Below are 57,671 nucleotides of genomic sequence, written 5' to 3'. Positions count from 1 at the left end.
CGGCATCGCCGAGTTAGCCCGTCGTCAACGGGCGCCGGAATGCTGTCGGTATCGAACCTGAGCGCGTTGGATGAGGCGAGGCTGCGGTTCATCGTCGGGGCCCGTACCACCCGGGTGCCAGGCGACTGGAGGCGCACTTCCATTGGGCAGGGGACGCCTTCACCCCTATTCAGCACTCCAGCAATGAGTTGTAAGCTTGTGTCGCAAGTTACACAACCAACAAAACTATAAATTATATCAAAAAAATGCTTATGATGCATAATTTTAGAATGTGAGAATGAACGCACCATCGAGTTGTCCCGTTCTGTCTTTCTGGTGCGTCGTCTGATCGAGCAGAGTGATTGAGCCCTGCTCGATATCTTCTCAAGTAACCCAAGCAGATTGATAGGGAGATGATCGATATGCAACGACTCATTGAATTCACAACAGATGACTCTGGTGCGAAAGAGGTTGAGTCTGCCGTTAGGGCTGCGTTCTCAACTTTAACAGAAGAGCACCCCGATTTCGTTCGTTTAGCATATTGGAGACTACAAGACACAAACAAATTTGTCGCTCTAATAGAACTTGAAGACGAGAAGAACAACCCACTACTAAATCTAGATACAACTGCAGTTCTACCGAAGGTGATTGGCTCCCACGTCGAAGGTGGCTATCCGATACCGCAGGTGATCGAGTTGATCGGTAGTTACGGGTTCGATCTGTGACCATCGACCAGAACTGGGATGCCTTCGCTTCGCAGGAAAAGTACCTGCGAGCGTTGGCTTTCCGATTCTTGCACAATTCTTTAGATGTGGATGATATTATGCAAGAGGCATGGATTCGTTATGATCAAATTGATAAGAACAATATTTCTAATTTAGAAGCTTGGCTCACTACCGTTGTTACAAGGTTATGCTTAGATAATCTTAGGAGAAATCGTAGGTTTGAGTCAGACTATAATCTGATAAATCATTCATTAGGCGAGTATGAGCCCGAAAGTAGTGTGGAATTAAATTGCAATATTGAAACAGCGTTTAATATTATTTTAGCCAAACTAAGCCCTTCGCAGCAAGTTGCTTTAATTTTACATGATATATTCGACTTTACTTTTGCTGAAGTAGGAAAAATTTTACAGGTTAGCGAAGGGGCTGCTCGGCGTCAAGCTAGTCGAGCGCGCAAGCATTTAAGGAATAATGAATTTCGTTTAAATCAACGTAAATTCAATGAAAGTGAAGTGCAGCGAGTTGTAAGTGCTTTTCTTGCTGCAGCTCAGGAGGGAAACGTTGATCAGCTAATATCTGTACTTCATCCTGGCGTTGTCCGAATAACTGATTCGGGGTCTGTAATTAGAGGGTCAGAAAAAGTTATAGCAGAAACTATCGAACTTCGAGCTAATGCACAAATGGCAAACACTTACTCTTTAAAAGGAAGGCCTATTATTTTAGTAGGGAGTCAGTGTGATCCTAAGTTATTGCTGTCATTCACTGTTTATGATAAAAAAATAATGGCCTATAATGTTACCGCCAACCGTAATCAAATAAATCTCTTGATGTTGAACGAGCGAGATTCATTTGATTTCAGTATTTAAGGCTGTGGCAGATAGGCTTTATTGATTAAATTAGATTATTCTTCAGATGGTCCTTCTGGTGTTTTGCAAGGTTGTTCGGGGTGTATTATTGATGTTCGGATTACTATAGTGAATTGGGGGAACGTGTCTAGGGTTGTCTTAACTCTCCTGATGGTGCCAAATATGGACATTAACTTGTTTGATGATGCACCTGACTCGGTTGATACTATAGTTTACATTCTTAGTGACATCACTAATTTTCTTGGCCTGCTTCCTAGGTGTTGTGGGTTATGAGGTTGTAGTCGTGGGTGGGGGGGGCAGCGGAGCTTGGGCCGTCAGGATGGGTGGTGCTGAATCATCCTTCTGGCAGGAGAAAGCCCCACTGCCATGACCCACCGTAACGCTGTGTTGACGCCTCAGGGCCGCCTACCGGCTGGTGATGCGTGTCCAGGCCGGTCGTCCTATCACCGCTGTAGTCGCCGAGGCCGGTATCGCCCACACCGCGATGTCCAAGTGGATCGCTCGCTACCGCCAGAGCGGAGCCCCGGCACTCGAGGACCGCTCCAGCGCCCCACCCAGACCAGTTCCAAGACTGTGGACCTCATCGAGCACTGACGCCGCACCCGCAAGGGTCCGCCCGCCGTATCAGCCACGAGCTCGCCCAGCGCGGGACAGTGGTGTCGGTACGTACCGTGACCCGCTGGCTGGACAGAGCCAGCCTGAACCGCCGACGCGACACCCGACCCCACCGGGCAGACCAACCGGGCCAGCAAACCCATCCTGGCCCGCTTCCACGGGCCGCATAATCCACCTGGACATCAAGAGTCGGACGCATCCCACCGAGAGGCGGCTGGCGGGCCCACGGACGCGCCCGACCCCGAGGCCAAGGCCTCCAGGCGGGACAAAGAAGCCAGAACCGGCTACACCTACCTGCACACCGCCATCGACGGCTCCTCCCGCCCGGCCTACACCAAGGCCCCGGATGACGAGAAGGCCTCCACCACGATCGGCTTCTTCTGCCGCGCCCGGGCCTTCCTGGCCGCCCACGGCGTCATCAGACTCGTACGGGTGGTCACCGACAACGGGGCGAGCTACCGCGCCCAGACCTTCACCGCGACCATCACTCCCTGGCCTCGCGCCACCAGAGGATCCGCCCCCACACCCCACGCCACAACGGCAAGGTCGAGCGCTACAACCGCATCCTGGCCGAGGAGTGCCTCTACGCGCGCACCTACACCTCACAGCAGCATTACCGCGACACCGTCGCGGTGTGGAACCACCGCTACAACTACCACCGCCCCCCACACCGCCTAGCCACAACCAGCCTCCCACCACCCGCGTCCCAGCACACGCCACCAAACTCATGACCTCATACAGTGCTCGCGGGCCACCAGGTCGATGCCGCGGTCCGGGCGCGCGCCGCGGTCCGGCCAGTCGCACCACATCCACACGTCGTCGAAGCGCTCGGCGTAGCGCGGATCCGTAAGAAGGAACTGGCGCACCAGGCGCTCGAAGCTTGTGCCCTTGCCCCGCTGCGTCTTTGCCTCGAAGAACAGGTCGTCCAGAATCTATGCGATGCGCGACTGACTCATGGGGAGAAGCATACGAGGTGAAGCGCTGTGCCCTGCACGGTGGACTGATGCGTGACAACGTGTGGCACAGCGTCACTCCTTGCCGTCCCAGCAGGCTCACATCGTGTTCAGGGTCAGCATGATGGGGAGCGTCAGAGGAAACATCAGCATGGTGCTGATGATGATCGAGGCGGCTGCATCGGATTCATGATCGTAGGCGATAGCAAGGTTGAGCGCGGCCGAGGCGGAGGGCACTGCCAGCATGATGAGAGCGCTGAGAAGCCACACGGATCCCGTGGATGAGTCGGTGAAGGCGACAAGCCGTAGGACAAGGGCCCCGATCGCGGGGAGAAGCAGCGTCTTGATGCCGGCCGCCGTAAGAACGGTGAACAGGGGTACCGTTCGCCGCCTGACTGCGTGAAGGGCTCCGGGGACTGCCAGGCCAGCGACGAACAATGCGCAAGGAACGGTCGCGCCCGCCAACAGCGTGGTCGTCGTCAGGATGACGTCCGGCACGGGAATGGACATGATCTGAGTGATCACACCGGTTCCGACACCGAGGGTGGCCGGGTTGAAAGAGGCCGTGAGCACGCCGATGATGCGATGCCGCGGTGACGGCCGACCCTTCGATGCCCCTGTCTGGGGGCTCTGGCCCATGTGAGCACCGAGACCGACGAGGCGACGCAGCGCGGGGTACCCCACGAGGAAGAGCAGATTGTGCAGAAGCTGCATGATTCCGGCAGGTAGTCCAGCCTCGGGGCCTGCTAGGCCGGTGGCGATCGGCACTCCGAGGTAGGCGACGTTGCCCCAGGTCGCGCAGAGCGCCACCACGCCGATCTGCTGGTGCCTCAGGGTCCCGCGGGGCCATCGTCGCAGCAGGATGAGCCCGATGACGACAAAGCTCGCGCCGGCCAGGACTGGTCCGGGCAGCAGCACGAGCCAAGGCACACCTCCGGTAGGACGTGGAGCTTTGACCTGAGTCCTGACAGTTTAGTGCCCGTTTGGGGTGTCAGATCTCGGGGGCGATGTCTAGCGCGTTGAGGATGGTCTGGGCTTGGGGCGTGAGTGGGTGGCTAGCGGTGATCGTCTGGCCGGCTAGGTGGATCTGGGCGGTCTGGATTGGTTTGAGTGTATGGATGATCTTCTTGATTGATGTGCCGGTGGTGTCTTGGAGGTAGCGGGCGACGGCGAGAGCGGTGATCACCATGGTCAAGTGCGCTTCGATGGAGTCTTTGCGGTGGTGGAAGATCGGGCGGGCGCGCAGGTCGTGCTTGCTCATTCGCCATGACTGCTCCACGTGCCACAGGCTCCGGTAGGAGCTGACGACCTCAGCAGCATTCATGCGCTTACTTGTCATATTGGTGACATAGCCCTTCAGGCCCGCTGTTGCGCGGGCCCGCTTGAGGGATGCCTCATCAAGTGACAAGTGGTCTGCGGATCCCTTCACGAACCTGGGGCGGCGGGCAGTCTTCTCGCCGTCGATCACAGCCTTGGCCTTATTCTCCTGCGCCGTCAGGGTCGTGTTGTCGTGGGCGAAGCGCTTGGCGCTGTAGTGCCACACGACCCGCCACGACTCCGGGTTGTCCTGCGGCGTCCAGGCCGGGCGGCTCCTGACCTTCGACCTGCCCTTGAGAGACTTGATTCCCTTCCTGGGAGTGGTGGTCTCGATGATCTGGCCATCGGTATAGGCCTCACCGTGGAAATGCGTGTGCTCGGCCAGGTCCCAGGGCGCCTTGGTGGTCTTGGACCCGACGATGAACGACAAACCAGCCTTATCCAAGGCGGTCAGGTTCGTGTAGGACATCATGCCGGCATCCGCCACCACCACCAGGTCTGCCGGATCGACACCATGGGCGTCCAGGAAGCCTTGGACCGTGGGTACGATGGTCTTGGTCTCGGCGTGGTTTCCTTCCCAGCACCCCACCTGGAGGGGGAAGCCGCCTCTATCGACGAGCATGCCGACCGTGATCTGCGGATCTACCCTGCGCTCTTTGGAGAAACCGACCTTGCGCAGGTCATCCTCCGTCTCCGTCTCGAAGTACAACGTGGTCACGTCGTATAAGACCAGTGAGAGGTCACCGCAGGCGTTGACACGCTTGTAGAGGGCGGCCTGGATACTGCTCCTCCAGTCATTGTCGACGCAACTGGCCAGCGACCGGTAGAGCGTACGGACCGTCAGCGGCTGAACCCCGATCTCGCCCAGCACCCGCGGAACCTGCGCCTTGCTGGTGGGCTCCACCAGCCGTGCGAAGACCATCTGCTTAAAGCCCTCATCGCCGTCGACCGCCTCGCCCAGACCAAGGACCTCCCAGGCATGAGACAGGACCTGGATCAGCAGCGCGCTCGTCGTAGCGCCCATCAGGGCGCTGCCCGACACGATCGGCTTGGGCGCGCCGACCAGGGCTTCCAGGTCCAAGCTCGTCTGGCCCGCCTGAGCGATCTGGCGAGCCTTTTCCATCAGGACGGCGAGCTCGGCCTCATCATGAGCCGAGCCAACGTGCTTAACCATGCGCCTACCGCGGCTCTTGAACACGACCTTGACCGCCGTCGCCCCAGAAGACGTCACATAAGTGTTGATCGAAGGCGTCACCCACCAACCCTACACACCCCGAATTAGTGCCCGAACCAACTCAGCCACCCGCACAATCCCAACGAAAACCCACCACCAACACCTTCAACCAACAAAAAAGTCAGGAGTCAGGTTTGACGATAACGGTGAACAGGTAGCAGGGAAGAGTGATGCGGAAGACGAACTCATTGAGTGGGTTCAGTGCCTGGCGAAAATGTCTGCTTCTCGCCGACACGACGCCGAGAGCGCCGATCAGGAGGAGGGGAGCCAGAAGCGCCACCGTTGTCAGCAGCATTGGCTCACCTCCTCCCTCTCGTCAGCAGGGCGGCGTTGTCGATACTGGCCTGTGGTTCAAGAAGTGCGTCAGTCGCCGGAGCCGGTGGGCAGGGGCTTGTTGCCCCGCAGCGTCTGCACGATCCAGTAGCACAGGGCTCCTAATGGTGCGGCGATGAACCAGGAGAAAGGAGACACCTTGCTGAAAGCCGGAACCAGGGCGATGCACAGAGCGACGATGGCCGCCGGAATGAAGCCGAGCAGAGCGTCGGTATTGAGGCCTCCTCGGTAGAAGTAGCGTCCTTCCGGATTGGGGGAGTACAGATCCCGCAGGTCCACTCGTGACCGCTTGTAGTAGAAGTAGTCAAGTGTGAGGATTCCGAAGAAGGGGCCGAGAAGCGCCCCGAGAGAACCGAGGAAGTAGTTGATCGCTGTTGGGCTTCCATAGAGGTTCCAGGGAGTCACGACGATCGATGCGATGACGGACACGATTCCGCCCACCCTGAAAGAGATTTTTCTAGGGTTGAGGTTGGACAGATCGAAAGCTGCCGAGACGAAGTTCGCCACAATATTCACCCCGATCGTGGCCACGATGAAGGCGATCGAGACCACGTAGAAGACGACGTCGTTGTCGATGCGTGACAGCAGGTCGCCCGGATCATGGAAGGCCTCGCCGTAAACCTTGATGGCAGCGGCAGAGCACAAGACCGAGGTCAGAGCGAAGGCGGTCCAGTTCAGAGGCAGGCCCAGAACATTTCCCATGACCACGGAGCGACGACTCGGTGCGTAGCGGGCGAAGTCGGAGAAGTTGAGCATAAGGGTCGCCAGCGTCCCGATTGTCAGTCCCACCGTCACGAAGATCTGGTAGAACTGCGTGCCGATAGGGGGTGTGACGTTATCCGCGTTGACTGTCCACCTGAAGTCCCAGCCTGCCTGGGAGAGCATCCAGACTCCCAGGCCGATCATGATGACCCAGATGATCGGTCCGGCAGCACCCTGGAAGTGACGCACCGCCTCCATGCCTCGCCAGACGATGATCAGCTGGATCCCCGACAGGATAAGGAAGGCCACCCACCCGGACAGGCGTAGCCCCACGAAGGACGCGGTCCAGTGCTGCATGGGAGGGAAGATCCGCATCAACAGCAACTCCAGCGAGATGGATGCCAGATAGGTCTGGATCCCGTACCACGCGATAGCGACGATCCCTCGAACCAGGGCCGGGAAGTTCGCACCCCACACGCCCCAGGTGACGCGGGAGATGACCGGGTAGGGCGCTCCGGTCTCATACCCCATCAGCCCGGATACGCAGCAGGCGATGAAGATGATGAATGTTGCGATGAACACTCCGATGACGATCGATAAGGGGGTCATGCCCATAATGACGCCGGTGCCGATGAACAGTCCTGCTGCGAAGGTGTAGTTCGAGGCGTTGTGGGCGTCATTCATCCACAGTGAGAACAGGGCGTAACTGTTCCACTGGCGGTCGCTGGCGCGGGCGGGAGCGAGATCGTCATTGAACAGCCGCCCCTGAGGATCACCCTCCCGGAGCTCGTCGTAGTCCGCTTCGAGCGCTTTCACAATACTCTCCTTGAGTAGTCAGTCGTCTTAAAACTTGAATTGCGATTGTCGATTTCATATGTAGGTGTCTACTTACTCTCCTGTTGCAGGGCCACGGCCATAGGGGCGTCGAGCGCCGGGTTCTCGGCGAGCTCCTCGAACTCAGTGACGGCGTCAACGGCAGCTCCCATGGAGATATTCGTGACGCGCTCGAGGATGGCTTCGACAATGACGGGAACACTGAATGTCTGTGCTGTCTGACGCGCTGTGCGCAGGGCTTCCGACAGTTCCTCAGGTGTTCGTGCCCGTATCGCCTTGCAGCCGAGCGACTCGGCGACGCCGATATGGTCGACCCCGTAGCCGTCGGTCTCAGGCGCGTTGAGATTCTTGAAGGACAGCTGGACCTGGTAATCCATGTCGAAGGCCCTCTGGGACTGGCGGATGAGTCCGAGATAGGCGTTGTTGACGACGACGTGAACGTACGGAATACGGAAGTGCGCGGCCACAGCCAGCTCCTCGATGAGGAACTGGAAGTCGTAGTCACCGGACAGCGCCACCACGGGTGTCTGCGGATCGGCAACAGCCGCACCGATCGCGGCGGGGATCGTCCACCCCAGGGGACCCGCCTGACCCGCATTGATCCAGTGGTGCGGACGATAGACGTGCAGCATCTGCGCCGCGGCGATCTGGGACAGTCCGATAGTGGTGACGTAGCGGGTCTCGGGCCCGAAGGCGCGGCACATCTCCTCGTAGACGCGCTGGGGCTTCAACGGCGCCTGGTCGAAGTGGGTGCGGCGCAGCATCGTCCGCTTGCGCTCGTTGCACTCCTCGACCCATTGCCGATACCTCTCGACCGGACGCCCGTAACGTTCGCGGGCAGTCGCGAGAAGCACCTCCAGGGCCGCTTTGGCGTCGGACACCGAGGAGAAGTCAGCGGGGAAGACCCTGCCGATCTGAGTCGGCTCGACGTCGATGTGCACGAAACGGCGCTCGCCCCGGTAGGAGGTGAGGTCACCGGTGTGGCGGGCGGCCCAGCGGTTGCCGATGCCGATGACCAGATCCGCCTCCAGGAAGGTTGCGTTGGCGTAGCGGTGGGAGGTCTGGATTCCAGCCATTCCTTGGGCGAGGGGGTGGTCGTCAGGGATCGAGCCCCAGCCCATCAGCGTCGAGATCACCGGAATCCCTAAGAACTCGGCGAGACTGACCAGCTCTTGGGAGGCATCGGCGTTCATGATGCCGCCGCCGGCAATCAGCACCGGGTGCTCTGCGGCGTCGAGCATGTCCAGAATGGTGTCGGCCTGGTACGACGACATCCTCGGGACCGGCACGGGAAGCGGCTCGTAGGCATCGATGTCGAAATCGATGGTGGCCATCTGCACGTCCATGGGGAGGTCGATAAGAACTGGGCCCCGACGTCCCGTCCGCATGAGCTGGAAGGCCTTGGCGAAGGTGCCCGGAATCTGTGCTGCTTCCAGGACCGTCGTGGCCATCTTGGTGACCGGCTCCGCGATCGAGGCGATATCGACCCCCTGGAACTCCTCCTTGTGAAGCATGGCCACCTTGGCCTGGCCCGTGATGCACAGGATGGGAATGGAGTCGGCCCAGGCCGAGTACATGCCTGTGACCATGTCGGTCCCTCCCGGACCGGAGGTACCGATGCATACTCCGATGTTTCCCGGCACTGTGCGCGTGTAGCCCTCCGCCATATGGGAGGCGGCCTCAACATGCCGCGCCAGGACATGCCGTATTCCACCGTGCTCCTTCATGGCGGAGTACAAAGGATTGATGGCGGCACCGGGGACCCCGAAGGCCTGGGTGGCGCCCTCCTTCTCCAGGATCTGGACGATTGCGTCGACTGCACGCATGTGTGTCATGACTGTTCTTCTCTCTGATCGTTACTGGATGTGCCGCTGAGCAGCTCGATGACCTTGAGTAGGGCGGAGTGATCGAGGTCCGTCCACCCGTTGGCCTCTGCCGCGGTGAAGAGCTGGGCTACGGAACTGGCTGTAGGCAGGCAGCAGCCGGAAGAACGTGCGGTCGACTGGACGATCCCCATGTCTTTGCTGTGCAGCCTGATGGTGAAAGTGGGGCTGAAGCTCCGAGAAACGGACGCCTCGCCCTTCAGGTCCAAGATCCTGGAGCCGGCCAGGCCCTGCGAAAGCGCCCCGAGTGCGTGGACGGGGTTCACGCCGTTGTGTTCAAGCAGGATGATGGCCTCGGACAGGACGGCCAGGGCGCCTCCCACAATGAGCTGGTTGGCGGCCTTTGTGACCTGGCCCGAGCCCTCCTGTCCCATGCGGGTGATGGTTGTGCCCATGGCGGACAGGAGCGGCTGGGCCTTGGCGAAGGTCGCCTCTTCGCCCCCGACCATGATGGTGAGGCTGCCGTCGCGCGCCCCTTTGGTGCCTCCTGAGACGGGTGCGTCGAGGAAGTCGATTCCCAGATCCCGGCACCGTGCGGCCAGACCCCTTGCCTGGTCGGGGGCGATCGTGCTCATGTCGAGCATGAGGCAGCCGCGCGGTGCTCGGGCCGCGATCCCGTCAGGCGCCTCCATGAGCTCTTCGACGACGTCGCCGTCGGGCACCATGGTGATGACGGCGTCGGCCTTCTCAAGGATGCTGCCGAGATCCGGTGCGTCGATCCCGCCGGCTTCCGTGAAGAGACGGGTTCTCTCGGCGCTCCGGGAGTGGCCGCGCACGACGAAACCCGCTTTGAGCAGGTTCAGCGCCATGGGCAGGCCCATCGAACCCAAACCGATGAAGCCCACGGTTCGTATGGTCTGAATATCGTCGTGCGCGGTCATGTCTTCCTCCCGGTCGTCGTTGACCGTCGTGGTTGCCTAGCTGTTCTTCCTCTGTCCGGCTGTGGCTGTCAGACTTCCCGGAAGCTGATCTCCTGGGCGCCTTCCCAGAGGAACTTCTCCCCGAGCTCGGCAAGGTGCTCATTGCCCTCGACGATGGTGGCGAAGTGGTTCCCGGCCAGCTGGCCCGCCTTGGATGCGAAGTTCACGTACCCGTAGCCGATCAGCAGCTCAGTCTCGGACACCCCGCCGGGGTAGATGACGATCTCTCCGGGGTGGGGATAGCAGGTGCCGTTCTCCGGCTCCAGGCCCAGGTCGAGATCCCCGAAGGGGATCCATCCGGCCTGTCCGGACCAGCGAACGTGAATGATCTTGGACGTCAGTCCCAAAAGGTGCTTCTTGAAGGCTGCCACCGTCTTGGGGGCGCTGTCCTCCTCGTAGCGGGCCTTGAAGGTGAAACCGCCGGCCGTGATCTCGAGCATGGTCATGGTGAGTACTCCTTGAATGGTGTGATGTTGGGTGTTTCCGTGGTGTCGATCCGGTGCGACTGCGCCGTTCCGGAAGAATGAGAGGACTGATGAGGGTGGCGGCTACAGGGTGCGCCAGGCTTCGCGCAGAACTCGCTTGGCGTTGGCGACCACCGGCCCGGTTGTCTGTCCCCCGAGTGGCTGAACCTCGAAGGAGACCACCGGCCGCTCCGGGGCGTCCTCGCTCAGGTAGCCGATCTCCAGCAGGCCCCGGAGGAACTCCCGTACCTCCGGTACACCGCACTCGCCCTTGGGGTGGGAGAACGCCGGGTGGAGGTCGCCGTAAGCCGGATCGGAGGGGTCGCGGATGACGCAGCTACCGATATGTGCGTGGTTGATGTGCTCCTCGGTGACGGACAGAGCCTCGTGAATCGTCTCGCCCTGCATGGGGAGATGGGACAGGTCGACCATCAGACCGAAGTCCGGAATGGTCTTGCGAACCTCTCGCGAGAGCTCCACCGCCAGCCGATTGGTGCCGATGAGGGCGCACTTGTCGGTCGAGTCGTCGAAGGTCTCCAGTGACAGGGTCAGATCGCCCTTGGACGCGGCATAGCGGCCGATCTGGGTGATCGAGTCTGCCAGAAGCGCCAGCGCCTCATCCTGCCCCGTTGCCGGCTTCGGTCCGGAGAGGAAGCCGAACTTGCGGGCGCCCATCTCGTAGGCCTGATCGACGGCTTCCTTGAGGACCTCCACGGCCTTGGCGCGTTCCTGCTCATCAGTGGAGTTGAGGTTGAGCTTTCCCTTGAGGATGTAGGGCTGCGCGCCGAAGCCGACGGTCATCCCGGCAGTGTCGATGATCGACTTGGCGATCTTGCGCTGCTCGACATCATTGATGCGTGTGATCTCGATGGCGTCGAAGAAGTCGTCGACCGCGATTTCCTCAATCGTTCTGGCAATATCGCCGTCGCCGCTGGCAGCGAAGGGGTAGGCCATAAAGTGTATGAGTCCGACCTTCATGTAGTCGTGTAGCGATGATTTCATTCTATTTTCCTTCCCAGTCTGATGTCGGATGGTGAAAGCGTTCGCGTTTGTTCTTTCTAGGCCTTGCGAGAGATCGCTCGGCGCGCCGCGTCAGCGATGTTCTCGGCACGCAGTCCGAAGTAGTCGAACAGCTCGTCCATGGTTCCCGAGAGTCCGAAAATGTCGCGGGTACCGATGCGCTCCAGCGGAACAGGAAGGTTCTCGCCCAGAACCTCGGCGACAGCTGATCCCAGGCCGTTGAGGATGGAGTGCTCCTCGGCGCTGACCACTGCGCCTGTCTTGGTGGCGGAGGTGACGATCGCTTCGGCGTCGATGGGCTTGACGGTGTGGACGTGGAGCACCTCGGCCTTCACGCCTTCCGTCTTAAGAATCTCGGCGGCCTTGAGTACCTCGGAGAGGATGCAGCCCGTGGATACGAGGGTCACGTCGGATCCCTCTTGCATGGTGACTGCCTTTCCAATGGTGAAAGGGGTTTCCTCTCCGGTGAGCTCCGGAACCGGGAGCTTGCCGACACGCAGATACACCGGGCCGTCGAACTCGTAAGCCGCCAAGGTGGCCTTGTGCATCTCGGTGGCGTCGGCGGGCACGATCACTGTCATGTCAGGGATGGCGCGCATGAGGCCGACGTCTTCCAGGGGCAGGTGGGTGGCCCCCTCCTGGGCCGCGGTGGTGCCGGCGTTGTGTCCGGCGATCTTGACGTTTCGCTGGCAGTATGCGACCGACACGCGAATCTGGTCGTAACCCCGACCCGTCAGGAAATTCGCGTAGGCGTTGGCGAAGGGAACCTTTCCCAGAAGGGACAGGCCTGCTGCGGTGCCGATGATGTCGCACTCGGCGATGCCGATGTTGACGAACCTCTCCGGGTAGGCATTGCGGAACCGGATCGTGTAGTTGGGTGTTGCGCAGTCCCCATCGAGGACGAATACGTCGTCGTGCTGGGCTCCCAGTTCCAGCAGGGCTTGCGCGTATCCATCGCGCGGTTCTTTCATCGCGGTCATCGAAGTTCCTCCAATGCCAGTTCGAGTTCTTCGTCCGTGGGGGCGAGGCCGTGATATTTCGAGGTGTTCTCCATGAATGAGACGCCCTTGCCCTTGACTGTGCGTGCGATGATCAGAGTTGGGCGTCCGATCGTGGAATTGGCCTGAGTGAGCGCCTCGTCCACCTCTTGCATGTTGTGTCCGTCGATATCGATGACGTGCCATCCGAAAGCACGCCATTTGGCGTCTATGTCGCCGAGAGATTTCACGGAGTCAACGGGGCCGTCAAGCTGAATGCTGTTGGCGTCGAGAATGGCGCACACGTTATCCAGATCGTGGTCGGAGGACGTCATTGCGGCCTCCCACACCTGACCCTCCTGGATCTCACCATCGCCGAGCATGACGTAGTAACGAGAGTCCAGCAGGTCGTACTTCGCCGCCAGCGCCGCCCCATTGGCCAGCGACAGTCCTTGACCCAGAGAACCGGATGAGGAGTCGACGCACTCAAGGTGCGTGTTGGAGGGGTGCCCCTGCAGTCGAGTGCCCAGGTCTCGGAAGGTCATGAGCTCGTCATGTTCGAAGTAGCCGCGAGCTGCCAGGACCGAGTAGTAGGCGGGTGTGCAGTGGCCTTTGGAGAGGAAGAACATGTCTCGTTCTCGCCACTGGGGCTCTTCCGTGCGGATATTCATGTGGCGGAAGTAGAGAACTACCAGGATGTCAATTGCTGACAGTGATCCTGCCGGGTGGCCGCTACCTGCGTGGTGCACCATTTTTACGATGTCCCGGCGGCACTGCCGAGCAATGCCTTGCAGCTTCTCGAGTTCTTGTGTGTCCACCATCATCCTCCTTTCGTGATGCGGGATTACTCTCGACGTCGTCGCAAGGTCCCCGCTGTTTGCTGGTGGATTGTCATCTGCTGGGGGACAGGAGGTGTCCCGCCCCCCAGCGGACAACGGACTGGTCACAGGCCCAAAATGGAAGCGAGCAGGGCCATTCGAATCGACACCGACTGCAGAATTGCGCGGAAATGCAGCTGGTGCTCCGTGTTGTCGATGCGCAGATCCATCTCTCCCTTACGGCGTGGCAGCGTGTGGGTCACGTAGACCTTGTGGCCCTTTTCTGCCTCTTCCTTGAGAGTTTCGTAGCGGACGAAGTAGCGGTCCATCAGAGTCTTGAACTCTTCCGCCTTGGCTCCTGCCGGGGCCGAGCAACCCGGAAGGTAGATGAGATCCTGGCCGCGCACGAACTCGTTGAAGGAGTCCTGTTCGAAGTCGAACTCCTCGTTCACCTTGGCGCCCAGGTCGTCCTGGATCCGATTGATGATGTTGGTCGGTGTACGTCGGTCGGAGTCGGAGGCGATGGTGACGTTCGCCCCCAGGCGGGCCAGCCCGTAGGCCATGGAGTGCCCGGTGCGGGCCTCCACCATGTCGGGGGAGACCACGGCCACGTTGAGCCCCTCGATCCGACCGAAACGGCGCCACAGCGTGTAGAGGTCGAGGAGCGCCTGGGTCGGGTGCTCCCAGTGCCCCCACCCGCCGTTGATGACCGGGCACTCCGCGGACTCGGCGCCTCGGCGGGCCTCCTCCTCGTCGTAGTGGCGCAGGACGATGAGGTTGGCGTACTGCGAGACGCAGCGCATGGTGTCCTCGATGGACTCCTCCTTGGCGACGGAGGAGGTCACCTTGGGGTTGGCCTCGACGATGACGTTGCCGCCCATGCGCTCCATGGCTGTCTGGAAGCTCATGCGTGTACGCGTGGAGGGCTGGAAGAACATGAGGGCGAGCATGCGGTCATCGAAGAGGTCGATCTTGCTGCGGTTGAACAGCTCAAGCTCTTTACCCAGCTCGAAGAGGTTCAGCAGCTGCTCGTTGGACATGTCGTTGATCGAGATGAAGTTCTTGCCTACGTGGTCGACGGCGTCGATGAGGCCCTTCATGGAACGCATGTACCTGGACATGGGTGACTCCTAATCGTGTTGTTGGGTGGGTGATGATGTTTGGGTGATGTGCGGAGGACGATGGGATGTGGAGAATCTGGCCGCTCATGCGCGGGCGATCATGCGACCGTGCATGGAGTCGCGGTCCACGGTTCGGCCGCGCAGAATGGTCGTGTGGACGACTCCTCGTAGAGTCCGCCCGTGGTAGGGGGAGATCTTGTTCTTGTGCTCAAGGGACTCGATGTCGACGTCGAAGGTCTCTTCCGGGTCGAGGATGACGAGGTCGGCGTCGTTGCCCGCGCAGATCGCGCCCTTGTGCTCGACGTTGAAGGTGCGGGCCGGGTTGGCGGCGAACCAGCGGGCGATGTCGCTCAGCTCGACACCGAACTCCTGTCCCGCCGTCCACACGGCCGGAAGCCCCAGCTGCACCGAGGAGACGCCTCCCCAGGCCTGGCCGAAGTCGCCGCTCTCCTTGCGCTTGAGGTCCACCGTGCACGGGGAGTGGTCTGAGGCGATGTGATCGATGATGCCGCTCTTCAGGCCCTCCCACAGAGCACGCCGGTTGGCCTCCTCGCGCAGAGGGGGAGCGCACTTGTACTCGGTGGCGCCATCAGGGATCTGCTCAGCGGCGAAGGTGAGGTAGTGGGGGCACGTCTCCACGGTGACGTGCAGGCCCTCCTCCTTGGCCCTCTGAATCGACTCCAGGGCTTGAGCACTGGACAGGTGCAGGATGTGTACCCGGGCCCCGGTCTTGCGAGCGGCCTCGAGGACGTGCTCGATCGCGGCGTTCTCAGCCTCCGGTGGACGCGAAGCGAGGTAGTCTGCGTAACGCGGACCGAACTTCTGAGGAGCGGTGGCGAGGATCTCGGGGTCCTCGGCATGCACGATCATGACCGCCCCCAGGCGGGAGATCTCCTTCAGGTCCTCCTCGATCTCCCCGTAAGGCAGACAGCCGTACTCATCGATGCCGGAGTGGGCCGTGAAGCACTTGAAGCCGAAGACCCCTTTCTCCCACAGGGCGGCGAGGTCCTCCTTGTTGCCGGGAACTGCGCCTCCCCAGAAGCCGACGTCGACGGAGAGCTTTCCGGCTGCGGCAGTGCGCTTGAGCTCGAGCTTGTCCACGTCCACTGTTGGCGGGTCGGAGTTGAGGGGCATGTCGAGAATCGTTGTGATTCCCCCGGCCAATGCTGCGCGAGTGGCGCTTTCGTAGCCTTCCCACTGGGTCCGCCCCGGCTCGTTGACGTGGACGTGGGAGTCCAGTAGCCCGGGCATGAGCACCTGCCCTTGAGGGACGGTGAACTCCTCGTCTGCGTTCACCGACGCACCAAAGGGCTCGACGGCGACGATTCTTTCTCCTTTGATGACGATTGTCGCGGGGCGAACTCCGTCAGGAAAGACGGTCTTTTCTGCGTGGATCACTAGGTTCGCGACCGTGGTAGACATCTTCTATCCTCCTTGATGAGATGCATTGAGTGTCAGTGATGAGGGGATTTCAGGACGCGCTGCCGCGAGCTACCGCGCCACTGCGGCAAGATCGGCGTCGAGATCCACCTTGGAAGCGGCCTCAACGGCTCTGACGACGTAAGGATCGTTCCGGGAGACGTAGTAGTGCACAACGAGTGACAGTGCTGCGCCGATGAACCATGAGAAGGGGCTGAGGAACTTGCACCAGGACAGTGGAACGACGGCCACGATGATCGAGGGGATGGATGTGACAACGAAAGTGGTGACAGCCCGCATGTTCCAGCCGTTCTTGAACGAGTGCATGCCGTTGGCCTTGAACAGCTCGGAAACCTGGACCTTCTGCTTACGCAAGAGGTAGTAGTCGGCGATGATGATCCCGAACAACGGCCCCAGAACCGCGCCCAGAGCGGCCAGGAAGATGTTGACGATAATGGGGTTGTTGTAAAGGTTCCACGGAGTGATGAGCAGGGCGATGACGGCCGAGATGATTCCTCCTCGGACGAAGGTGATTTTCGACGGCCAGGCGTTGGCGAGGTCGTACGCGGGCGAGACGAAATTGGCTACCACATTGATTCCCAGGGTGGCGACAGTAAAGGTGAGCGCGCCCAAGATGGAGGCCACCGGAGAGTCGATCTTCCCTACGAGCTCAACCGGATCGTAAATATATTCGCCGTAGATCTGCTTAGAGCCTGCGGTGACAAGCACGGACACGACTGAGAATGCGATGAAGTTGACCGGAAGACCCCACAGGTTGGCCATCCAGACAGCCTTGCGTGACGGTGAGAACCGAGAGAAGTCGCAGAAGTTGAGCAGGAGAGTCGCAAAATATGTGACGGTGAGCGAGATTGCCGCCAGGAAGGCGTGCACCGGGCCCCACTCGGCAGGTTTAGAGGGCACTGACAGCGAGATGTGCCATCCTGCTTCCTTCAGGACGTAGATCGTGAGAATAAGCATGACGATCCACACCGCGGGTCCGGCGAAGTCCTGGAACTTTCGGATGGTCTCCATGCCGTTACGTAGAAGCAGCAGCTGCAGTGCCCACATGAGCAGGAAGGCCGCCCAGCCGAGCAGGCTCTCGCCGAGGAATCGCTGTCGACCGTAGTCGGTGATGTGCGGCCATATGTCGGCGGCCAGGACGATGACGGCCCGCGATGCCAGCCAGGTCTGAATTCCGTACCAGCAGATGGCCACGAAACCTCGAGTGAGAGCGGGAACGTTGGAGCCAATAGTTCCGAAAGAAATTCGGGCCAGAACGGGGTAGCAAAGTCCAGTCTTCTGGCCGGCAAAGCCGACCAGGTTCATGATGAAGAAAACAATGACAATACCTACGGACAGGCCAGCGAAGACGTGCGCCGCGCCCAAACCGAGGGTGAATAGTCCGGCCGCGAATGTGTACCCACCGATGGAGTGGATGTCGGACATCCACATGGCAAATAGGGAGAAGAAGGACCAATTGCGTTCTTTTGCCGGCGCCAGGTCGTCATTGATGAGGTGTGCGTCCACGTCGACCTTGGACTGTTCCTGAGATGCTGTTGAAACTTGCGTACTCATGTCGGTGGTGCCTTTCTGCCATTAACTGTATGTCTGCTCCCGGTGCTCAGTTGGTGATGGTGGTTCCTGCCTTGCCGTCAAGGGCGTCGGCGAGGCAGTCCAGGGATGTGATGATGACGCGCCGGCCTCCATTCTTGAGGAATCTGACGGCCGCCTCGATCTTGGGTGCCATGGAGCCGCTTCCGAACTGTTCCGCCTCCAGATAGCCAGTAGCCTCCTCGGCGGTCATGGTGCTGATTCCTTTTTGGTTCGGAGAGTTGAAATCCAGGTAGACCTGGTCGACGGCCGTGCAGATGATGAAGTCCTCGATCTCGAGGCTGTTGGCCAGGAGCGATGACGCCAGGTCCTTGTCGATGACCGCCTCGCGGCCGTTGATGCTCCCGTTCTCGCGAGTGACGGGAATTCCTCCTCCACCAGCGGCGATCACCATGACACCCGAGTTGATGAGCGACTTGATGATCTCGAGCTCAATGATCTCGACGGGTTGCGGAGAGGCGACAACGCGACGGAAACCGCGTCCAGCGTCCTCCTTGACGACCCACCCGTCCTCCGTCCGGTGCTTTTCTGCTTCCTGCTCGTCCATGAAGGAGCCGATGGGCTTGGTCGGTGAGTCGAAGGCCGGGTCGGCGGGGTCTACGACGGACTGGGTGACGATCGCCGCGACATCGCGCTCGACGCCGCGCTCGGCGAGCACGTTGCGCAGATTGCGGGCGAAAAGATAGCCCGTGGCTCCCTGCGTGTCCGCGCCAAGTATGTCCAGGGGGATGGTGGGAAGCTCACCAAGAGCCAGTTCGGCTCGGCGCAGAAGGAATCCAACCTGCGGTCCATTGCCGTGAGTGATGACTGGGTTGTACCCCTGCTCGACGATATCGGCGATGTAGGTGCAGGTCTCCCGGATCGCCTCAGACTGGTCATTGGTGGAGATCCTGCTCTTCTCCTTGATGAGGGCGTTCCCGCCGACGGCGATCACGACACCTCGATTATTCGTCTGCATGGTAAGTTCCTTTCGGGCGCGTCATGGCGCCACTTGCGAGTGGACGGAAGTGGGGGCTGGGAGGTGGGACTGGGTGGTATCAGGGCCGCAGGGGCCAGCCGGTGAGTGACTTGGGGCGTGGTGGTGCGTAGGTTCGGATCTTGGAGGTGGTCAGCCCCAGGCGCACAAGGCCTTCGGCGAGCATCGCGCCTGCCGCTACTCCTTCGACGACCGGGACTCCCAGGAGCTCGCTCAGCTCTCGGTCCAGTCCGGCCATGCCTCCGCATCCCAGCACGATCGCCTCGGCTCGCTCCTCCTCCACCGCAAGCCGCGCCTGCTCGGTGATGGCCCGCTTGGCGACGTCGGCGTCCTCGAGCTCGAGAACGCCGAGTCCAGTGGAGCGGACGGCTGCGCACCGTCTGTCGAGGCCGAAGCTCAAAAGACGGTCCTCAATAAGCGGGACGGCGCGATCGAGCGTGGTGATGACCGAGAACCTGCTTCCCAGGAGCATCGCGACGTGGGCCGCTGCCTCAGTCATGTCGACGACGGGAACACTGAGGAGCTCCATCAGGCCCTCTTTGCCGTGCTCTCCGAAACCGGCCAGAACGACGGCGTCGAACTCCCCGTCGTAGTGGGTGACAGCGTCCATGACGGCGGTGGCCGCCAGGTAGGACTCCATGTTTCCCTCAACGGAGGGAGCCCCGAAGGTCGGGGTGACCCCGATAATCTCGGTGTCTGCGCCGACGACCGCGCGGGCCGCCTCGGCGATGCTGCGTGTCATCGACTCGGTTGTGTTGACGTTGACCGTAAGAATCCTCATTGATCCTCCAGGTGTGGCGACATCCGCATCAGCAAATTCCGCATGATGGAATGTATGTTTCATACAACGTAAGTGTAGGTCAGGTCATATGTGAAGCACAATACTCTCCTCAGAGGTCAGACATCCGATCTCTGAAGTGGCTCTGACCTGCACAAACAGATGGAGTCGTGTGCGGTCAGGCGTCGTGCGACTATCTCCGACCCTAGCGGTCCTCGTCATCCTCGAAGGCTGTTCCGGTGGCCTGAAATGCCGCGTTCTCGCGGTATGGCCGCCGTGGAGGGCCTGGCGACCCCTGAGGAATCGACACTGAGGCCGGTGGGGGTGGAGATCCTATACTCGAGCCGTCCCGGGGACTTCGGGGCGCACGAGGCTGTGCGAGCACCGCCTCAGCATCCTGCCGGCGAGTCTGCCCGCACGAGCTGAGACCTTGTTTCGTGAAAGGAATACGTCATGACAACTTTTGACAACGCGATCACCCGCCGGCAGGTGGCCTACCCTCGTTACGCCAAGTACCTCGACCGTTTCGCACCGCTGACTGTCGCCTCGGTGGCCCTGGCCTTCGTTGCCATCCTCTCGATGGTCGCCTTCGTGGCGTCGGTGTTCGGTGGCAACCTCGTGTCGATGGCGCTGTCTCTTGTGACCACGGTCGTGTCAGCCGCGATCGGCCTCTACCTCGCTGACAAGGTGTCCCGCTGACACGTCTGCCTACCCGCCTGTCTCGACTGACAACGCTTCATACCCGATGCGCCACAGGCGCATCATGCATGCGTGACGGTCAGAGTGGCAGCGATCTCATCAACGGCGCTCATCAGCTCCGGAAGAATGACGTGGGTCATGTGCTCTGCGCTCATGCGCGAGGGAGGGCCCGACACTGAGGCGGCGAAGAGGTTATTCCCCGGAATGCCCATGGCCATGCAACGAACGCCCAGCTCCTGCTCCTCGTTGTCGATGGCGTAGCCGCGCGAGGAGATTCGCTCGATCTCCGCTTGGAGCTCGCCTCGACTTGCCAGAGTGTGCGAGGTGAAGACCGGAAGCTTCATATGGTGAAGCAGGCAAGCGCGATGCTCGGAGTCCATGGACGCTAGAAGCACCTTGCCCACGCCGGTTGCGTGCAGGCAGACTCGATTCCCCACCTGTGTGAACTGGCGCATGGACTGTGTCGACGTGCGGTGCGCGATGTACAGAGCCTCGTCGGCGTCAAGCATCGCCACCGCTACCGACTCGCCTGTGGCCTGGCCAAGCCGGTCGAGAATGTCATGAAGGGCGGATCCAACGGATCGACCGGCGGTCGTTGTCAGAGCGAAGAAGGCACCTCCGACGGAGTACTCACCCCGAGCCGTCTTGATGACATAGCCGCGAGAGGCCAGAGTCCGCAGAATGCGGTGGACGGTGGGGCCCGGCAGCCCCGTACGCTCAGCGAGCAGAGCGAGTGACGAACTCGTTCCGTCCTTGGCCAGCTCTTCGAGGACATCAAGAGCTCGGTCGACAGACTGGATGACGGAGCCCTGGTTCCGGGGGCGCGCCGCTGACTCGGCCTGCTCCGGCAACGAGCGGTTCATTTCCGGGTCTGCCTTGCGCTGGTTCAGGAGCGTCATCGTCGGTAGCGGCTATCTCTCAAGGGTACGAACTACCTCGGTCAACGAGGTGGACGTGCCCACGTTGCCGGGGAAGACGATATAGGGAACGCCTTGCGCCAGGCCGTCCTGAGCCGCCCACAGGGAGACGATACCCGGCAGCATCGGACCGATGCAGCGGGCGTGGCGGATATCGAGGCCGCGGGCCGCCACGTCCGACGACGTGATTCCCCCCTTGGCGACGACGAAACGCGGCACCACCTGCTCCACGATCCTGTGGACCGTTTCAACGACGGCGTCGGACACGCGGCGAGAGATGTCCAGGGACTCATCGGCACCCGCGCCCACCACAAGACGGCGGGAGGTGTTGATGATGACGGAGCCCTGCCGTAGGGCGGCGACCACCTCGCTGACGACCGCCTGGATGTGCTTCTCGCGGGTGCCCGGGTCGATGACCGTGGCGACGTCGATCTCGAATCGAGCGAGTTCCACGTGGGAGCGAAGGTCGTCGAGCTGGCTGGTGGTGAGAGCCACGTGAGACCCGACGACGACCAGACCGCCGGGCACGGCGGGGCGCTGCGGTGTTCCGGAGGTGTCCCGGATGCGCATGACGTCCTGTGGCGTCAGCGGAGTTCGAGGCTCTTGGCCGATACGTGTGCGCATGAAGGGCGGGCCCACCCGGTAGATGAAGTGCTGTCCCTGGTCCTCGGTTCGGATGAGAGCCAGACTCAGTGCGCGCAGGTCCTCTTCCGATGCGATGTCCGGAGCGATCACCTGACGGTCGGATAGAGCCGACAGGTAGCTGGCAAGTCTCTCGGGGTCGGTTCTCACGTCGGTGAGGCTGGGTGTGGAGACCGTGTTGGCGGTGACTGCTGTCTTCGTCTTCTCCTCCACCCACTCACTCAGGCGTGACGTCCTGTATCCGAAGGTCGCGTCCTGCGCGAACTCTGTCTGGCTGACAGGAAGATAGTCCTCGCCGATGCGAGCGTAGTGAGTACCGCCCACCGTGATGCGACCGGCCTCGGGGAACGCCGGCACGAGGACCACCCCGTCCACATCCTGCCCGGATGAGGCCAGGACCTCGGCGATCGTGTCAGGCTCCAGCGGGAAATGGCCTCGCAGAGTCGAGTCCGAGCGGGTGGCGAAGGCGAGCGTGACATCGAGGTCCTGGGCGGCGGACAAAGCGTTGGTGACAGCCTCAATGGTGATGCGCCGCGCCTCGTGCGGATCGAGCGAGCGCGAGTTCGTCATGACGTAGATGGCAGGGGCCTGCTCGGCCAGCGCCCACTGAAAGTCCTCGACGTCCCATGCCATGAGAACGGGCAGATCTGTGACGGACTGGGTGCCGGTCGGGTCATCGTCCAACACGATGAAGACCGGATCGGGATGCTGGCGTGCCTTGATGGCGGTCCGGACGTCGTCGGCCGTGACACTCGGGCTCGGCGGATAAAGAGCAAGAAGCTCCTCGTACGTGGGCACAACAATCTCCTTACCGTCACCATTGGCGTAAGCGCGCAGCACGAACCCTGCAAAGATGGGAGCGCTGAGTGTGTTGGCAGGATAACACCTCAGGCCGGATGGGGCTCCTCAGTTCTCCGCCTCCTGGGGCTGGCGCGGAGCCATGTGCGCGCTCATGGCCTCGGCGGCTCGTTGAGGATCCTTGGCCTGGAGGGCCTCCAGGACATCGACGTGCTGAGTGACGACCAGACTGCGAAACGCGGGATCGGAGGCTGCCTGTCGGCGGGCTGCAACCAGGGCCTCCGTCAGAGAGTTCAGGGATGAGGCGATATAGATGTTGCCGGTGGCCTCCAGGATCGTCCCGTGGAAAGCGAGGTCCGCATCCACGGCCCCGTCGATGTCATCCTCAGCGTGGGCCTGTTCGTAGTCGGCCTTGTACTGCGCCAGCAACTCCAGCTGCTCCTGCGTGCACCGCTGAGCCGCGAGCCGTGCGGCTCCGACCTCGATGATCCGACGCAGCTCCAGCACCTCCTGCTCGATGTCATGGTGATCGCTTCGCAGCAGTGCGACGTGGGTGATGAAACGAGGGTCGTGCCACAGCCGGTAGGGCTGGACGTAGGTGCCCGTGCCGTGGACGACTTTGAGGACTCCGCCAACGGCCAACGACCTGATCGCTTCACGCATCGTTGTTCGAGACACGTCCAGGAACCGGGCCAGCTCGGCCTCGGCAGGCAGTGGAGACTCCTCTTTGAACACTCCATCGGAGATGGAGTCGAGGATCTGAGTGATGGCCTTCTCGACCCGATCGCGTCCCATACGGCCCTGATCCTCCTCGGTATGTGTTTTTCGCCGACGACTTGGTGTCAGAATCTTGACGTTATGTCAGTTGTTGTGGACAGCGAGACGGACGTTTTGCCCACCCATCGTGCGTCGACGCCTCACGGCGACTCTCAGGACGCCAGGGTGGAGAGGGCGCATCGCGTGTCCGGACTCCAGGTTATCTACGGTTCGTCCGCACGGCAGCGCGAGACAAGGAGGTCGTGTCGGCGCACGTGGTGCAGCCGCAGGTGCCCGCCTGGCAGCGGGGTGCTGACCGGACTGCGCGGGAGAGTGAGGCAAGGGGAGCGATCCCCGTTCCGTGTGCCGCGCCGAGACCTTACGGTGACATCATGGTTCGCCGTCGACGCAGCGTCATCCGTGTCCTTCTGACCTCTCTCGCCCTGGCTCGTCCGGGCGGGCTGACGTCTGTCTGAACGTCTGCCGGGAGCAGCATCGCGCTCAGTCGGCGCCCAGCTGCAGGCGGTCCCAGGACCGGTAGGTGATCCGGGCGCCGATCGCGGCGGTCATCACCGGAACCGCCAGCAGCGGCGTGCTGACCTCCGTGTGGTGCGCGGCCCACACCATCGGGATGGACCACGGGATGTAGGGGCCGAGCCCGAACCCAGCGGCAAGATTGGCGCCGACGAGGATCGCCAGCGTGAGCCCGATGCCGGCCAGGTAGCCGCGCCACCGCGTCGCCGCCCACATGACCGGCAGCGCGCTGCCGCCGATCAGGGCGGCGCTGAGCGCCAGCACCGCGAAGCAGCCGGCGGCGCCTCCCGGCCCCAGCCCGAGCAGCAGCAGTCCCGCCGTCGTGAGCACCGCCGCTTCAACAACGCCCAGGATGGTCGCCCAGGTCAGAACCGCCACCATCTTCGCCGTTGCGATGGTGCGCAAGGTGGGCGGAATCGCGAACAGGCCGACGATGGTGCCGTCGACGAACTCCCGACCCGCACTCCACGACATCACCACGCCGGCAGCCAGAAGCATCGTGACCCCTACGCTCGTCGCCCCCAGGGCGGTGTAGCCGTCCCAGCCGGGCGACGTGACCATGGAGGCGGCCTTGCGCCCCAGGTCAGTGTCTCCGGCGTGCATCGCGGCGGCGTACCCGCCGGCCGTGGTCACCAGGACCAGAACGAGGGCGGCCACTGTCGCCACACGCGCGACCGTGGCCCGAGCCAGCTTGCGAGCCTCAAGGTCGATGACAACCGGGAACGTCCCGCGACCGGCGGCCATCATGAGGCGCTCCGCTCTTCCCGGGGCCGCCTCGCTCGGGAGGGCCGTCCCGAGCCGGGGTCCTGGGCCGCTTGATCCGCTGCCAGGATGGCGTCGAAGAAGACTCTCTCGAGGTCTGCGCCTCCGGGGCGGCCAGGTTCTCCGGGCGTGATCGTGTCGACGATCCGCCCTCGGTGCAGCACCTCGACCCGGTCGGCGATGCGCGTGAGCTCATCGAAGTGGTGCCCGGTCACCAGCACCGCGCCGCCGCGCCCGGTCACCTCCCGCAGAAGATCCCTGAACCCGACGACGGCGAGCGGGTCCAGTCCGTTGGTCGGCTCATCGAGGATGACGATGCTCGGCCCGTGCGCCAGGGCGCTGACCAGTCCCACCTTCTGGCGCGTACCCAGCGACAGGCGGCGCGCGGGAACATCGAGCCAGCCGGTCAGCGCCAGCGCCTCGCTCATCCGCTCCGCCGTCCGCTCGGCGCGCTCGGGATCGGCCCCGTGGAGACGCGCGGAGGCGGTGATGTTCTGCCGGGCGGTGAGCTCGGGATAGGAGAACGGCGTCTCCACCAGATGGCCCACCCGCCGCCACACGTCCCTGGGGGCGGAGGAAATATCGCGGCCGTGCAGGAGGACCCTCCCGGCGTCGGGGCGAAGCATGCCGAGGATGACGCGCAGCGCCGTGGTCTTCCCGGCCCCGTTGAGACCCACGATGGCGTGGCACTCGCCCTGCGCGACGGACATGGAGAGCCGTTGCAGAACAGGCCTTCCCCGCAGGCCGGCGCTGACGCGATCAACCTCCAGGGCCGACGCCGCCGCGCCCCTCACGGCTCCTCCAGCAGGCTGAGAAGGCCCCGACTGAGCGTGGCCGCGGCGCCACTGACCGCCTCGGTGCGGGGTGCGGTGCCGGTCTCGACCACGTCGTCGGAGGCGCTGGTCTCCTCCGCCCAGGTGAGCAGGAGGCTGCTCGCCGCGCCCATGACGGCTCCGGCCGCGGCCCGCGCCGCCGCGCCGTCGACCCCCGGAACGATGAGCGCCTCGGCAATGGCGCGCTCGGTCTGCTGGCCCGCGGTTCGCACGGCGGCCGCCAGCGACGGCGTGCGACCCGCCAGCCGAACGCGTTCGTAGAACTCTCGGGAGGACATCTCCTCGCGCGCCGACTCCTGACTCATCGCCGCAACGAGGCCCCGCACCGCCCGGGTCAGCGGACGCCACCGCTGCGGCTGGGCGCGTACCGCCTCGGCGATGAACGGATCGAACAAGTCGCTCACCACCACGGCCTCCTTGGTGGGGAAGTGGCGGAAGAAGGTCATGTGAGAGACCCCGGCGGCCTTGGCGATCGCGGTGACCGGGACGGCGTCGAACCCCCGCTCGGTGAACATCCGCAGTGCGGTGCGCCGAAGCAGGTCAGTGGTGGAGGTGCGCGGGCTCATACCGAGAATGTTAGTCAGTAACCTTCTGTGAGTCAATAACACTCCAACTGGAAGACTCGTCCGGGCGCGCGCTCCGGGCGCGCCGTCCGGGTGCGCCGCCACCCACTGCTGGCCGGCACCTCCCGTCCGCAAGAGCGCGGCGGGCACCACAGTCGCCAACCGGTCGGGCGTCACTGCCGGCCGGCGTCGGCGTCGGTAGCATGAGGCCAGCGCAGCCAACCCCGGGAGGAAACCGATGCACGAGCCCATCAAGCTGGTCGACCGTGTCCAGGCCATCAACTGGAACCGCCTGGCCGACGACAAGGACCTCGAGGTCTGGGACCGCCTGACCGGCAACTTCTGGCTGCCCGAGAAGGTGCCGCTGTCCAACGACGTGCAGTCCTGGGCCACCCTGACCGAGGCTGAGAAGAACATGACCACCCGGGTCTTCACCGGCCTGACTCTCCTGGACACCATTCAGGGCACGGTCGGCGCGGTCTCCCTCATCCCCGACGCCCGCACCCCCCACGAGGAGGCGGTGCTCACCAACATCGCCTTCATGGAGTCGGTCCACGCCCGCTCCTACTCCTCGATCTTCTCCACCCTCATCTCGACGGCGGAGATCGACGAGGCCTTCCGCTGGAGCGAGGAGAACGAGAACCTCCAGCGCAAGGCCCGCATCATCCTGGACTACTACCGCGGTGACGACCCCGAGAAGCGCAAGGTCGCCTCCACCATGCTGGAGTCCTTCCTCTTCTACTCCGGCTTCTACGCCCCCATGTACTGGTCCAGCCACGCCAAGCTGACCAACACCGCCGACCTCATCCGCCTCATCATCCGCGACGAGGCCGTCCACGGCTACTACATCGGCTACAAGTACCAGCTCGCTGTGCGCGAGTCCTCGCCCGAGCGCCAGGCCGAGCTCAAGGACTACACCTTCGATCTGCTCATGGAGCTCTACGACAACGAGGAGCAGTACACCGAGGACCTCTACGACGAGCTCGGCCTGACCGAGGACGTCAAGAAGTTCCTGCGCTACAACGCCAACAAGGCCCTCATGAACCTGGGCTACGAGGCGCTGTTCCCGGCCGACGCCGTCGACGTCAGCCCGGCGATCCTCGCCTCCCTGTCCCCCAACGCCGACGAGAACCACGACTTCTTCTCCGGCTCGGGCTCCTCCTACGTCATGGGCACGGCCGAGGCCACCCAGGACGAGGACTGGGACTTCTGAGCGCATGAAGAGAGTGGATCAACTGGCCGACACGCTCTGACGGTAGCTCGATGGCTCGTTCTGATGAGCGGAGGTCTGTGTGCTCCGAGCCTCGGGAATCCAATCCCGCGCGAATCCATTTCTGTGTCATCGATGCCGAGTCTGTTGATGTTCAGGCGGAGATTGCTGCCGTCGCGCAGCAGGTCGTGGCACCGTTGGGACTGCGAGGCTTTACCAAGATGCTGCGCGAGGCTGAGGTTGCGGGTGAGATCCGCGGGCGTATGAGAGCGATGGCTCGAGGGTGTCTGCCTGAGGAGAATCCTCCCGCGTTGTCTCCGGTCGTCTCGCAACCTGACCTCTTCGAGCTCCGCTGGAAACTCGCCGGCGCGAAGAACTCCTTAGTGCGGGCCTATCACGGGGAGCCCGGCCATCCTGACGTCGTCGTTGTGCGCATCCACCGCAAGGAGACGGATCTGCCGGTCGCCAAGCAGCGGGAGCTGCAGAACGCGGTGATGGAGGAGGGTCAGCGACGCTTCGTTGTGGGCGAGCAGTGCCATTGGGGTCATACCAGGGCTTGCTCTCACTGCCTCGATCCGTGATAGATTCTAGTCTATGACTTCGATCCAGGCGTCCCTCCAGGAGCGGGGCTTTGATGAGCTGGTTGAGCACTCGGCGCGACTTGCTCAAGCCGATGACGAGATGCGCTGGGCCCTCATCCAGGCTCGCAAGGAGGCCGGTCTCTCGCAGCGCGACGTTGCCGAGATGATGGGTGTCAAGCAGCCGACGGTTGCTGCGTTCGAGAGTCAGGATAACGATCCTCGGCTCTCCACCTTGCGTCGTTACGCGCTTGCTGTCGGAGCGAGCGTGGAGCATCGCGTGACAACCTGGGGGCGTACGACCTTCGAGTCGGAGAGCTGGACGCCCATTCAGACACTTGGTGGAGGGTGGCCCATGGCGATAGAGGCGAGCGCCGGTGATCCGCTTCCGATCCAGGCCGAGCGTACGGTTCCGCTTGTCGACGACTTTGCCGCAGCCGCATGAGTGGCGGCCGGCGTTACGAGACAGCCCGAGACCTGCTCCCAGTCCTCGAGCTGAATCGTGTGACGCCCTACGAGGTCGCAGGTAAGCGTGTTTACTCCCCTGAAGCCACTGAAATCACGAGTTCGATGGAGTCGATGATCGGTGGCGAGGAGGGGGAGGCTTTCGTTTTCCGGGTGCGGCAGCGGGTCAAGACTAATGAGGCCGAGATTACCGCGGACTTCGAAGTGGAGTACCGGTTCATTGAGCCAGGTGGTCAGATCTCGGAGGAAGCTCAGGTCGAGTTCGCCGAGAAGGTGGCTTTTATGGCGCTCGTTCCCTATCTCAGGGAGTCGGTTCATACGACTGCCATGCGTCTGGGCGTGCAGCCTCCCCTGCTGGGGATGGTGCGTCAAGGTGAGTTCCGACTGCGTGCCGACGGTGACGTCACCTCGGGTGGTAGCCCCAAAAATTGACTGGATCGGAGGTTTTAGTTTCGCGGTTGGCGTCGAGTACTGCGGACGGGGCTCGATAGCGTCACGCCACGATGACGCCCGAGTTGCCTCTGGATCGCTCCGACGAGGACGGCTGTGCGACGCAACCGGCGGAGGTGGGGAGCACTTCCGCGGGTGGTCTCCCCATAGCGGGGGGAATATGCGCGGCGCACAATTTCGGTGTTTGCAGCGCGCCAGAAAGGAACTCCCATGCGCTCCACCGTCAAGGTTCTCTCCGCCATCGCCGCCCTCGCCATGGCGGCCGGACTGTCCGCCTGCGACGAGCAGGGTGCCTCCCAGACCTCGGCCGGCGACGCCACCGCAAACGATTCCGCCGATAAGGGCGCGGACGCGACCTCCTCCAAGGACTCCAAGGACTCGAAGGGGTCCGAGGGCAAGGACGGTGAGACCACCAAGTCCGGCTCCAAGATCCGGAACATTGAGCCGGTGACCTTCAAGGACGAGCAGATCAGTCTCACGCAGACCTGTGACAAGGTCGTTGAGGACTATGCCGCACCCAAGTACAAGCAGAACGGTGGTAGCGACACGATCTACCTGCTTCACTGCAAGCTCGACTTCAGCGGAGACGTCGGCTTCAGCAGCGGTGTCGCGGACGTCACCTCGCTTCAGGACAAGGGGGATTCGTCCCTCAAGGCGGATGAGTACGGGAGCCTGCTGGAGGACGACATGAAGGATGACGGTCTCAAGGCCCTTGGTTTTGATGACTACGGATCCGGGAAGGTGGAGGGCTGGTTCGCCTTCGCATCCCTGGGGGAGACGACCAAGCTGAAGCCGTTCTCCGAGGGCACCACCACCATCGTCTACAACCGCGAGGACAGCGAGAGCATCAAGTCGGGCAAGCAGTACCCGGCCTACTCCGACACCCAGGACCTCGTGCTGAAGTAGACCTGATGACACTGTCCCCTCGGCGGCCTTGAGATTCCCGCCGATGCTGTTCTCCGGCTGCCGCGTCCTCCGTTCCCGCAGGTTCGAAGGACGCGGCAGCGTGTGAGGCGTCGGCTTGTGACGGTGCGGTCGGCTTCCGGCGCCCCTCGTCTTCGGTAGCGTGCTGCCATGACGTCATCCGAGGTGACTCGCCCCCGCCCGACGGCGCCACCCGTCTACCGGGACGGCCCGTCCAAGATGTCTGAGGTCGGCGCGCGCTCCTGGGGCATCGATGACGTCCTCGACTCGGTCTTCTTCGCCATCGCCGCCGTCGCCACGCTGTGGCTGGCCTGGCTGCTCATCGGCTCGGGCTGGCACCTCGAGCCGGCACTCGTGGTCAACTCCCTGCTGTTCTGGGCGGTCCTGGCCTACCTCGCCCTGCCGCGCCTGCACCAGGTCCTCACCTGGCTCTACGTGCCCGACTACTTCATCGGCCGTACCCGCACCCCCGACGGGCTCCTGGGCGACCCCGTCAACCTCGCCGTCAAGGGCGATGAGGAGGACATTCACGAGGCGATGGTGTCCGCCGGCTGGGTGCGTGCCGACCCCATCACCCTGCGCTCCTCGTGGCGCATCGTCGTCTCCTCGCTGCTGCGCCGCTCCTACCCGGCCGCCCCCGTCTCCAACCTCCTGCTCTTCGGGCGCAGGCAGAGCTTCGCCTACCAGAAGGAGGTGGAGGGCAACCCCGCCCAGCGTCACCACGTCCGCTTCTGGCACTGCCCGCCCGGCTGGGTCCTGCCCGGCGGCGGGCGCGTGGACTGGCTGGCCGCCGCCACCTACGACCGCGCCGTCGGCCTGAGCGTCCTCACCCTCCAGGTCACCCACAAGATCGACGCGGACATCGACATCGAGCGAGACTTCGTCGTCGACGACGTGCGCTGGGCCAACGACGCCGCCGAGCTCCAGATCTGGCCGGACTTCTTCACCTCCTACCACGACAAGAACGGAGGAGGGGACCGGGTGGTCACCGACGGCGCCCTCCACGTCCTCGACCTCAACGAGGTGGTGCCCGGATCCGACTCCGGCCTCTCCCTCGAGCTGGCCCACCTCGCCGACCTCGAGGCCCGACGGCGCCGGCCCAGCCAGCTCGTCATCGCCCTGGTCCTCATCGCGCTCCTGGTCGTTGCCGAGCTCATCCGAGTCTCCCGCATCGACGTCACCGACCTGCTGGACGCCGCCGCGATCACCGACGCGAACCAGAGCACGGTCGTCGCCTTCATCGCCATCATCGCCGTGCTGTCGTCCCTCCTCACGCTCATCACCGCTGCCCTGGGTGTGGCGGCCTGGCACGGGCACCCGCGCGGCCGCATCGCCCTCATGGCCACCTTCGTCCTGGGGATCGTCACCGACATGGGGCAGGTCTCCAGCCTCGGGGTCCGCCAGGCCACCCTCGGCCTGGTCGTCACCAGCGCGCTCCAGGTGCTGGCCCTTCTGGCGCTCTCGGCCCGGCAGGTCCACGAGTGGGAGCGTGCCCGCAAGGAGGAGCGTCGTGCTGCCCGGGCCTCCCGAAGCGGCCCGCGAACCGGCACGCAGACCGCTCCGTCCACCGCTAGGGTGGATTCATGAGCGAGTACCTGGCGGGACCGCAAGGAGACGGCGCCGGCAACGCAGGCCCGGCGGGCCGGGCCGACCGGCGCACCAGCCATGTCGATGAGTCCCGGCCCGTCGACGGCGACCGCGAGCACGTGCGCTTCGGCATCCCCTTCAACGGCGTCGTTCCCATCTGGCACGACGACGCCACCATCACCTGGCACCGGCCGGCCGACGGCACCGACCTGTCCAGCGTCCTGGGCATGGGCCTGGTGGAGTCCGAGCCCGGCCCCGCCCAGGCCCCGGCCGGCTGGGAGGAGCGCGTTGAGACCGGCACCCTGACCGACTCCGGCCGCCTCCTGCTGCTCAAGGCCGAGACGCCGTCGGGCCGCCGGGCCATCAACGACCCGGGCGACGGCGCCCCCATCCCCCTGGAGGAGCCGCTGAGCTACGAGGAGGCCATGGAGGGGGTCTTCGACGTCGTCAGCTTCGGCATCCATGTCGGCCGCATCATGCTGCGCGCCGCCCGCGACGGCGGCATCATCCTGTTCACCCTGCGCGCGCCGCGCGATCCCGAGCCGCACCACATCCTGTCCGTGCCGGCGAAGGTCGACGACCGCGGGGTCATGAGCTTCCACCTGGGCACCCTCCAGGAGATGGAGGGCGGCGCCTGGGACGCCGCGACCCACCGCGACGGCATGTCCCTGCTCGACCTCACCGTCCCCTACATCGACCTCGTGGCCGAGGTCAGCCCCGACGGCGAGGAAGGGCTCGACGCCGACAGCGTCCTGGAGATGGCCCAGCCGGTCATCCAGTGCATCCTCAAGCCCGGCTTCCCCTTCGCCCTGGGCGCCTCCATGCTCCTGCCCGAGGAGGACGAGGACTGAGCCGGGCCGACACCGCACTGCTCGCTGCGCTCAGGGCGCCGGCGGAGCGGTTGAGCCGCGCACGATGAATTCAGTGGGGATGATGATGCTGCGGCTTCCGTCCAGTGTCCTGGAGGCCACCTGCTCCAGCACGAGGCCCACCATCTCGCGGCCGTGCCGCTTGAAGTCCTGACGCACGGTGGTCAGCGGCGGGAAGCTGTACTCGCCCACGGCCAGGCCGTCGAAGCCGACGACCGAGACGTCCTGCGGCACACGCCTGCCCTGTTCGTGCATCGCCCGGATAAGGCCCAGGGCCAGCTCGTCGTTGGCGCAGAAGATGGCCGTCACCTCCGGGTCGGCGGCCAGGTGCAGGCCGGCCTCGTAGCCCGCCGCGGCCTCCCACCCGCCGGGCACCGGCTCAGGAACCTCCCGCCCCGCCTCCTGCAGGCAGCGGACCCAGGTGGCCCTGCGGATGAGGCTGGACTGGGAGTCCTCGGGGCCGCTCACGTGGTGGACGGTGCGGTGCCCCAGCTCCAGGAGGTGCTCGACGGCGTCGCGCACCCCGCCGACCTGGTCGGCGCTGGCCGAGGGGTAGTAGTCCACGAGCGTCGAGTCCGAGACCGCCACCGGCATCGAGGGGGGCAGTACCAGCTGCTCGCGCCCGGCCCGCCCGGCCTGCACGACGACAAGCCCATCGATGGCCTGGTGAGAGAGCCGGTAGACGGCCTCGCGCAGGTCGTCGGAGGCGGGGTGCTCCACCTGGACGAGGTTGACGGCGTAATCGGCGGCAGTGGCCGCCTCCAGCACGCCCGCGGTGGTCAGCGCCTCCCCGGTGCGCTGGATCTGCTGGGTCAGCACGCCGATCGTCTTGAACGAGCCGCGGCGCAGGGCCTGTGCGGCGCGGTTGGGGGAGTAGCCGAGCTGGTTCATCGCCCGCAGGACCCGCTCGCGGGTGTCGGGCCGGACGTGCTCCGATCCCGCCGCCACGCGCGAGACCGTCTGGGCCGAGACACCGGCCAGGCGAGCCACATCGCTCATCGACGGCGCTCCCTCCGCGCCCCGGCTCTGCCCTGGCATGGCGCGAGGTTATCAGGATTGTCAGAGACGTCCGCATCCTGACTACGTGGTGACGTTACCATAACGGTCCTCCTCCGAGGGTGACGAAGTCGAAATTTTGTCGGTAGATCTGTCCCACAAGAGTGGATCTCATCTATCATGTTAACGTCAACACCAAGACGTTGCACCGATGCGCGTCCTCCGTTCCCGCCAACCCCCGGGGAGCCGAACAATGATCGTTCCTAGATACTTCGAGGACCTCGGCGTCCTTCATGAGCACACGCTGCCGCCGCGCTCCTACTACGTGCCCGCCTCCCGTCCCATCGCCACCAGTCCCTGGAGGCGGGAGGACTCCGACCGCTTCCACCTGCTCAGCGGGCAGTGGGCCTTCCGCTACCTGCCCAGCATCCACGAGCTCACCGAGGCCTTCTGGGAGCAGGGCGCCCCCGAGGCCGCCGGCGAAAGCGGTGAACCCGGCCCTGCCGCCGTCCCGGAGGGCTTCACCATGATTCAGGTGCCCAGCACCTGGCAGCACCTGGGCTATGACGCCCACCAGTACACCAACGTGCGCTACCCCATCCCCTTCGACCCGCCCCACGTCCCCCAGGACAACCCCTGCGGCGCCTACATCCGCGACTTCGAGTACGCCCCGGATGCCGCCGCTCCCAGCACCTACCTGACCTTCGAGGGCGTGGACTCCTGCTTCTACGTCTGGCTCAACGGCACCTACGTCGGCTACAGCCAGGTCTCCCACGCATCCGCCGAGTTCGACGTCACCGAGATCATCCGCCCCGGCGCCAACCGCCTGGCCGTGCTGGTCCTCAAGTGGTGCGACGGCACCTACCTGGAGGACCAGGACAAGTTCCGCACCAGCGGCATCTTCCGCGACGTCTACCTCCTGAGCCGCCCGGCCGCCGTCCTGTTCGACTACGTCACCACGACCTCGCTCGGCCCGGTGGTCGGCACCGGATTCGACGCCGGCCCGGCCACCGCCGTCGTCAAGATCCAGGGAGCCTACCGGGGCGGGGCCGTCCCCACCCGCGTGGAGCTCATCGACCGCGACGGCTCGGTGGTCGCATCCGGCGACCTGGAGACCTTCGCCGGCGACGACGGCTACACCCACCGGGCCCGCCTGAGCGTCGAGGGCCCCCGTCTGTGGAGCGCCGAGGACCCCTACCTCTACACCCTGGTCATCACCACGCCCGACGAGGTCATCACCGACCGGGTGGGCATCCGCGAGGTCGAGGTGAGCGACGCCGTCGTCCGCCTCAACGGCAGGCCCATCACCCTGAGGGGCGTCAACCGGCACGACTCCGACCCCGCCACCGGGCCCGTCGTCGACCTGGAGCACATGCAGTGGGACCTGCGCCTGATGAAGGAGCACAACATCAACGCGGTGCGCAGCTCCCACTACCCCAACGACCCGCGTTTCTACCAGCTGTGCGACGAGCACGGCTTCTACGTCATGTCCGAGGCGGACAACGAGAGCCACGGCACCCAGAGCCGCTTCCTGGCCGACCCCTCCTGGGACAACCAGGTCGAGCACTGGAACGAGCCCATCGCCGACAACCCCGAGTGGACCGAGGCCGCCGTCGACCGCATGAGGCTGTGCGTCCACCGCGAGAAGAACCGCCCCAGCATCATCTCCTGGTCCGCCGGCAACGAGTGCTCCTACGGCTGCACCCTTGAGGCCGCCCTCATGTGGGCCAAGGACTTCGACCCCACGCGGCTGACCCACTACGAGAGCTCCTACTACCGCGACTCCAAGCGGCGCTACGACTACTCCTGCATCGACCTGTACAGCCGCATGTACCCCGGCATTGAGGAGATCCGCGACTACCTGGACTCCGACCCGGACAAGCCCTTCATCCTCGTGGAGTACTGCCACGCCATGGGCAACGGTCCCGGCGACCTCGAGGACTACTGGGAGATCATCCGGGCCGACGAGCGCATGTGCGGCGGCTTCGTGTGGGAGTGGTGCGACCATGCGGTCACCGCCGGGACCACCGACGACGGCCGGCCGGTCTACCTCTACGGAGGCGACCACGACGAGGCCGTCCACGACGGCAACTTCTGCGTCGACGGACTCGTCTCGCCCGACCGCGTCCCCCACCCCGGCCTGGCCGAGCTCAAGAACGTCCAGCGCCCCGCCCGCGTCGTCGAGTACGACCAGGACGAGGGTCTGCTCACCATCCACAACGACCTGGACCACACCGACCTGTCCCAGTACCTGCGCATCTCCTACGAGGTGCGCTGCGACGGCGTCGTCGTGGACCGGGAGGACCTCGATCTCCTCGAACCCGTCCCGCCGTACACGAGCGTCATGCTGCGCTGCGAGCCGAACGTCCCGCCGGCGGGGCGCTGCCACCTGCTGGTCACCTACCGGCTCACGCGCCCCGACTCGCTGCTGGCCGCCGGCCACATCCTGGGCTTCGACGAGATCCCGTTGCGCAACGCCGACAAGCGCCACCGATGGGCCGCCGCGCTCGCGAACCGTCCCATCGGGGGGACCCGGCTGCCGGTCAAACGCGAAGGGACCCGGATCGAGGCCGAGGCCGTGGGCCTGCGCTGCGCCATCGACACGCGCACCGGCCTGCCCGCGTCCCTGAGCACGGAGGACCGCGAGCTCCTGGAACGCCCGGTCGAGCTCAACATCTGGCGGGCGCCCACCGACAACGACCGCCACGTGCGCCTGGAATGGGAACGCGCCCACTACCACCAGGCCACAGCCCGCGCCTACGGCGTCGACGTCGAGGAGGAGCCCGGGCGCGTCACCATCAGCGCCGACGTCGGCCTCGTGGCGCCCTCGGTCCAACCCGCCCTGCGCGGGCGGCTCGTCTGGACCCTCACCGACGACGGCGTCCTGAGCCTGAGCCTGCGGCTGCGCCGGGCGCTGGGCTTCCCCAGCCTGCCGCGCCTGGGGCTGCGCCTCTTCCTGCCCGAGGCCATGAACCAGGTCGACTACTACGGCCTGGGTCCGCAGGAGAGCTACATCGACAAGCACCACGCCAGCCACCACGGGGCCTTCAGCGCCGACGTCGTCGACCTCCACGAGGACTACATCCGGCCCCAGGAGAACGGCAGCCACGCCGACTGCAACAAGGTCACCATCTCCGGAGGCGGCCTGAGCCTGGCGGTTGTCGGGCAGACCCCGTTCTCCTTCAACGCCTCCCGCTACACGCAGGAGGAGCTGGCCGCCCGACGTCGCAACACCGACCTGACGCCGTCGGGAAGCACGGTCCTGTGCCTGGACGCCGCGATGGCCGGCATCGGATCCAACAGCTGCGGCCCCGCTCTGCGGCCCCGCTACCAGGTCGACAGCCAGGAGCTGGGGATGGAGCTCCATCTCCTGCTCAACACCCTCAACCACACCAGCACTCACAACGAGGTGAAGCCATGAGCAGCGAGTCTGCCGGCAAGAAGGCCGGCGCCCCCACCGCAGGAGCCGGCCTGGAGGCGGCCAGCGAGAGAAAGTACCTGAAGTGGCACAACAAGGTGGGCTACGGATCGGGCGATGTCGCCGGCAACGTCGTCTACGTGCTCCTGTCCGCCTTCGTCATGATCTACCTGACGGACACCGCCGGGCTCAACGCGGGCATCGTCGGTACCCTCATGATGATCTCGAAGCTTTTCGACGGCTTCTCCGACATCATCTTCGGGGCGCTGCTGGACCGCACCAACACGCGGATGGGTAAGGCCCGCCCGTGGATGCTGTGGGGGTTCGTGGGCTGCTCCGCCATGATCATCGCGATCTTCGCGATCCCCACGAGCCTGGGGGACACCGCCAAGTACGCCTGGTTCTTCATCGCGTACACGCTGCTCAACGCCGTGTTCTACACGGCCAACAACATCGCCTACTCCTCACTGACCGCGCTCATCACCCGCAACGGGGCCGAGCGCGTCCAGATGGGCTCCATCCGCTTCATGTTCGCCTTCGGGACGAACCTGCTCATCCAGAGCGTCACCGTGGGCGGCGTGGCCCTGTTCGGCGGCGGCGCCGTCGGCTGGCGGACCATGGCGATCATCTACGCGCTGCTCGGCCTGGCGGTCAACACGCTCTCGGTGCTCTCGGTCAAGGAGCTGCCGCCCGAGGAGCTGGAGGGCAAGGGTGAGGGCGAGCCCAAGGAAGACAAGCTCTCGGTCGCGGAGTCGGCCAAGATGCTCGTGTCCAACAAGTACTACCTCATCATCCTCATCGTCTTCCTGCTCACCCAGATCTTCACGGCCATGCTCAACATGGGCATCTACTTCATGAAGTACATCCTGGGGGACGAGAACCTGCTGGGGACCTTCGCGTGGGCCATCAATATTCCGCTCATCGTGGGGCTCATGATCACGCCGCTGGTGGTGAGCCGGTTCGGAGGCATGTACCGGATCAACATCGTCGGCTATGTCATCGCGACCCTCGGGCGGCTCGGGGTGCTTGTGGCGGCCTACGTGCACAACGTCCCGCTCATGCTGATCCTCTCCGGGATCGCGGCCCTGGGCATGAGCTCGCTGCAGGGCACGCTCAACGCCCTGATCGCCGAGGCCTCGGAGAACACCTGGCTGCGCACCGGCAAGCGCATCGACGGGCTCATGTTCTCCTGCACGTCGCTCGGCGTGAAGGTGGGTGGCGGTATCGGCACGGCCGTCTCCGGGTGGCTGCTGTCCGCGTCCGGCTACGACGGGCACCTGAGCGTCCAGCCGGGATCGGCCATCCAGATGATCTACATCATGTACGTGTGGCTCCCGCTCATCGCCAACGCGCTCATCCTCTTCCTGCTCACCCGGCTCGACGTCGAGAAGGTCAACACCCGGCTCAAGGAGGAGGCCGACGCTCGGGCCGAGGTGGAGGCCGGCGCCGGGGCGGCCGGTGGGGACTGCGCGGCCTTGGGCGAGGCCGGTGAAGCCGTCCGTTCCGACGCCGACGGCACCGCTGGTGCTGTCGAGAGTCCGGCCATCGCGGCCGTAGGCGCTGAAGTCTCCGATGACGACGCAGAGGGCGGTGGTTCGGGCTCGGCCGGATGAGGCGCGGGGCGGTCCACAGGACTCGCGGGTGAGGGGCGATAAGGGGGCTCGTGGACGGTGAGGCTGTCGCCCCCACCCGCGTTCCCCAAGGCGGTGCGCCGGCGGGGGTCCGCCTNTGCGCAGGCGGAGTTCCGCCTGCGCACCGCCGGTCGTTTTTGTCTTCGCCTGTGCCGACGTCGAGGACGTGCTTCTTGCTCGAGGACGTACCTTCCGTGTGGCGACTGCGTTTTCTCATTGATGACTGACTACTGCCCGCAGCCGTCTTCGACGAATCGCAGTCCCCACGGCAAAAGTACGTCCTCGATCGACGTCGGATGCGGGTGGGGGTGTGCGAGTACAAGCGTGCAGGCCGGGTGGTTGCACTCTGAGGCACTGTGAGTACGAGCCCGGCCATAAGGGCGCTGTGCCGGACGGTCGCCGGCTCCCGGCTGGGCAAACGTGCAGGTCAGCCCATAGGTGATGCTGACCGCTGTGATCGGCGAAACCTGGGCACAGCCGATATGGATACGACAAACGTGAGGTCTTGGTGATCAGATCACCACAGGATAGGCTTGCCTTGCTTATAGCGATCCGAGACGAATTTCGTGACATGGAGGCCGAGTGTTTCTCGCCAACCTGCTGATCGCCCTACGGGAGGGTTTGGAGGCGGCTCTTGTCGTCAGCATTATCGTCGCCTACCTGGTCAAATCCGACCGCCGCGACGCTCTGCCCAAACTGTGGATCGGCGTCGGACTGGCCGCCCTCCTGCCTCTGGCCACCGGCGCCATCCTGACCTGGGGGCCCAAGACCCTCACCTTCCAGGCTCAGGAGATTCTCGGCGGCACCCTGTCCTTCGTTGCCGTCGGCCTGGTGACCTGGATGATCTTCTGGATGGGCAAGAACGCCCGCGAGCTCAAGGGAGAGCTGGAGGGATCCCTGTCCAGGACCCTCGCCGGGGACGGCTCCGGCTGGGGCGTTGTCTGGATCGCCGTCGTCGCCGTGGGGCGCGAGGGCGTCGAGACGGCCCTGTTCATCTGGGCCACCGTGCGCTCCAGCATCGAGAGCTCCACCATGCAGACGACGGCGGGCGTCGTCACCGGCCTCGCCCTGGCCATCGTGCTGGGTGTCCTCATCTATCAGGGCGCGGTGCGCATCAACTTCCGCATCTTCTTCGCCACCACCGGGTACTTCCTCGTCGTCGTCGCCGCCGGCATCGTCGCCTACGGCGTCGGCGACTTCCAGGAGGCCGGTGTCCTTCCCGGCATCATGAGCCACGCCTGGGACCTGTCCGCCCACCTGCCGGACAGCACCTCGCCCCTCTACTGGCTCTATGTGCTGCTCCAGGCCATGTTCCAGCTCAACCTCCAGCCCACCGTGCTGCAGGTCGTGGGCTGGTGCCTCTACATCGTCCCGGTCCTGGTGCTGCTCACCCTCCAGATCCGGGGGCCGCGGCCCTCGCCGCGCCAGGAGAGCGCCGCCGACAAGACCCATGAGGCCGCCGATGACGTCAGTGACGCCGCGTCCGACGTCGATACGAGCAAGGTCTCCTGACCGTCCCCGCAGACCCTCATCCACCACCGCCTCCTCACAAAGGAAAGACAGATGCCGATCATCACGCGACGCAATGTGCTCACCCTGCTCCCCCTGACCGCCATGGGCCTGGGCCTGGCCGCCTGCGCCGACAACCCCAAGAACGCCAAGGGCGGTGCCTCGGGATCCGGCAAGGCCCAGGAGATCACGGTGACCCTCACCGATGATTCCTGCCAGCTGTCCTCCACCTCCTTCCCCTCGGGTGTCGTCACCTTCACCATCACCAACTCCGGCTCGGCGCCCAACGAGCTGGAGATCCTCACTGAGGACAAGCTCCAGATCATCTCCGAGCAGGAGAACATCGGCCCCGGCACCACCGCGAAGCTCACCACCTCCCTCAAGGAGGGCACCTACTACGCCGCCTGCAAGCCGAACATGGTCGGCGAGCTCAAGGGCGTCACCCAGCTGACGATCACCAAGGGCGCCGCCGTCGACGTCAGCGCCGACGAGGCCGAGGCGCGCGAGGCCGCCGTCACCAACTACACCGCCTACGTGCGCGATCAGGCCGGCCAGCTCCTCACCGCCACCCAGAGCTTCGTCACCGCCTACACCTCCGGCGACACCGCCACCGCCCAGAGCCTCTACCCGCTGGCACGTCAGTACTACGAGCGCATCGAGCCCACCGCCGAGTCCTTCGGGATCAAGGAGGCCGGAGACCTCGACGCCTCCCTGGACACCCGCGTCCAGGACCTCGCCTCCGGCGCCGGCAAGGCCGTCACCGACAAGGAGGTCATCGACGGCTGGACCGGATGGCACCGCATCGAGGCCGACCTGTGGGCCCAGGACCCCGCCAGCCCCTTCAAGTTCGCCGACGACGCCGCCCGCCAGAAGGTCGCCGACCAGCTCAACACCGACACCAAGTCCCTCTACGACCTCGTCTACGGCAACATCAACGGCACCGGCGGCAAGAAGTTCGAGCTCGAGCTCGAGGACGTCGCCAACGGCGCCGCCACCCTCCTCGAAGAGGTCGCCACCACCAAGATCGTCGGCGAGGAGGAGACCTTCTCCCACACCGACCTCTACGACTTCCAGGCCAACGTCGAGGGCGCCAAGGTCGCCTACGGCAACGTCGAGGACCTCATGAAGAAGAAGGACTCCAAGCTCGCCGAGAAGATCACCACCCAGTTCAAGGCGGTCGAGGACCTCGTTGCCGCGCAGGCGAACGGTCAGACGGCTGACGGCCAGAAGACCTACGCGGACTACTCCACCATCGCCTCGGTCCAGAAGGACGCCGGCGAGACCCCCGACAAGAACTCCTACACCGACGTGCAGCGCAAGTTCTCCGACACCGTCAACGCCCTGAGCGAGTCCCTGTCGCAGGTCGCCGGAACCATCCTCTGAGCGTCGTCGTCACCCCCGGAAGGAGCAGACAGTGAGTGGCAAGCCGGCCGACGAGTCGGACGAGGCCCAGGTCGCGGCCGACGCGACCGGCCCGGAGGCATCGCAGGCGCACCAGGAGTCGGGAGCCCCGACGTCGGAAGGCCCGGGCAGCGGCTCGGAGGCCTCCGGCGCCTCGGGAGAGCCCGAGACCCCCGGCGCCTCTGAGAATCCCGAAGAACCGGAGGAATCCGGCAAGCCCGGCAAGTCCGGCGCCAAGGGCACGAGCCGCCGCGCCATGTTCACCGGTGCGGGCCTGGGCGCCGCGCTCGCGGGCCTGGCCGGTGTGGCCGGCGGTCGCGCCTGGGAGGCGTCCCAGCGACCCGAGGACGCCATTCTCACCGTCTACCCCTTCCGGGGCGAGCGCCAGGCGGGGATCACCACCCCCGCCCAGGACAACATGTTCACCGCGGCCTTCGACGTCTCCGCCACCGACGTCGAGGAGCTCAAGACCCTCCTGTCCGACTGGGCCGTGGCCGCTGAGCAGATGACCGCCGGCGAGCTCATCGGCGGCCAGCCCAGCTCCAACAAGCAGCTGCCGCCCAAGGACACCGGCGAGGCCTGGGGCTACAAGCCCAACGGCCTGACCATCACCTTCGGAGTGGGCAAGGGTCTGTTCGTCGACGCCGAGGGCAACGACCGCTTCGGCCTGGCCGCCAAGATGCCGGCCATCCTCAAGGAGGGCACGCCCTCCTTCTCCGGCGACCAGCTTCACGCCGCCCAGTCCGATGGCGACCTGCTCGTCCAGGCCTGCTCCAATGACGCCCAGGTGTGCGTTCACGCGATCCGCAACCTCACCCGTATCGCCTTCGGGACCGCGACCCTGAGGTGGAGCCAGGTCGGGTACGGGCGGACGTCGTCGACCTCCGTGGACCAGGAGACGCCGCGCAACCTGTTCGGCTTCAAGGACGGCACCAACAACATCAAGGCCGAGGACCCCGCCGACCAGCTCAATGAGCACCTGTGGGTCCAGTCCGGGGACGACGCCGCGGCGGACTGGATGACCGGCGGCACCTACTACGTGGCGCGGCGCATCCGCATGCTGGCCGAGGTCTGGGACCGTCTGCGGCTCATCGAGCAGGAGCAGACCATGGGGCGCGACAAGCGCTACGGGGCGCCGCTGAGCATCGCCAACCCCACAAAGTCCTCCGAGGAGTTCACGGCCGTGGACTACACGGCCAAGGACGACAAGGGCGAGAGTCTCGTGCCGGCCGACGCGCATATCGCCGTCGTCTCACCGGAGCAGAACCAGGGGCGCCGGATGCTGCGCCGCGGCTACAACTACACCGACGGCTCCGACTCCCTGGGCCTGCTGCAGACCGGGCTGTTCTTCATCGCCTTCGTGCGGGATCCGCGCACGAACTTCTACCCGATCCTGGACCGCATGACCAAGAGCGATGCTCTCCAGGAGTACCTCAAGCACGAGGCCTCGGCCCTGTTCGCGATCCCGCCGGGCATCAAGAAGGGCGACACCATGGTGGCCGCCTCCCTCTTCAGCTGAGCGGAGGTCGGGGCGGCTCCCGCAGTCGGCTCGTGGTCAGTGCTCTGCGCCGACGAGCGCCTTGAAGCCGGTGACCGCAGCCAGCGCCACGGCCAGGATCCCGGCCAGTACCAGGGCCAGGCCTCGGAAGGTGGGTACCGACGTCGCCAGGAGTGGGCCGATGCTCGTGCCGACGAACAGGATGAACCCGTTGAGCGCCATGCCGCTGCCGCGGTTGGGGGCGGACACCTGCCCGTAGAGGCTGATCATCGCCGGCGCGGCCAGCGCGACCCCGGCGACATACACGACGCTGGCGGCCACCAGGCCCACCAGGCTGCCCGCGAGCAGGGCCTCGCCGAGCATGCCCAGTGCCGACAGTCCGAAGCCGAGCCGGGCCACCTGGGGCCAGGACCACCTGGTCGCCAGGGCGCCCGCACCGAGGCTGAGGAACATGGCCGGCAGGGCCGCCAGGCGAATGAGGATGATCGTCGAGGGCCGCATGCCCAGCGACTCCAGGTGGCCGCCGATACCGGTGTACATGGCGACGAACACCATGAGCAGCGTGAGGTGCGCGAGGCTGAGCGCGAGGACCGCGGGTCTCAGGGCGAGTCGCCCCAGCGCCTGGAACTGCACTCGCAGCGAGGAGCCGGGGGTGCGGGCGGCGTCGTGCACGACGGCGGGGATGACAACCAGCGCGACGGCCAGCAGGCCCGCGCACAGGGGGAAGAACCATCGCCACCCCAGGTGCAGCGCGACTAGTGAGGCGAGCACCTGGCCGGCGATGCCCGCCACAAGGAACGACGTCGACATCGCCCCGATCGCCCTGGCACGCCTGGGCGGAGCCGGCGCCTCGGACAGGTGGGCCAGGGCCACGGGTGCGAAGCCGGAGGCGCTCAGCCCCTGAACCGCGCGCAGGATGGCGAGCGCCGGCAGTGACGGGGCCAGGGCGCAGCAGGCGGTGGAGACGGTGAGGATCCCCAGCGCGAGCGCCATGATCCTCCTCCTGCCGTAGTGGTCGGAGACCGGCCCCCAGATGAGGAAGCCCGCGGCGTAGGTGAGGCTGAAGGCCGTCGACAGCGCGAAGGTGGCGCTGCCGTGCAGCTGGGCGGAGATCGGCTTCAGCAAAGGGATCGCGGCGTACAGCTGGGTCAGGACGAGCAGCGCGGTGACCACGAGGGTGGCGGTTCACCCACTCCCCCGAGCCGTCGACTGGCTGGACGGCTCGGGGGAGTGGGTGACGTCGGGATGCTGATCGGGTGACATGAGAACCCCTTTCCAACGTAAGCGTTGGAATTGACCCTAGTAGACTGGAAGGAGAGTTGCAACGGCAGCGTTGGAATTGCTGTCGGCGCTCGGGGACACGGGAGGAGGCGTCATGGCCTGGGACACCGAGGGCACCAAGCGCAAGATCAAGGACGCCGCCACGGCCGAGTTCACCCGCCACGGGCCCGCCGGGACGACCGTCGAACGGATCGCCAAGCGGGCCGGTGTCAACAAGGAGCGCGTCTACAACTACTTCGGCTCCAAGGATCGCCTGTTCTCCGCGATCCTGCGCGACGAGCTGACCAAGGCGGCCGAGGCCGTTCCGCCCGCCTTCGATGAGGGGGAGGACGTGGGCGACTACGCCGGGCGCCTGTACGACTACCACCGGCAACGCCCCGAGCTCATTCGGCTCCTGTGTTGGGAGGCCCTCACCTTCGACGGCGAGGTGCCCGAGGAGGAGCTACGGCGCGAGCACTACCAGCGCAAGATCGCGGGGGTGCGCAGCGGCCAGGAGACCGGCGCCCTTGCTCGGGATGTCGACCCCGGTGCGCTCATGCTCATGATCATGTCCCTGACGGGCTGGTGGTCCACCGTGCCCCAGGTGACGCGGATGCTGTGCGGGCCCCTGGATGACGAGGAGGCGCACGATCGCCGGCGCGCCGTCGTCGTCGACGCGGCCCGCCGGCTCGCCGCGCCCCGCGACTGAGCGCTGGGTGGCCGGGCGGGCCGTGGCCCTCGGCGGCTACTGCACGAGCCTCGGGGCGTACTGGCCAGGGGTTGTCCGTACTGCACGATCCCCGGACCTTCGTGGAGTACACCCATGTCCTGGCCAGTAGTATCCGGCCCTCGTGCAGTACGGGCCGCGGCTGGGCATGATTGCCTTATGCGCGACCTGAACGACCTGACCCGCCCCACCGTCCCCTCCAGTGCCATTCAGGAGCGCATGGCAGCCGAGACCGAGGAGCGTCGCCACGTCGTCGGCCCACCGACGTCCCTGCCCGACGACGCCGGAGCCCCCGCCGACCTGCGCGCCGCCCTGGGTGAGGCCGTCGCCGAGCTGGCCCCGCAGATCGTCGAGCTCTCCCACGACATCCACGACCACCCCGAGACCGGCTTCGAGGAGCACTACGCCGTGGCCACGGTCGCCGCGCTCCTGCGCCGCCACGGCATCGAGCCAGAGGTCGGCGTCTACGGCATGGACACCGCCCTGCGCGCCGAGATCTCCGGGACCGCCGGGGCCAGTGCCACTGGCGCGGCGGCCGGAGACTCCGGTGAATCAGCCGGCACCATCGCGATCCTCGCCGAGTACGACGCCCTGCCCGGCATCGGCCACGGCTGCGGCCACAACGTCATGTGCGCCAACTCCGTGGGCGCCTTCCTGGCCCTGGCCGCCCTGGCCCGCTCCCGCCCCGGCGCCCTGCCCGGCCGCGTCGTCCTGCAGACCACGCCCGCCGAGGAGAACTCGACCGCCAAGGAGGTCCTGGCCGTGCGCGGCATGCTCGACGGCGTCGACGCCGCCATCCAGACCCACTCCTACGCCCACGACGTCACCCACCAGACCTGGCTCGGGGTGCGCCGCCTGAGCGTCGTCTTCCACGGCGTGCCCGCCCACGCCGCCTCCCAGCCCTTCATGGGCCGCAATGCCCTGGACGCCGCCACCCTGGCCCTGACCGGCATCGGCCTGCTGCGCCAGCAGATGCTCCCCATGGACCGACTCCACGCCATCATCACCGAAGGCGGCCAGGTCCCCAACATCATCCCCGAGCGCACCGAGCTGTCCATCATGGCGCGCTCCAAGTACCTCGAGACCCTCAAGGAGATCGCCGAGCGGGTCGAGGAGGTCGTCCACGGTGCCGCTCTCATGACCGGCACCGGCGTCGAGATCCTCACCTCCGAGGACAGCAATGAGGTCCCCGTGCGCGACAACGGGCCCCTGCTCACCTCCTGGGTGCGCTCCCAGCGCGAGCGCGGCCGCGACCCCCTGGCCCCCGGGGTCCTGCCCGAGACGATCGCCGCCGGCACCGACTTCGGCAACGTCTCCCAGCGCGTGCCCGGCATCCACCCGCTCATCAAGGTGACCGACCGGCCCGACATCGCCCTCCACACCCGCGCCATGACCGAGGCCGCCGGTGCTCCCACCGGGGACGCGGCCGCCCTCGACGGTGCCTACGGGCTGGCCGCCGTCGCCCTGGACTGGCTCCACGACGCCGAGCTGCGCCGGGCCGTGCGCGCCGACTTCGAGGCCACCGGCGGGGCGATCGACGTCGCCGGCTTCTGGGAGGAGTAGGCGGGTCCCCGCGCCTTCACGGTGCGCGGCCGGCGCAGGCGGTCCTCGTGTCCACCATGTCCGCGCGACCGTCCCCCACGGGCCGGTGTCTGGGCTCCCGGAGCAGGCCAGGAGCCGTCAGGTGCGGTTGCGCGCCGGGTGGCTCACCCCTCAGGCCGCCGGGCGGCGGATGAGCAGCGCCCCGGGGTCGAGGCGCACCCGCATGCCCTGGGTGGGCGCCAGCAGGTCCCCGTCGACCTCCACCAGTGCCGGCGCGGAAAGCCGGATGGCCACCTCCCCGCCGCGCCGCAGCACCACCCGGCCCAGGGAGCGGCCGGACTCGGAGTAGTGCGCCGCGTAGGGCGGCAGCACCTGGCGCGCCAGGGATCCCCACCCGGCCAGGCCTGCGATCGTGTCGATGGCGGCGACGTCGAGCAGGCCGTCGTCGGTGCGGGCCTCGGGCAGCAGGGTGATCCCGGCCGGGAGACGACCGCCGTTGGCCACCAGCAGGTTGCGGGCGATCAGGCGCTCCACGCGCCGCTCGCCGGCCTCGTCCAGGAGGCTGAGAACCAGGTCCATGCGCGGCGAGCCCAGGTTCTCCACGGCCGCCAGGGCGTAGGCGCCCCATCCGACCCGCGCCTTGAGGGCCGGACGCGTGGAGGCGACCAGACCGGCATCGAAGCCGATCCCGGCCACCACCATGCAGGCGTGCTCGTCCCCGAGGGTGGGACGGGTCCACTGGCGGGTGCGCCGGGTCGCCCTCTGGACCGCGCGCACCGCCCGGGCCGCCTCGGCGGACAGTTGCGATGAGCCGGATGAACTGGCCGGATCGGTCGGACTGGCCGGATCGTGGGCCGGCTGGGCCGCTGCGGCTCCGTCCGAGGCGCTCGCCGAACCGGCGGTACCGGCCGCTGCCGGGCTCGTTCCGACGTCGGCCTCGGCAAAGGGCTCGGTCCTCACCCAGGCCAGGTCGGCGGGCAGCTCGACGCCGCGGGCCGCCACCCGGGCCGCTGCCCTCGGGTCTCCGACCGGTATCCCGAGATTGCGGGCCGCCAGGTTCGCCGTGCCCAGGGGGATGATGCCCATCTGGGCGCCGGTGCCGGCCATGCCGGCCGCCACCGAGCGCACGGTCCCGTCTCCGCCTGCGGCCACCACCAGCCGGGCCCCGGCTGCCAGGGCCAGGCGCGCCTGCATGGTGCCGGGCTCGGAGACGCTCGTCTCCAGCCAGACGGGTCCGGCATGCCCCGCCTCGTGCAGCTCGTGCTCCAGCAGGCCCCGTACCGCGGCGCTGGCGCGCGGCTTGGAGGGGTTGATGACGACGCAGGCCAGCGGCTGCCCGGTGCGCGTCGTCGCCCGGGTCCCGCCGTCGGAGAGCGAGCCGGTCATAGGGGCAGGGTAGTCGCCCGTGCGGCCTCGGTCACGACCCCGCAGCGCCGGAGGAGGCCACGAGAGGAGCCGGAGACGGCTCGATGCTGTGACTCGGAGGGTGCCTCAGGCCGCGGTCGGGAGCCTCACGGGGGAGACGGGCAGGTCGGCCTCGCTCACCAGGCGCGAGATGAGGCTGGCCAGCTGGGCGAAGTCGGCGCCGCGGGAGGAGGAGACCCGGTGGACCAGGCCCATGTGGCGCACCGGTGCCTCGCCGCCGAAGCGGGCGACGCCGTACTCCGAGGAGGGGGCCAGCAGCTGCAGGGCGCCCTCGGGGATGATCGTCACGCCGGAGCCGTGGGCGACCATGCGGGTCACCGTCGACAGGGTGGTGGCCACCGCGACCGGGGGCTGGCTGCCGTAGCGCTGGCACAGTGCCAGGGTCTGGTCGCGCAGGCAGTTGCCCTCGTCGAGCAGGAGGAGGGGCTGGTCGTCGAGCTCGGCGGGGGTCACATCCGTGCGGCCCACCCAGGGGTGGTCGGCGGCGGTGAGGATGACGAGCTGCTCGTCGAACATCGGGATCGCGGTGGTGCGCTGGAGGTCGTCCTCCAGGGCGATGATGGCGGCATCGAGGCGGCCCTGAGCGAGCTGGTCGAGGTTGTCCCCGGTGACCATCTCGCGCAGGTCCAGCTCCATCTGGGGCAGGGCCTCGCGCAGGCCGTCGATGAGGACGGGGGCCAGATAGGGGGCGATGGTGGGGATGATCCCCAGGCGCATCGACCCGCTCAGGGCGGCTCCCTGGCTGGAGGCGGCCTCGGTGAAGGCCTCGGCCGCCAGGACCGCGTCGCGCGCGAAGGGCAGAAGCGCCTCGCCCAGGGAGGTGACCAGCACGCGGCGGGTGGTGCGCTCCACCAGCTCGCCACCGACGCGCTTCTCCAGGGCGGTGATGGCCTGGGACAGGCTGGGCTGGCTGACGCCGAGCGCCGTGGCGGCCTCACCGAAGTGCTGGTGGTCGCACAGGGCGACGAAGGCCCGTAACTGGGAGAATGAGGGAGATGATGAGATCGGCATGAGTTGTGGTCCTGTGGTCGGGGGCCCGCACCAACGCGATCGGCGAGCCAGATGAAGACGGAGTGACAGAAAGTCGGAGGCAGACGACTGGCCGGGAAGGGCGGGGAGAGCTGGTGTGGGGTCCGGTGCGGGTGGGCCTCCTACGTGGCGGCCCGGAAGCGCCGTCGGGAACTATAGGGTACACCGATTGAAATGTATTGTATTCACAGGTGGATTACGTCGGTAGAGGGATGTGGGTCACGTTCGTGTGCGGGGACTGGTGTGCGCCGGCGTGAACGTGTATGTTCCGCGCGCCTGCGGTTCGCCCCGATCTTCCGGTTAATTATTGGCTTTCGGGGGTCCTGGTCCGTCTCCCGAACGGAGTCGACCCGACGGCGATTCCGGGGAGAATCGACCGGAGTGTCGAGTCCGCCACTGGAGTGTGACTTCGTCCGACCGTGGCCGACCGTGTCTGACCGTCTCTGACCGGTTCGCCCTGCCGCCCGCCCGCGGCCCGGCTGCGCCCGGGGGCTGATCCGGATGCGGCCTCGGGCGCGGTCCTGACTACACTCGGGGTCATGATCGACCTGCGTGCGCTTCGCGAGAACCCCGAGCCCTTCCGAGCCAGCCAGCGAGCCCGTGGTGCCGACGTCGAGCTCGTTGACCGTGTCATCGCCGCCGACGAGGCCCGCCGCCGGGCACTGGCCGCCTTCGAGAGCCTGCGCGCCGAGCAGAAGTCGGTCTCCCGGTCGGTGGGGAAGGCCTCACCGGAGGAGCGCCCGGCGATCCTCGCCAGCGCCAAGGAGCTCGCCGAGCAGGTCAAGGCGGCCGAGGCCGCCTCCTCGGCCGCCGCCGCCGAGCTCGACGCCCTGGCCCGCCAGTTCGCCAACCTCATCGAGGGAGCGCCGTCGGGCGGTGAGGAGGACTACGTCGTCCTGCGCCACGAGGGCGGCGAGCCCCGCGACTTCGCCGCCGAGGGCTTCGAGCCCGCCGACCACCTGGCGATCGGCGAGGGCCTGGACATCATCGACACCCGCCGCGGCGCCAAGGTCTCCGGCGCCCGCTTCTACTACCTCAAGGGCTGGGGCATGCGCCTGGAGCTGGCCCTCATGACGGCCGCCCTGGACGCCGCCGTCGCCCGCGGCTTCACCCCGATGACCACCCCCACGCTCGTGACCCCGCAGGTCATGGGCGGCACCGGGTTCCTGGGCGCCCACAGCGACGAGATCTACTACCTGCCCGCCGACGACCTCTACCTCACCGGCACCTCCGAGGTGGCCCTGGCCGGCTACCACGCCGACGAGATCCTCGACCTGTCCGCCGGGCCCAGGCGCTACATGGGGTGGTCCACCTGCTACCGGCGCGAGGCCGGCGCCGCAGGCAAGGACACCCGCGGCATCATCCGCGTCCACCAGTTCAACAAGGCCGAGATGTTCTCCTACTGCCGTCCCGAGGACGCCGAGGCCGAGCACGCCCGCCTCCTGGCCATGGAGGAGGAGATGCTGGCCCTGGTCGAGCTGCCCTACCGGGTCATCGACACCGCCGCCGGGGACCTGGGCTCCTCGGCCGCCCGTAAGTTCGACTGCGAGGCCTGGCTGCCCACCCAGCAGCGCTGGATGGAGGTCACCTCCACCTCCAACTGCACCACCTACCAGGCCCGCCGCCTGGCCGTGCGCGAGCGCCGCGAGGGCGGCACGAGCCCCGTGGCCACCCTCAACGGGACCCTGGCCACCACCCGCTGGATGGTCGCCATCCTGGAGAACCACCAGCAGGCCGACGGCTCGGTGCGCGTGCCCGAGGGCCTGCGCCCCTACCTGGGCGGCCTGGAGGTCATCGAGCCCGTCGGCGCCACAGCCTGAGGCCGGTTCCACCATGAGCCCCACGCCATCGTCCTCCTCGTCGACGACGCCGGAGCCCTTGCCAGGCGCCGTCGGCGGCTCCGTCAGCCCTGAGCCCACGGGCAACGGCCCGGCCGTCAACCCCGAGACCGGGATCGCGCCGGCCGGCCAGCCCCTGACCCACCTGGGCAGCTCCACCGAGTACATCGGGTACCTCGACAACCTCGAGAACAGTGCCGGAAGCGCCGGGGGAGACGGTGGGCGCGTGCTGCGCCGGCGGGCCCTGGATCACGAGGAGTACCACGCCCTCGTCCAGGACCGGATGCGGAACCTCGACGCCCTGGAGGCCGCCGGCGGGGCTCGGCTCACACCCGGCGAGGGGCTCGTCGTCGCCCTCGACGTCGACGGCACCATCCTCGACCTGGACGGGCGCGTCTCGGAGCGGGTCATGGCCTCCATCGCCCGCCTGCGCGCCCACGAGGTCCCCGTGGTCATCTCCACCGGGCGCGGGATCGCTGCCGCCATGCCGGTGGTGCGCCACCTGGGGATGACCGCCGGCTGGATGGTGTGCGCCAACGGCGCCCTGACCCTGCGGCTCGACCCGGATGCCCCTGGTGGCTACGAGGTGGTCGACTCGCGCACCTTCGACCCGCGCACCGCCATCGAGACCCTGCACGCCGCCGTGCCCGACGGCATCATCGCCGTGGAGGACCCCGGCGTCGGGTTCAAGGTCTCCCGACTCTTCCCCAACGGCGAGCTCATCGAGGACCAGCGGGTCGTCACCCTCGACGAGCTCGTCTCCCAGCCGGTCACCCGCGTGGTCCTGCGGGCCCCGGGCATGTCCGTGGAGCGCTTCTCCGAGATCGTGGCCGGCTCCGGGCTGCACTCGGTGGAGTACGCCATCGGCTGGACGGCCTGGCTCGACGTCGCTCCCGAGGGCGTCACCAAGGCCTCCGCCCTCGAGGCGCTCATCGCCCGCCTGGGCGCCGACTCCGCCCACACCCTCGCGGTCGGGGACGGCTCCAACGACGTCGAGATGATCGAGTGGGCCGGGGCCGGAGTCGTCATGGGCAGCGCGCCCCAGTGGGTGCGCGACCGCGGCGATATCCTGACCGAGCCCGTGTGGCGGGACGGCTGCGCCGCCGTCCTGGACGCCCTCATAGAACGAGTAAGGCACCCCTGATGCGACAGTCCCCTCTCCCTGCCTCCCACCACAACGTCATCCGTGAGAACTCCGGCGACGGCTCCGTTCGGGCCGGCCTGCCCGGCGGGGCGGTCCCGGGCCGACGACGCCGCACCGGTCGGCTGCGCCGCTACGGCCGTCTCCTGGCGGCCGCCAGCGCCGTGACCATGGCCGCCGCCGTCACCGCCGCCTGCTCGGTCGGCGGGGCCGCCTCCGCAACCGCAACCGGCTGCGCCGCCTACCAGGCCCACCAGGGCCACGAGGGCACCACCGTCACGGTCTCCAGCAGCCTGACCGGCACCGAGGCCGAGCGCTTCGAGGCCTCCGTGGCCGAGTTCGAGAAGTGCACGGGGATCGACGTCGAGCACACCGGTACCACCGAGCTGCGCTCCCAGCTGCTCAACGGCTCGGGCGCGGACCTGTCCTCCAGCAAGGGGGCGTCGCCGTCGAGCCAGGACAACCCCGATAACCTGCCTGACCTGGCGATCGTGCCGCAGCCCGGCATGGTGGCCGAGCTCGTCGACACCGGTGTGGTCCACCCGCTGCCGAACGCGGTCAACAGCAACGTGGAGGCCGGCTGGGACCGGCACTGGATCCAGGTCGGCATCCACGCCTCCGTGCCGTACGCCGCCCCGCTCATGGCCTCGGTGAAGTCCCTCGTGTGGTACTCGCCGGATGCGTTCAAGAAGGCCGGTTACGAGGTGCCCGGCACTTGGGCCGAGCTCGAGTCCCTCGCCCGCAAGGTCCGCGCCGATCACCCCGACGGCTCCGTGACGCCCTGGTGCGTGGGCGCCTCCGACGGGGAGTCCACCGGCTGGGTCATGACCGACTGGCTCGAGGACGCCATGCTCTCCACGCAGGGGCCCGGCGCCTACGAGACCTGGGCCTCGCACCGGGTGCCCGTCGACTCCTCGGGCGCCGTGGAGGCCCTCGACGCCGTCGACTCCCTGGTCCTGGCCGACGGGAACGTGGCCGGCGGGCGCGGCTCGGTCATCTCGCGGACCCCCGAGCAGGCCGGGGCCGACCTGGTCAAGGGCAGCTGCCTCATGCTGCACGCCTCCTCCTCCTTCGAGAGCCTCTTCCCGGAGGGCACCGCCATCACCGACGCCGACGGCGCCAACCCGGTGACGGTCCAGGCGCCCAGCCCGACCGGGGGCTCCGCTGCCGGGTCCTCAGACGCTGCCGAGGACGGTGGAGAGTCGGCCGCGGCGACGGCGTCGCCGACGTCGAAGGGCACCAAGGTCTCGGCCTTCGTCACCCCGGAGGCGGACCGCAGCTCGGATGCCGTGCTCGTGGGCACCGACTACCTCGTGGCCTTCTCCCGCTCGGATGCGGCCAACGCGGTCATGGAGTACCTGACCTCCCAGGACTGGGCCCGCACCCGGATGGCGATGGGCGGGGTGGCGACCGCCTACCAGGGCGTCGACCCGGACCTGGCGCCCAGCGACGTCGGCAAGCGCGCCACCAGGCTGCTCCAGTCGCGTGAGACGACCGTGGAGATGGACGCCTCCGACTCGATGCCCGTGGGTGTGGGCAGCAGTGCCCTGTGGCTGGGGCTGAGCCGCTGGTCGACCGGGGCGATGACCTCCACGGAGGCGCTCGGGCAGGCGGAGTCGGCCTGGCCGAAGCAGAAGTAGGCGGGGCCGGGCGGGGCGCCGTCGGCTCGGAGGGGCGGCGCGGTCGCGGCTGAGGAGCGGATGGCGAGCAGGACTGAGCATTGATCCGTGTGGGGCGGGTCGATAGCCTTGGATCCCCAGCGGATCAAGGAGGACTCATGGGACTGGGATGGTTCGGCGCGCCCGAGCACAAGCGTTGGCTCGCCTACGAGACGCATGCGCTGCTGCACTACGCGCGCGCCGCGCAGGTGCCCACCGGATTCGGATGGATCGGCCAGGACGGCGAGGTGGACCTCTCCCATTCCGTCGAGCTGTGGATCACCGGCCGCATGACCTTCGCCTTCTCCCTGGGGGCGCTCATGGGGATTCCCGGCTGCCGGCGTTACGCAGACCACGGCGTGCGCGCCCTGAATGGTCCCCTGCGCGATTCGGTCAACGGCGGCTGGTACTCGGCGATCGGCCCCGAGCCCGACGCCGAGGGGCGCGGCGTCCCGATCGATCCTGAGGGCCGCAAGGAGTGCTACCAGCACGCCTTCGTGCTCCTGGCCGCGGCCACCGCGACGGCTGCTGACCGGCCCGGCGCCCACGAGCTGCTGCGCGACGCCATGACGATCCAGGACCGCTACTGGTGGGACGAGGCCCAGCAGATGCCGATCGAGTCCTACGCCTTCGACTTCACAGGCCCCGAGGACTACCGCGGTATCAACGCCGCCATGCACACGGTGGAGGCCTACCTGGCCACCGCCGACGTCACCGGCGAGGTGCGTTGGCTGGAGCGGGCCCTGAAGATCGTCGACTTCGCGGTCAACGTGCAAGCCCGCGAGCACGGCTGGCGCCTGCCCGAGCACTACAGCGTCTCCTGGGAGCCGCGGCTCGACTACAACCGTGACGAGCCGGCTCACCCCTTCCGGCCCTACGGCGTCACCCCTGGCCACGGCCTGGAGTGGGCGCGTTTGACCGTGCAGCTGCGCGGCGCGCTCATCAACCGCTCCATGAGCGCGCCGGACTGGATGCTGGAGGCCGCCGAGCGCATCTTCGAGCAGGCCCGCACCGACGGCTGGCGCGTCGACGGCGCCCCCGGGTTCGTCTACACCACGGACTTCGACGGCAAGCCGGTGGTCCACGAGCGCATGCACTGGGTGGTCTGCGAGGGCATCTCGGCCTCGGCCGCCCTCCGTCAGGCCCTGCTCGACGACGGACGCGGGGAGATCGACGTCGAGCACTACGAGCACTGCTACCGGGCCTGGATCGACTACGCCGAGGAGTTCCTCATCGAGGCGCCCGGTGTGTGGACCCACGAGCTCGACCGCGACAACCGGCCCTCCACCCGCACCTGGGCCGGGCACCCGGACATCTACCACGCCTTGCAGACGACGCTCATGGCCCGCCTGCCGGTGTGGCCGGCGATCGGGCAGGCCCTGGCCGAGGGGCGGCTCGACGAGCCGAACTCCCTGCTGCCGGCGCGTGCCAGCAAGCCGCACCGGCGCGGGTTCTTCGGCAGGTCCTGAAGTCCGCCGGGTGCTCCCGAGCGGGCCGCGGGTGGGCTCGCGGTGACCGCGGGTCCACCGGGATGGTAGGGTTTGTGCCTGTCGCGCCCCGAGGGCGCGGCCTGGAGAGGTGACAGAGCGGCCGAATGTGGCGGTCTTGAAAACCGCTGTGCGCCTAGCGCACCGGGGGTTCGAATCCCTCCCTCTCCGCTCAGGAACTTGATAACTTACTCGAGCCCCCGGCAGCCGATGCGCTGCCGGGGGCTCGAGTGTTGCGGGAATGGGGAGATGGGAATGGTAACTATGCCGCGATTCTCGCAAGGATGATGCTTACGGGTCAGCTGTAGAAGTTGACCGGGCTGTGGTGGTTCACTTTGTAGTAGTAGTAACTGTCTTCGAAGGCGCTGCTCAGGCTAACGCATTTTGTTTCGCCTGCATAAACGTCGAAGTTATAGCTTGGGCCGCGACTGTTCGTTTCAGGGTAAAGACGGACGTTCGCAAAGCCCTTATACCAGCCAGAGTTCTCAGTTACACAGAATTGGTCGTTTGCGTCGTCGTAACTAACTATTGCGTAGCCGTTGGTGCCGTATTCGGTTGGGCCGAAAGAGTTTGCTGAGGCCGGCGCTGCGAGCGCCATCGCCCCGATGAACACAGAGCCCATAGCGGCGGTCTTGATAAGGTTTCGCTTTGTGAATCGCATGAGGTATCCTCCTTTTGGTGGGCGCTGAAGTCGGGGTGACTTCTCTACTGGTTGCTGCACAACAATGAGACCTCAAAATCAGTGCGAAAGGTAGGGGGATCAATCCCCTATGGCTTGCGTGTGCAGAGGGTGGGCGTGGTGGGGCGCGTGGGGCCGCGATCAGCTGTAGCCGTATCTGGAGTAGGCCTGTCGGATCGCCGCTCAGGAACCTGGACATGCACTCGAGCCCTCGGTAGGTGAAGTGCTGCCGAGGGCTCGAGTGTTGCGGGAGTGGGGAGATGGGAATGGCGGCTATGGTTCGATTGTCAGGTGAACGCTTCAGGATGTGCTCGGGTCAGCTGTAAAAGTGGACTGGGTCGTAATTGTTTCCAGTCAGAGGATCTTCTGCCTGATAGAAGTAGCGAGTGTCCTCGAAGGCTCGTGCTAGGCTGGCGCACTTTGTTGCCCCTGGGCCGACTGAAATATAATGGCTCGGCCCTCGCCGTCCGTTTGATGGTGCTACGGTGACTCCTGCGTAATCCGTGCCGGTTCCTGTGACGCAGAATTGGTCGTTCGCGTCGTCGTAACTGACTTTTGTGTATCCTCCTGTGGCATAGTCGGTCGGTCCGAAGGAGTTGGCGGACGCCGGTGCAGCGACAGCAATTGCTCCTAGAAGCGCTGAACTGACCGCTGCGGTCTTGATGAGGTTTCGTTTTGTGAATCGCATGGTGAGTGTTTCCTTTTGTTGGGCGTTGAAGTCCGGGTGCTTCGTGCTTGTTGCCGTGCAGCTATGAGACTGTGGAATCTGCCTTTGCGGTAGGGGATTAATCTCCTATGCTACATGTGTCAAGGAGATGGGAATGACGGAATGACGCGTTCGTCTGGCAGGAGCGTCTTGATGTGCTCGGGTCAGCTGTAGAAATATACCGGGAAGTTATCCAACGCTACTCCGTGATAGAAATGAACGGTATTCATCTGATAGTAGTAGGAGCTGTCCTCATATGCTCGAGCTAAGCTGACGCACTTGGTTTCTCCGGCGTTGACTCGGATGTTGTAGGTCGGTCCGCTGCCAGCATTCGAGGGCGCAACAGTAAAATCAGCTCCATTGTATATGCCGTTTACGCAGAAGTCGTCGGTTGCGTCGTTGTAGCTAATTGTCGCGTCGCCGTAAGTGCCGTTGTAGGTCGGTTCGAATGTGTTCGCTGAGGCGGGCGCTGCGATTGCTAGTGCTCCAAAAAAAGCTGAGCCGATGGCGGCGGTTTTGATGAGGTTCCGTTTTGTGAGTTGCATGGGGTGCCTCCTTTGGCTGGACGCTGACGTCCGGGTGATCTCTCTGCCTGTTGCTGCACAACCATGAGACCTCAAAAATAGTATGAGCGGTAGGGGGATCAATCCCCTGTGGTTCGCGTACGAGGGGGTGGGTATGGTGGGGTGCGCGGGGTTGCCATCAGCGTGTAGCCGCATCTGGAGTGATCCTGCCAGATCGTCATTCAGGAACCTGCATGTGCACTCGAGCCCTCGGCAGGTTGAAGTGCCGCCGGGGGCTCGAGTGATATAGGAGGGGAAGCGGGGATGTTGTTGATGTCGCGATTTGCGCGAGGCTTGTGCTTTTGGTTCAGCTGTAAAAGTTGACCGGAGTCTCATCGTCCGCCCGATAGTAATAGTAAGTGTCCTCATACGCTCGTTCGAGACTGACGCATTTTGTTTGTCCTTGCCAAACATCGAAGTTGTAACTTGGTCCGCGACTGCTTGTTTCGGGATAGATGCGGATAGTGGTGAAGTCCCATGCCTGCTTTGTACCTGATCTGGATACGCAGAATGTGTCAGTTGCATCGTTGTATGAGACCATTGCGTAGCCACCAGTGCCATAGTCTGTGGGGCCGAAAGAGTTCGCTGAGGCTGGCGCTGCGAGTGCTAGTGCTCCAACGAAAGCTGAGCCAATGGCTGTGGTCTTGATGAGGCTTCGCTTGGTGAGTCGCATGGGGGTCTTCTCCTTTGGGTAGGCCTTCGAAGCCGGGGTGACTTCGTGCTTGTTGCAGCACAACTAGGAGATCTCGAAAATAGTATGAACGGTAGGGGGATCAATCCCCTGTGGTACGCGCACCAAGGAGATGGGGGTGGAGGGGCGCTTCTCTCATCTCCGCTGTGCGTTGTCCGCACATGCCTCGGTGGCCCGCCGTCCTGGTCGATGTCGCCCCAATCTCACAGGTGCTTGAGGGCCTCGCGTCGGCTGAGCGGGGACAGGTCCGGATGTCCCTGGACGAAGGTGCGCACCCAGTCGCCGTCCGTACGCGCGTAGTCGCGCAGCGCCCAGCCGATCGCCTTGCGGATGAAGAACTCCG

At 65.5% G+C, this 57,671-nt stretch carries 50 protein-coding genes, 1 tRNA gene and 2 pseudogenes (2 of these 53 running past the window's edge); 24 read left to right on the top strand and 29 right to left on the bottom strand.

All coding sequences use genetic code 11. The features are described 5' to 3' along the window. The 4 genes and pseudogenes from BQ8008_RS14140 to BQ8008_RS10980 all read left to right on the top strand — a co-directional run. Positions 1–164, top strand: a pseudogene (locus BQ8008_RS14140) (IS1634 family transposase); its annotated part reaches 602 nt to the left of the window's first position; the annotation flags it as partial. Between the two features lie 228 nt (positions 165–392). Further along, complete coding sequence (locus BQ8008_RS10990) at positions 393–704, top strand: hypothetical protein (RefSeq protein ID WP_199907982.1); 312 nt, start codon at positions 393–395, stop codon at positions 702–704. After that, positions 701–1,567, top strand: a complete 867-nt coding sequence (locus BQ8008_RS10985; protein WP_108834025.1) for a sigma-70 family RNA polymerase sigma factor — start codon at positions 701–703, stop codon at positions 1,565–1,567. Before BQ8008_RS10990 ends, BQ8008_RS10985 begins: the two co-directional genes overlap by 4 nt. Before the next feature lie 366 nt (positions 1,568–1,933). Then, a pseudogene (locus BQ8008_RS10980) lies at positions 1,934–2,924 on the top strand (integrase core domain-containing protein); the annotation flags it as partial. Here the strand turns inward: BQ8008_RS10980 and BQ8008_RS13930 are convergent. The 16 genes from BQ8008_RS13930 to BQ8008_RS10905 form a co-directional block, all read right to left on the bottom strand. Next, the gene (locus tag BQ8008_RS13930) at positions 2,908–3,048 is read right to left on the bottom strand and encodes a restriction endonuclease (RefSeq protein WP_159086796.1); all 141 of its coding nucleotides are present in this window, start codon (positions 3,046–3,048) and stop codon (positions 2,908–2,910) included. The pseudogene BQ8008_RS10980 and the gene BQ8008_RS13930 sit on opposite strands and share 17 nt — an antisense overlap. A gap of 186 nt (positions 3,049–3,234) precedes the next feature. Then, the gene (locus tag BQ8008_RS10970; protein WP_159086795.1) at positions 3,235–4,065 is read right to left on the bottom strand and encodes an AEC family transporter; all 831 of its coding nucleotides are present in this window, start codon (positions 4,063–4,065) and stop codon (positions 3,235–3,237) included. 61 nt (positions 4,066–4,126) lie between these two features. Continuing rightward, complete coding sequence (locus BQ8008_RS10965; protein ID WP_108834022.1) at positions 4,127–5,707, bottom strand: IS1634 family transposase; 1,581 nt, start codon at positions 5,705–5,707, stop codon at positions 4,127–4,129. Positions 5,708–5,807: 100 nt separating this feature from the next. Then, a complete protein-coding gene (locus BQ8008_RS13375; protein ID WP_159086794.1) occupies positions 5,808–5,981 on the bottom strand; it encodes a hypothetical protein in 174 nt (57 codons plus the stop codon). A gap of 68 nt (positions 5,982–6,049) precedes the next feature. Then, entirely contained in the window at positions 6,050–7,537 is a 1,488-nt protein-coding gene (locus BQ8008_RS10960) for an NCS1 family nucleobase:cation symporter-1 (RefSeq protein ID WP_108834021.1), read from the bottom strand. 68 nt (positions 7,538–7,605) lie between these two features. After that, positions 7,606–9,390 carry a glyoxylate carboligase gene (gcl, locus tag BQ8008_RS10955; RefSeq protein WP_108834020.1) on the bottom strand — a complete coding sequence of 595 codons (1,785 nt, stop codon included), beginning with the start codon at positions 9,388–9,390 and terminating at the stop codon, positions 7,606–7,608. After that, positions 9,387–10,319: an NAD(P)-dependent oxidoreductase gene (locus tag BQ8008_RS10950; RefSeq protein ID WP_108834019.1), complete on the bottom strand. Its 933-nt coding sequence runs from the start codon at positions 10,317–10,319 to the stop codon at positions 9,387–9,389. Before BQ8008_RS10950 ends, gcl begins: the two co-directional genes overlap by 4 nt. 68 nt (positions 10,320–10,387) lie before the next feature. Continuing rightward, positions 10,388–10,804, bottom strand: a complete 417-nt coding sequence (locus BQ8008_RS10945) for a DUF3830 family protein (protein ID WP_009402959.1) — start codon at positions 10,802–10,804, stop codon at positions 10,388–10,390. A 102-nt stretch (positions 10,805–10,906) separates the two neighbouring features. Beyond that, positions 10,907–11,824, bottom strand: a complete 918-nt coding sequence (locus BQ8008_RS10940; protein ID WP_009402957.1) for a sugar phosphate isomerase/epimerase family protein — start codon at positions 11,822–11,824, stop codon at positions 10,907–10,909. A gap of 56 nt (positions 11,825–11,880) precedes the next feature. Further along, positions 11,881–12,822, bottom strand: a complete 942-nt coding sequence (locus BQ8008_RS10935) for a transketolase family protein (protein WP_108834018.1) — start codon at positions 12,820–12,822, stop codon at positions 11,881–11,883. Next, a complete protein-coding gene (locus BQ8008_RS10930; RefSeq protein WP_234415368.1) occupies positions 12,819–13,643 on the bottom strand; it encodes a transketolase in 825 nt (274 codons plus the stop codon). The genes BQ8008_RS10935 and BQ8008_RS10930 overlap by 4 nt, the downstream gene beginning before the upstream one ends. A 119-nt stretch (positions 13,644–13,762) precedes the next feature. Then, the gene (locus tag BQ8008_RS10925; protein WP_108834016.1) at positions 13,763–14,758 is read right to left on the bottom strand and encodes an aspartate/ornithine carbamoyltransferase family protein; all 996 of its coding nucleotides are present in this window, start codon (positions 14,756–14,758) and stop codon (positions 13,763–13,765) included. Positions 14,759–14,842: 84 nt separating this feature from the next. After that, positions 14,843–16,180: an allantoinase AllB gene (allB, locus tag BQ8008_RS10920; protein ID WP_108834015.1), complete on the bottom strand. Its 1,338-nt coding sequence runs from the start codon at positions 16,178–16,180 to the stop codon at positions 14,843–14,845. Between the two features lie 69 nt (positions 16,181–16,249). Beyond that, positions 16,250–17,752: an NCS1 family nucleobase:cation symporter-1 gene (locus BQ8008_RS10915; protein WP_108834014.1), complete on the bottom strand. Its 1,503-nt coding sequence runs from the start codon at positions 17,750–17,752 to the stop codon at positions 16,250–16,252. 46 nt (positions 17,753–17,798) lie between these two features. Then, entirely contained in the window at positions 17,799–18,746 is a 948-nt protein-coding gene (gene arcC, locus BQ8008_RS10910) for a carbamate kinase (protein ID WP_108834013.1), read from the bottom strand. A 79-nt stretch (positions 18,747–18,825) separates the two neighbouring features. Then, positions 18,826–19,545: an aspartate/glutamate racemase family protein gene (locus tag BQ8008_RS10905; RefSeq protein ID WP_108834012.1), complete on the bottom strand. Its 720-nt coding sequence runs from the start codon at positions 19,543–19,545 to the stop codon at positions 18,826–18,828. A 450-nt stretch (positions 19,546–19,995) separates the two neighbouring features. Here BQ8008_RS10905 and BQ8008_RS10900 point away from each other — a divergent pair, with 450 nt between their 5' ends. Beyond that, positions 19,996–20,241, top strand: a complete 246-nt coding sequence (locus BQ8008_RS10900; protein ID WP_108834011.1) for a hypothetical protein — start codon at positions 19,996–19,998, stop codon at positions 20,239–20,241. 62 nt (positions 20,242–20,303) lie between these two features. Here BQ8008_RS10900 and BQ8008_RS10895 read toward each other — a convergent pair whose 3' ends face one another. The 6 genes from BQ8008_RS10895 to BQ8008_RS10865 form a co-directional block, all read right to left on the bottom strand. Beyond that, the gene (locus BQ8008_RS10895; RefSeq protein WP_108834010.1) at positions 20,304–21,140 is read right to left on the bottom strand and encodes an IclR family transcriptional regulator; all 837 of its coding nucleotides are present in this window, start codon (positions 21,138–21,140) and stop codon (positions 20,304–20,306) included. 12 nt (positions 21,141–21,152) lie between these two features. Further along, entirely contained in the window at positions 21,153–22,598 is a 1,446-nt protein-coding gene (locus BQ8008_RS10890; RefSeq protein ID WP_234415367.1) for a four-carbon acid sugar kinase family protein, read from the bottom strand. 108 nt (positions 22,599–22,706) lie between these two features. After that, on the bottom strand, positions 22,707–23,393 hold the full coding sequence (locus BQ8008_RS10885; RefSeq protein WP_108834009.1) for a FadR/GntR family transcriptional regulator: 687 nt from the start codon (positions 23,391–23,393) through the stop codon (positions 22,707–22,709). Between the two features lie 462 nt (positions 23,394–23,855). After that, positions 23,856–24,632: an ABC transporter permease gene (locus BQ8008_RS10875; RefSeq protein WP_108834925.1), complete on the bottom strand. Its 777-nt coding sequence runs from the start codon at positions 24,630–24,632 to the stop codon at positions 23,856–23,858. Further along, positions 24,632–25,444 (bottom strand): ABC transporter ATP-binding protein, encoded by an 813-nt coding sequence (locus tag BQ8008_RS10870; RefSeq protein ID WP_108834007.1) that lies wholly within the window; start codon positions 25,442–25,444, stop codon positions 24,632–24,634. Before BQ8008_RS10870 ends, BQ8008_RS10875 begins: the two co-directional genes overlap by 1 nt. Beyond that, positions 25,441–26,049, bottom strand: a complete 609-nt coding sequence (locus BQ8008_RS10865; RefSeq protein WP_234415366.1) for a TetR family transcriptional regulator — start codon at positions 26,047–26,049, stop codon at positions 25,441–25,443. Before BQ8008_RS10865 ends, BQ8008_RS10870 begins: the two co-directional genes overlap by 4 nt. 235 nt (positions 26,050–26,284) lie before the next feature. On the opposite strand from BQ8008_RS10865, the gene nrdF reads away from it, so the two are divergent. The 7 genes from nrdF to BQ8008_RS10830 all read left to right on the top strand — a co-directional run bounded on the left by nrdF (position 26,285) and on the right by BQ8008_RS10830 (position 32,111). Then, on the top strand, positions 26,285–27,259 hold the full coding sequence (gene nrdF / locus BQ8008_RS10860) for a class 1b ribonucleoside-diphosphate reductase subunit beta (protein ID WP_108834006.1): 975 nt from the start codon (positions 26,285–26,287) through the stop codon (positions 27,257–27,259). 50 nt (positions 27,260–27,309) lie between these two features. After that, on the top strand, positions 27,310–27,837 hold the full coding sequence (locus BQ8008_RS10855; protein ID WP_159086793.1) for a hypothetical protein: 528 nt from the start codon (positions 27,310–27,312) through the stop codon (positions 27,835–27,837). Between the two features lie 13 nt (positions 27,838–27,850). Continuing rightward, entirely contained in the window at positions 27,851–28,279 is a 429-nt protein-coding gene (locus BQ8008_RS10850) for a helix-turn-helix domain-containing protein (RefSeq protein ID WP_108834004.1), read from the top strand. A gap of 59 nt (positions 28,280–28,338) precedes the next feature. Further along, positions 28,339–28,731, top strand: a complete 393-nt coding sequence (locus BQ8008_RS10845) for a hypothetical protein (RefSeq protein ID WP_159086792.1) — start codon at positions 28,339–28,341, stop codon at positions 28,729–28,731. A gap of 228 nt (positions 28,732–28,959) precedes the next feature. Continuing rightward, positions 28,960–29,655 carry a hypothetical protein gene (locus BQ8008_RS10840; protein ID WP_108834002.1) on the top strand — a complete coding sequence of 232 codons (696 nt, stop codon included), beginning with the start codon at positions 28,960–28,962 and terminating at the stop codon, positions 29,653–29,655. 168 nt (positions 29,656–29,823) lie between these two features. Continuing rightward, on the top strand, positions 29,824–31,260 hold the full coding sequence (locus BQ8008_RS10835; RefSeq protein ID WP_199907981.1) for an LssY C-terminal domain-containing protein: 1,437 nt from the start codon (positions 29,824–29,826) through the stop codon (positions 31,258–31,260). Further along, positions 31,257–32,111 (top strand): hypothetical protein, encoded by an 855-nt coding sequence (locus BQ8008_RS10830; RefSeq protein ID WP_234415365.1) that lies wholly within the window; start codon positions 31,257–31,259, stop codon positions 32,109–32,111. Before BQ8008_RS10835 ends, BQ8008_RS10830 begins: the two co-directional genes overlap by 4 nt. A gap of 30 nt (positions 32,112–32,141) precedes the next feature. Here BQ8008_RS10830 and BQ8008_RS10825 read toward each other — a convergent pair whose 3' ends face one another. After that, positions 32,142–33,128 carry a LacI family DNA-binding transcriptional regulator gene (locus tag BQ8008_RS10825; protein ID WP_108834001.1) on the bottom strand — a complete coding sequence of 329 codons (987 nt, stop codon included), beginning with the start codon at positions 33,126–33,128 and terminating at the stop codon, positions 32,142–32,144. Positions 33,129–33,378: 250 nt separating this feature from the next. On the opposite strand from BQ8008_RS10825, the gene BQ8008_RS10820 reads away from it, so the two are divergent. The 5 genes from BQ8008_RS10820 (at position 33,379) to efeB (ending at position 42,603) form a co-directional block, all read left to right on the top strand. Further along, entirely contained in the window at positions 33,379–36,546 is a 3,168-nt protein-coding gene (locus BQ8008_RS10820) for a glycoside hydrolase family 2 TIM barrel-domain containing protein (RefSeq protein ID WP_108834000.1), read from the top strand. Next, positions 36,543–38,156 (top strand): MFS transporter, encoded by a 1,614-nt coding sequence (locus BQ8008_RS10815; RefSeq protein ID WP_108833999.1) that lies wholly within the window; start codon positions 36,543–36,545, stop codon positions 38,154–38,156. Before BQ8008_RS10820 ends, BQ8008_RS10815 begins: the two co-directional genes overlap by 4 nt. A 600-nt stretch (positions 38,157–38,756) precedes the next feature. Further along, positions 38,757–39,686 carry an iron uptake transporter permease EfeU gene (gene efeU / locus BQ8008_RS10810; RefSeq protein WP_108833998.1) on the top strand — a complete coding sequence of 310 codons (930 nt, stop codon included), beginning with the start codon at positions 38,757–38,759 and terminating at the stop codon, positions 39,684–39,686. Positions 39,687–39,737: 51 nt separating this feature from the next. Next, the gene (efeO, locus tag BQ8008_RS10805; RefSeq protein ID WP_108833997.1) at positions 39,738–41,066 is read left to right on the top strand and encodes an iron uptake system protein EfeO; all 1,329 of its coding nucleotides are present in this window, start codon (positions 39,738–39,740) and stop codon (positions 41,064–41,066) included. Between the two features lie 31 nt (positions 41,067–41,097). Then, the gene (gene efeB / locus BQ8008_RS10800) at positions 41,098–42,603 is read left to right on the top strand and encodes an iron uptake transporter deferrochelatase/peroxidase subunit (protein ID WP_108833996.1); all 1,506 of its coding nucleotides are present in this window, start codon (positions 41,098–41,100) and stop codon (positions 42,601–42,603) included. 36 nt (positions 42,604–42,639) lie between these two features. Here efeB and BQ8008_RS10795 read toward each other — a convergent pair whose 3' ends face one another. After that, entirely contained in the window at positions 42,640–43,755 is a 1,116-nt protein-coding gene (locus tag BQ8008_RS10795; RefSeq protein WP_108833995.1) for an MFS transporter, read from the bottom strand. 202 nt (positions 43,756–43,957) lie between these two features. Here BQ8008_RS10795 and BQ8008_RS10790 point away from each other — a divergent pair, with 202 nt between their 5' ends. After that, positions 43,958–44,551 carry a TetR family transcriptional regulator gene (locus tag BQ8008_RS10790; protein WP_108833994.1) on the top strand — a complete coding sequence of 198 codons (594 nt, stop codon included), beginning with the start codon at positions 43,958–43,960 and terminating at the stop codon, positions 44,549–44,551. A 177-nt stretch (positions 44,552–44,728) separates the two neighbouring features. Beyond that, a complete protein-coding gene (locus BQ8008_RS10785; protein ID WP_108833993.1) occupies positions 44,729–46,132 on the top strand; it encodes an amidohydrolase in 1,404 nt (467 codons plus the stop codon). A 150-nt stretch (positions 46,133–46,282) separates the two neighbouring features. Here BQ8008_RS10785 and BQ8008_RS10780 read toward each other — a convergent pair whose 3' ends face one another. Further along, positions 46,283–47,497: a diacylglycerol/lipid kinase family protein gene (locus tag BQ8008_RS10780; RefSeq protein ID WP_108833992.1), complete on the bottom strand. Its 1,215-nt coding sequence runs from the start codon at positions 47,495–47,497 to the stop codon at positions 46,283–46,285. Between the two features lie 105 nt (positions 47,498–47,602). Continuing rightward, a complete protein-coding gene (locus BQ8008_RS10775; protein ID WP_108833991.1) occupies positions 47,603–48,547 on the bottom strand; it encodes a LysR substrate-binding domain-containing protein in 945 nt (314 codons plus the stop codon). Positions 48,548–49,104: 557 nt separating this feature from the next. Here BQ8008_RS10775 and serS point away from each other — a divergent pair. From serS to BQ8008_RS10750, 5 genes are all read left to right on the top strand, one after another. Further along, a complete protein-coding gene (gene serS / locus BQ8008_RS10770; protein ID WP_108833990.1) occupies positions 49,105–50,385 on the top strand; it encodes a serine--tRNA ligase in 1,281 nt (426 codons plus the stop codon). A gap of 13 nt (positions 50,386–50,398) precedes the next feature. Further along, positions 50,399–51,547 carry an HAD family hydrolase gene (locus BQ8008_RS10765; protein ID WP_108833989.1) on the top strand — a complete coding sequence of 383 codons (1,149 nt, stop codon included), beginning with the start codon at positions 50,399–50,401 and terminating at the stop codon, positions 51,545–51,547. After that, entirely contained in the window at positions 51,547–53,184 is a 1,638-nt protein-coding gene (locus BQ8008_RS10760) for an ABC transporter substrate-binding protein (RefSeq protein ID WP_108833988.1), read from the top strand. The genes BQ8008_RS10765 and BQ8008_RS10760 overlap by 1 nt, the downstream gene beginning before the upstream one ends. Positions 53,185–53,321: 137 nt before the next feature. Continuing rightward, a complete protein-coding gene (locus tag BQ8008_RS10755) occupies positions 53,322–54,671 on the top strand; it encodes an AGE family epimerase/isomerase (RefSeq protein WP_108833987.1) in 1,350 nt (449 codons plus the stop codon). Between the two features lie 103 nt (positions 54,672–54,774). Next, a tRNA-Ser gene (locus BQ8008_RS10750) sits at positions 54,775–54,860 on the top strand. Positions 54,861–54,987: 127 nt separating this feature from the next. Here the strand turns inward: BQ8008_RS10750 and BQ8008_RS10745 are convergent. The 3 genes from BQ8008_RS10745 to BQ8008_RS10725 form a co-directional block, all read right to left on the bottom strand. Continuing rightward, on the bottom strand, positions 54,988–55,350 hold the full coding sequence (locus tag BQ8008_RS10745) for a hypothetical protein (protein ID WP_108833986.1): 363 nt from the start codon (positions 55,348–55,350) through the stop codon (positions 54,988–54,990). A gap of 888 nt (positions 55,351–56,238) precedes the next feature. Further along, the gene (locus tag BQ8008_RS10735; RefSeq protein ID WP_234415364.1) at positions 56,239–56,619 is read right to left on the bottom strand and encodes a hypothetical protein; all 381 of its coding nucleotides are present in this window, start codon (positions 56,617–56,619) and stop codon (positions 56,239–56,241) included. Positions 56,620–57,531: 912 nt separating this feature from the next. Then, positions 57,532–57,671, bottom strand: partial view of a DNA alkylation repair protein gene (locus tag BQ8008_RS10725; RefSeq protein WP_108833983.1) — the end only. It continues 586 nt past the right edge of the window; the window shows 140 of its 726 coding nt (coding positions 587–726); the start codon falls outside the window, past its right edge — the gene reads right to left on this strand; its stop codon occupies positions 57,532–57,534.

This window comes from Actinomyces sp. Marseille-P3109, from assembly GCF_900323545.1.
GTDB lineage: Bacteria > Actinomycetota > Actinomycetes > Actinomycetales > Actinomycetaceae > Actinomyces.
The sequence above is the reverse complement of the archived record's forward strand: the minus strand, read 5'-3'. Positions and strand labels throughout refer to the sequence as shown.

Excerpts from the sequence above, each read along its gene's own strand:
- BQ8008_RS10990 (WP_199907982.1), top strand. The coding sequence starts at position 393 with ATGATCGATATGCAACGACTCATTGAATTCACAACAGATGACTCTGGT.
- BQ8008_RS13375 (WP_159086794.1), bottom strand. The coding sequence starts at position 5,981 with ATGCTGCTGACAACGGTGGCGCTTCTGGCTCCCCTCCTCCTGATCGGC.
- gcl (WP_108834020.1), bottom strand. The coding sequence starts at position 9,390 with ATGACACACATGCGTGCAGTCGACGCAATCGTCCAGATCCTGGAGAAG.
- BQ8008_RS10950 (WP_108834019.1), bottom strand. The coding sequence starts at position 10,319 with ATGACCGCGCACGACGATATTCAGACCATACGAACCGTGGGCTTCATC.
- BQ8008_RS10945 (WP_009402959.1), bottom strand. The coding sequence starts at position 10,804 with ATGACCATGCTCGAGATCACGGCCGGCGGTTTCACCTTCAAGGCCCGC.
- BQ8008_RS10940 (WP_009402957.1), bottom strand. The coding sequence starts at position 11,824 with ATGAAATCATCGCTACACGACTACATGAAGGTCGGACTCATACACTTT.
- BQ8008_RS10935 (WP_108834018.1), bottom strand. The coding sequence starts at position 12,822 with ATGACCGCGATGAAAGAACCGCGCGATGGATACGCGCAAGCCCTGCTG.
- BQ8008_RS10930 (WP_234415368.1), bottom strand. The coding sequence starts at position 13,643 with ATGATGGTGGACACACAAGAACTCGAGAAGCTGCAAGGCATTGCTCGG.
- BQ8008_RS10925 (WP_108834016.1), bottom strand. The coding sequence starts at position 14,758 with ATGTCCAGGTACATGCGTTCCATGAAGGGCCTCATCGACGCCGTCGAC.
- allB (WP_108834015.1), bottom strand. The coding sequence starts at position 16,180 with ATGTCTACCACGGTCGCGAACCTAGTGATCCACGCAGAAAAGACCGTC.
- BQ8008_RS10915 (WP_108834014.1), bottom strand. The coding sequence starts at position 17,752 with ATGAGTACGCAAGTTTCAACAGCATCTCAGGAACAGTCCAAGGTCGAC.
- arcC (WP_108834013.1), bottom strand. The coding sequence starts at position 18,746 with ATGCAGACGAATAATCGAGGTGTCGTGATCGCCGTCGGCGGGAACGCC.
- BQ8008_RS10905 (WP_108834012.1), bottom strand. The coding sequence starts at position 19,545 with ATGAGGATTCTTACGGTCAACGTCAACACAACCGAGTCGATGACACGC.
- BQ8008_RS10900 (WP_108834011.1), top strand. The coding sequence starts at position 19,996 with ATGACAACTTTTGACAACGCGATCACCCGCCGGCAGGTGGCCTACCCT.
- BQ8008_RS10895 (WP_108834010.1), bottom strand. The coding sequence starts at position 21,140 with ATGACGCTCCTGAACCAGCGCAAGGCAGACCCGGAAATGAACCGCTCG.
- BQ8008_RS10885 (WP_108834009.1), bottom strand. The coding sequence starts at position 23,393 with ATGGGACGCGATCGGGTCGAGAAGGCCATCACTCAGATCCTCGACTCC.
- BQ8008_RS10875 (WP_108834925.1), bottom strand. The coding sequence starts at position 24,632 with ATGGCCGCCGGTCGCGGGACGTTCCCGGTTGTCATCGACCTTGAGGCT.
- BQ8008_RS10865 (WP_234415366.1), bottom strand. The coding sequence starts at position 26,049 with ATGAGCCCGCGCACCTCCACCACTGACCTGCTTCGGCGCACCGCACTG.
- nrdF (WP_108834006.1), top strand. The coding sequence starts at position 26,285 with ATGCACGAGCCCATCAAGCTGGTCGACCGTGTCCAGGCCATCAACTGG.
- BQ8008_RS10855 (WP_159086793.1), top strand. The coding sequence starts at position 27,310 with ATGGCTCGTTCTGATGAGCGGAGGTCTGTGTGCTCCGAGCCTCGGGAA.
- BQ8008_RS10850 (WP_108834004.1), top strand. The coding sequence starts at position 27,851 with ATGACTTCGATCCAGGCGTCCCTCCAGGAGCGGGGCTTTGATGAGCTG.
- BQ8008_RS10840 (WP_108834002.1), top strand. The coding sequence starts at position 28,960 with ATGCGCTCCACCGTCAAGGTTCTCTCCGCCATCGCCGCCCTCGCCATG.
- BQ8008_RS10835 (WP_199907981.1), top strand. The coding sequence starts at position 29,824 with ATGACGTCATCCGAGGTGACTCGCCCCCGCCCGACGGCGCCACCCGTC.
- BQ8008_RS10830 (WP_234415365.1), top strand. The coding sequence starts at position 31,257 with ATGAGCGAGTACCTGGCGGGACCGCAAGGAGACGGCGCCGGCAACGCA.
- BQ8008_RS10825 (WP_108834001.1), bottom strand. The coding sequence starts at position 33,128 with ATGAGCGATGTGGCTCGCCTGGCCGGTGTCTCGGCCCAGACGGTCTCG.
- BQ8008_RS10820 (WP_108834000.1), top strand. The coding sequence starts at position 33,379 with ATGATCGTTCCTAGATACTTCGAGGACCTCGGCGTCCTTCATGAGCAC.
- BQ8008_RS10815 (WP_108833999.1), top strand. The coding sequence starts at position 36,543 with ATGAGCAGCGAGTCTGCCGGCAAGAAGGCCGGCGCCCCCACCGCAGGA.
- efeO (WP_108833997.1), top strand. The coding sequence starts at position 39,738 with ATGCCGATCATCACGCGACGCAATGTGCTCACCCTGCTCCCCCTGACC.
- BQ8008_RS10790 (WP_108833994.1), top strand. The coding sequence starts at position 43,958 with ATGGCCTGGGACACCGAGGGCACCAAGCGCAAGATCAAGGACGCCGCC.
- BQ8008_RS10785 (WP_108833993.1), top strand. The coding sequence starts at position 44,729 with ATGCGCGACCTGAACGACCTGACCCGCCCCACCGTCCCCTCCAGTGCC.
- BQ8008_RS10780 (WP_108833992.1), bottom strand. The coding sequence starts at position 47,497 with ATGACCGGCTCGCTCTCCGACGGCGGGACCCGGGCGACGACGCGCACC.
- BQ8008_RS10775 (WP_108833991.1), bottom strand. The coding sequence starts at position 48,547 with ATGCCGATCTCATCATCTCCCTCATTCTCCCAGTTACGGGCCTTCGTC.
- serS (WP_108833990.1), top strand. The coding sequence starts at position 49,105 with ATGATCGACCTGCGTGCGCTTCGCGAGAACCCCGAGCCCTTCCGAGCC.
- BQ8008_RS10765 (WP_108833989.1), top strand. The coding sequence starts at position 50,399 with ATGAGCCCCACGCCATCGTCCTCCTCGTCGACGACGCCGGAGCCCTTG.
- BQ8008_RS10760 (WP_108833988.1), top strand. The coding sequence starts at position 51,547 with ATGCGACAGTCCCCTCTCCCTGCCTCCCACCACAACGTCATCCGTGAG.
- BQ8008_RS10755 (WP_108833987.1), top strand. The coding sequence starts at position 53,322 with ATGGGACTGGGATGGTTCGGCGCGCCCGAGCACAAGCGTTGGCTCGCC.
- BQ8008_RS10745 (WP_108833986.1), bottom strand. The coding sequence starts at position 55,350 with ATGCGATTCACAAAGCGAAACCTTATCAAGACCGCCGCTATGGGCTCT.
- BQ8008_RS10735 (WP_234415364.1), bottom strand. The coding sequence starts at position 56,619 with ATGCAACTCACAAAACGGAACCTCATCAAAACCGCCGCCATCGGCTCA.